The organism is Streptomyces sp. SudanB52_2052 (assembly GCF_964272415.1).
GTDB classification, from domain to species: Bacteria; Actinomycetota; Actinomycetes; order Streptomycetales; family Streptomycetaceae; genus Streptomyces; species Streptomyces olindensis.
The window spans coordinates 5,969,554-6,026,269 of the sequence record NZ_OZ186796.1; the positions used below are offsets into that span (position 1 = coordinate 5,969,554).

Consider the following 56,716-nt stretch of genomic DNA (forward strand, 5'->3'; position numbering starts at 1 on the left):
ACTGGCTGTGGTTCCGCGGCATCGGTCGTCTCACCGCCACCCAAGTCACCTTCCTCGGCCCGCTCTCCCCGCTGACCGCGGCCGTGGTCGGCTGGGCGGCGCTCGGGCAGGCGCTCACCCCGGTGCAGCTGGTGGGCATGGGCCTGGCCCTCGGGGCGACGGTGGCGGGCCAGTTCGTCACCCCGCGCAAGGCGCGCACCCTCCGCTTCCCCGAGCGGAACACCCGGACGGACGCGAAGGGCGCCACGGACGAGGCACTGCGGCGGTAGGGCCACAGCGGTCTCCGGCCGCGGAAGGCGAAAACGAAGGGGCGCCCGGCACCGCCGGACGCCCCACCGCTGTCGTGACAGCCGCCGGGCTACTGCCCGGCCGCCGCGTCCGCCCGCTGCGCCCGCAGCGCGCGCTCCACACCGGCCCGCGACTCCGAGACCAGGCGCCGCAGGGCCGCGTTCGGCTCGGCGGAGTCCAGCCAGGCGTCCGTCCTGTCCAGCGTCTCCTGGGAGACCTGGACGGTCGGGTAGAGGCCGACCGCGATCTGCTGGGCCATCTCGTGGGAGCGGGACTCCCAGATGTCCTTGACCACCTCGAAGTAGCGGTCCGCGTACGGGGCGAGCAGCTCGCGCTGGTCGGTCTGGACGAAGCCCCCGATGACCGCCTCCTGCACGGCGTTCGGCAGCTTGTCGGAGTCGACCACCGACGCCCACGCCTCCGCCTTGGCCTCCGGCGTCGGCCGGGCCGCGCGGGCCGTGGCCGCGTGGCGCTCACCGGCGGCCGTGCGGTCCCGGTCGTACTCGCCCGCGATCTCCGTCTCGTCGAACCGGCCGACCGCCGCGAGCCGCTGCACGAACGTCCACCGCAGCTCCGTGTCGACGACCAGGCCCTCGATGGTCTGCGACCCGTCCAGCAGCGCGTCCAGCAGGTCCAGCTGCTCGGGGGTGCGGGCCGTCGCGGCGAACGCCCGCGCCCACGCCAGCTGGTGGTCGCTGCCCGGCGCCGCCGACCGCAGGTGGGCCAGCGTGGCGTCGGTCCAGCGGGCCAGCAGCGCCTCGCGGGCGGCCGGGTCGGCGTACAGGTCGATGGCCAGCTTCACCTGGCGCTGGAGCGACTGCACGACCCCGATGTCGGACTCCTTGCCGATGCCGGACAGCACCAGCGAGAGGTAGTCGCGGGTCGCGAGCTCCGCGTCGCGGGTCATGTCCCAGGCCGACGCCCAGCACAGGGCACGGGGCAGGGACGACTCGAAGTCGCCGAGGTGCTCCGTGACGAACGCCAGCGACTGCTCGTCCAGGCGGACCTTCGCGTACGACAGGTCGTCGTCGTTGAGCAGGATCACGGCCGGGCGGCGCTTGCCGACGAGCTGCGGGACGGCGGTCAGTTCCCCGTCGACGTCCAGCTCGATGCGCTCGTCGCGCAGCAACTTGCCGCTGTCGTCGTCGAGTTCGTACACGCCGACGGCGATGCGGTGCGGGCGCAGCGTCGGCTCGCCCTTGGCGCCGGCGGGCAGGGCCGGGGCCTCCTGGCGGATGGCGAAGGAGGTGACGACGCCGTTCGCGTCCGTCTCGATCTCCGGGCGCAGCACGTTGATGCCGGCCGTCTCCAGCCACTTCCCCGACCAGGTCTTCAGGTCGCGGCCGGAGGTCTCCTCCAGCGCGCCCAGCAGGTCGGACAGGCGCGTGTTGCCGTAGGCGTGCGCCTTGAAGTAGGCCTGCACGCCCCGGAAGAACTCGTCCTCGCCCACATAGGCGACGAGCTGCTTCAGCACGGAGGCGCCCTTGGCGTACGTGATGCCGTCGAAGTTGACGAGCACGTCGTCCAGGTCGCGGATGTCCGCCATGATCGGGTGCGTGGAGGGCAGCTGGTCCTGCCGGTACGCCCAGGTCTTCATGGAGTTCGCGAACGTCGTCCACGAGTGCGGCCAGCGCGAGCCGGGCGCGGCGGCCTGGCAGGCGATGGACGTGTAGGTGGCGAACGACTCGTTCAGCCACAGGTCGTTCCACCACTCCATGGTCACGAGGTCGCCGAACCACATGTGGGCCAGCTCGTGCAGGATGGTCTCGGCGCGCACCTCGTACGCCGCGTCCGTCACCTTCGACCGGAACACGTACTGGTCGCGGATGGTCACCGCGCCCGCGTTCTCCATCGCGCCCGCGTTGAACTCCGGCACGAACAGCTGGTCGTACTTCTTGAACGGATACGCGTAGTCGAACTTCTCCTGGAACCACTCGAAGCCCTGCCGGGTCACCTCGAAGATGGCGTCCGAGTCCAGGTACTCGGCGAGGGAGGGCCGGCAGTAGATGCCGAGCGGGACGGACTGGCCGTCCTTCTCGTACACGCTGTGCACCGAGTGGTACGGGCCGACGATGAGCGCCGTGATGTACGTGGAGATGCGCGGCGTCGGCTCGAAGACCCAGACGCTGTCCTGGGGTTCGGGAGTGGGCGAGTTGGAGATGACGGTCCAGCCCTCGGGCGCCTTCACGGTGAACTGGAAGGTCGCCTTCAGGTCCGGCTGCTCGAAGCTCGCGAACACCCGGCGGGCGTCCGGCACCTCGAACTGCGTGTAGAGATAGGCCTGGTCGTCGACCGGGTCGACGAAGCGGTGCAGGCCCTCACCGGTGTTGGTGTACGCGCAGTCGGCGACCACCCGGAGGATGTTGCGGCCCTTGAGCAGGCCGGGCAGGGCGATCCGGGAGTCCGCGAAGACATCGGCGGGGTCGAGCGAGTCCCCGTTCAGCGTCACCTCGTGCACGGTCGGCGCGACCAGGTCGATGAACGACTCGGCGCCGTTGTCCGCCGTGACGTCGAAGCGCACCGTGGTCACGGACCGGTAGGTGCCTCCCTCCTGCGCGCCGGAGAGGTCGAGTTCGATCTCGTACGAGTCAACGGCGAGCAGCTTCGCCCGCTGCTGCGCCTCTTCGCGGGTCAGGTTTGTGCCAGGCACGCGGTCATCTCCTCGTTATGGGTGGGTTGCGCCATCTTTCCACGGCGGCCGGGCGTCAGGCGACGACCGGGGCTTCTCCTAGGGAGACCCCTCGGTCGGCGAGGGTCCGGGCGAACGCGCGCACCGCCGCCGACTCCCCGTCCCGGTGCCACACCAGGCCGAGCGCCGACTCCGGAACGCCCTCCACCGGTACGAACGCCACGTCCTCACGCCGGTGGTACGCGGCCGTGGGACGGCACAGCAGCATCCCCGCGTGCCCGGCGGCGACCTGGGTCAGCCCCTCCTGGAGGGTGCTGACCGCCGGGCCCGGGACTTCGGACGGGGCGTGGGCGGTCCGCCAGTACGCCGGTGCCGGGGGCCCGGCCGTGACCAGCGCGGTCCCCGCCACCTCCGCCGCCGACACCGCCGTACGGGACGCGAAGGGGTGGTCCCGGGAGACCGCCACCGTCTGGGGCCGCCGCGAGAACACCGGCCCCAGCACCAGGTCCGGCTCGCGCACCGGCAGCAGGACGACCGCCGCGTCCACCGCGCCCTCCCGCACCCCGCCGAAGGGATCGGCGAGCGGGATCTCCACCAGGTCCGTGGCGCACTCGGGGTGCGCCGACCGGAAGGCCCGCACCGCCGCCGCCAGCCGGGCGTCCGCCGTCCCCTGGAAGCCGATCCGCAGGGCGCCCTCGACCCCCCGGGCCGCCGCCCGCGCGTCCTCCACGGCCTCCCGCAGCCCGCCGTACGCCGGGCGCAGCCGTTGGACGAACCGTTCGCCGAGCGGGGTCAGCGCGACCCGGCGGCTGGTGCGGTGCACCAGCCGGCCGCCCACCCGGCGCTCCAGCGCGCTCACCAACTGGCTCACCCGGCTCTGCGAGACGTACAGCCGCTCACCCGTCCGGCCGAAGTGCAGCTCCTCGGCCAGGACCAGGAAGCACTCCAGCTCGCGCAACTCCAGCCCCGCCACGGCGGTTTCCCCTCCCGTTCGGATCGATCAGTCCCGCTCATGGAAGGGTGAGGACTTCGCCGTTGTTCCCGGGCGGCCGCCGCAAAAGGGTGGAGGCATGCCTTCCACGACCTCCGCGCCGGTCCCGCAGCGGACCGGCGCCACCCCGTCGGCCCGCCCCTGGCCCGCTGTCCTGGCCCTCGCCGCCGCCACCTTCGCCGTCGTCACGACCGAGATGCTCCCGGTCGGCCTGCTCACCCCGCTCGGCGCCGGCCTGCACGTCTCCGCCGGCACGGCCGGGCTCGCCGTCACCCTGCCCGGCCTGGTCGCCGCGGCGAGCGCACCCCTGCTGCCCCTCGCGGTCCGCCGCGCCGACCGGCGCACCGTGCTGTGCGTCCTGCTGCTCCTCCTCGCGGCCGCCAACCTGCTCTGTGCCCTCGCCCCGCACCTCGCCGTCCTGCTGCTCGCGCGCGCCCTGGTCGGGGTGTGCATCGGCGGGGTGTGGGCCCTCGCGGCCGGGCTGGGGACGCGGCTGCTGCCGCCGGAGCGGGCCGGGCGCGCGACCGCGCTAATCTTCAGCGGGATCGCCGTCGCTTCGGTGCTCGGCGTCCCCGCGGGCACGCTGCTCGGCTCCCTCACGGGCTGGCGCTGGGCCTTCGCGGCGCTGGCGGGCCTGGCGCTCGCCGTGACGGCGGCCCTGTACCTCGCTCTGCCCCCGCTGCCGCCCGGCAGCCCGGTCCGCCCGGGCACCTTCGCGGGACTGCTGCGCACGTCGGGCGTGGTGCGCGGCCTGCTGGCCGTGCTGCTCCTGGTCACCGGCCACTTCGCCGCCTACACCTACGTCCGCCCGGTGCTGGACCGGATACCGGGCCTCGGCGCGGGCACGGTCAGCACCCTCCTCCTCGGCTACGGCCTCGCCGGAGTCGCCGGCACCTTCGTCGGCGGCGCGCTGGCCGCCCGCGACCCCCGCAGGACCCTGCCGGCCATCGCGGCCGGACTCGGCACGGTGGTACTGCTGCTGATCCCGGCGGCCGGTTCCCTGGCCGCTTCCACGACGCTGCTCGTGCTGTGGGGCCTGGTCTACGGGGGCGTCTCGGTCTCCGCCCAGAACTGGTTGTCGGCGGCGGCGCCCCGGGCACGCGAGGCCGGGTCGGCCCTGTTCGCGGGGGTCTTCAACACGGCGATCGCGCTCGGGGCGTTCACGGGTGGCCGCACGGCGGACGCGCTGGGGCCCACGGCGGTGCTGGTGGCCGGGGGCGCACTGGCGCTGCTGGCCCTGCCGGCGGCGCTGGGCGCGGGAACGCGACGTCCGGAAACCGCCGGTGACCGGTCCCCGCGCGAGCGAGTCTGATGAGCATGCCGACGACGACGTACACCGCACGCCCCATCGACCCGCGGGCCCTGAAGGAACTGCGCACGACCGACGACGCGGGCCGCCCCACGACCCACTTCACCGACCCCGAGGGCGGCGCCCCGCTCCGCTGCTGCCTGCGCCGCAGCGAGCCCGGCGAACGCATCGCCCTCGTCTCGTACGCGCCCCTGCGCCGCTGGGCGGCGGAAACGGGCGCCGCCCCGGGCGCCTACGACGAGCAGGGCCCCGTCTTCATCCACGCCGAGGAGTGCGGGGGCCCGGCCGGCACCGCGCTCCCCTTCACCAACGCGCACCGCACGGTCCGCCGCTACTCCGCGGAGGGCCACATCCTGGGCGGCGAACTGGTGGGGACACCGGATGCCGTCGACCAGACATGCACGGAAGCGTTCGAGCAGGCCCTCGCAGAAGCGTTCGACGACCCGGCCGTGGCGCTCGTCCACGTCCGGGCCGTCGAGTACGGCTGCTTCCTGTACGAGGTGCGCAGGGACCAGAGGGACGCCCGCTAGCCCTTCAGTTCCGCCGCCACCAGCTCCGCGATCTGCACGGCGTTCAGGGCCGCGCCCTTGCGGAGGTTGTCGTTGGAGACGAACAGGGCCAAGCCGTTGTCCACCGTCTCGTCGCGGCGGATGCGGCCGACGTAGGACGGGTCCTTGCCGGCGGCCTGGAGGGGGGTCGGGATGTCGGAGAGCTCGACGCCCGGGGCGTCCTTCAGCAGCTCCGTCGCGCGCTCCGGGGAGATCGGGCGGGCGAAGCGGGCGTTGACCTGGAGGGAGTGGCCGGAGAAGACCGGGACGCGCACGCAGGTGCCGGAGACCTTCAGCTCGGGGATCTCCAGAATCTTGCGGGACTCGTTGCGGAGCTTCTGCTCCTCGTCGGTCTCGTTCAGGCCGTCGTCGACGATCGAACCGGCCAGCGGCAGTACGTTGAACGCGATGGGGCGCTTGTAGACGCCGGGCTCCGGGAAGTCGACGGCCTCGCCGTCGTGGGTGAGCTGGTCGGCGTCGGCGACGACCTTCTGCGCCTGGCCGTGCAGCTCGGCGACGCCCGCGAGACCGGAACCGGAGACCGCCTGGTACGTGGCGACGACGAGGGCTTCGAGGCCCGCCTCTTCGTGCAGCGGACGCAGGACCGGCATCGCGGCCATCGTCGTGCAGTTCGGGTTGGCGATGATGCCCTTGGGGCGGTTCGCGATCGCGTGCGGGTTCACCTCGGAGACGACCAGCGGGACCTCGGGGTCCTTGCGCCACGCCGAGGAGTTGTCGATCACGACGGCGCCCTGGGAGGCGACCTTCTCGGCCAGCGCCCGGGACGTGGCACCGCCCGCGGAGAACAGCACGATGTCCAGGCCGGTGTAGTCGGCGGTCGCCGCGTCCTCCACCGTCACGCCGTCCAGCTCCGTGCCCGCCGAGCGGGCCGAGGCGAACAGGCGCAGTTCCGTGATCGGGAAGTTCCGCTCCTTGAGGATCCTGCGCATGACCGTGCCCACCTGTCCGGTGGCTCCGACGATTCCGACCCTCACGGTGACTCCCTCTCCTGCGTCTCTTCACGTGCTCGTTGCTTGGCCGAGGCTTTTCCATCATGCGGCCGACCACGGCCCGTCTGTCCACTTCTTTCCCCGGTCTGCCCGGGGAGTGGGACGACGTGTCCCGTTCCATGGTTGCGGACCTGCGGTGTCGACCCCGCTGAGCTGGAGATATTCATCCGGCGGGGGTCGTGCGCCGCAAGCTCGCCTGCCCCTGTCGGTCTCGGCCACACGGAAATGTGACGTACACCTCTGCCGTCCCGGCGGAAACGCGTCGGAACTCCTCGCGACGACGGCCGAACGTTCCGGGCCGCGCCGGCGTCGTAGGAGAAACACGGTGAGGGGGGTGGCTTGTGCTGCTGCGCGGAAGGGCCCGGCGCGGCCGGGAGGCGCACGCCGGCGAGGCTCCGCCGGGCGGCGCCGATCCGCTGAGCGGGGCCGGTCAGCCGGGCGGGGCCGGTGCCGGTCAGCCGGGCGGGGCCGATCCGCTGGACGCGGCCCAGGAGCGCCGGGTGCGGGCGGTGCTCGCGCTGGGCGGCGTACCGCAGGCGGACCTGCCGGACGGGGTACAGCAGGTCCGCCTGCGCCTGCTGGAGCGGGCCGCGAGCGGGCGGGAGGCGCCGCGGGACGTCTCGGCGTGGGCGGCGGTCGTGGCCTCCAACCTCGCCATGGACTGGCACCGGGCCAAGCGCCGCCAGGAGCGGCTCGGGGAGCGGCTGGCCGCCCTGCGGCAGCCGGCGCACCCCTCCGGCGAGGACACGAGCGTGCTCTCCGTCGCCGTCGCCCAGGGTCTGGACGCGCTGCCCGACGCCCAGCGGCAGGTCGTCGTCCTGCGTTTCTACGCCGACCTGCCGGTCCGGTCCATCGCCGAGCAGCTCGGCGTCCCGGAGGGCACGGTCAAGAGCAGGCTGCACACGGCGGTACGGGCCCTGCGCGCCCGCCTGCACGAGGACGAGGTGGTGTGACGTGACCGCCCGGAACGACGACGACCGGCGCCACGCCGGACGTGACGACGGTGGCGAGCGCGGCGGTGCCGCGTACGACGACGGCCGGCCGAGCCCTGAGGCGTACGACGGCATGGATCCGCTGATGGCCGTGCTCGTCGGCGACCCCCTGCCGTCGGCGGCCCGCCGGGACGCGGACTTCATGGCCGCCCACCGCGCGGCCGCCGCGGACGTGGCCATGCTGCGGGAGCAGCTGGGGCTGATCGGGGACGCCCTGGCGCACGAGGAGGGAGCCGACCCGTCCCTGAGGCCGGTGCGCGCGGCGCCCGAGCCGGAGGCGGGCGGCGGCTCGGCGGTGACGCCGCTGTCGGCGCGGCGCCGGCCCCGGCCCCTGGTGCTGGCCCTGCGGGGCCTCGCCGCGGCCGCGGCCGCCGGCGTGGTCGTGGGCCTGGGCTGGGTCGTCGTGCAGAGCGGCGCCGGCGCGGGGAACGACACGGCGAGCAGCTCGGCGGCCGACAGCGGGGCCCGCGCGGAGAGCGGCGCCGAGTACGGGACCGAGGAGGGCAAGCTCAGCAACGCCGGCTACCTCGCCTGCGCCCGGCTCGTCGTCGAGGGCACCGTCGCCGAGGTCGAAGCCGTCCCCGGCACCGGCCGCAACCGCGTCACCCTCGACGTGGACCGCTACTACAAGCCCGCCAAGGGCAGGGACCAGGTCGTCTTCCCCATGGACGCCGGGATCGCCCCGCCGCTGCGGCCGGGCGACCACGTCCTCGTCGGCATCTCGCGCGGGCACGCCGAGCCCGACATGTGGACGACGGACGAGAAGGAGATCGCCCGCGACCGGGCCTGGATCACCGCCGCCCTGCCCGAGGCACGCACGTGCGAGGAGTAGCGCGAAGGGCGGGCGCCCGTACGGACGCCCGCCCTCGTCGATGGCCGTGACCGGTTACGGCACGACCTTCTCGATCTTCACGCTGCCCACGCCCGCGGCCGTGCCGCGCGCGTTGACCAGCTGCACCTGACCGAAGAACTCACGCCCCTCGGGCGCGGCCGCCGCGGCGGTGACGCTGCCCGAGACCGTGGCCGACGCGCCCGTGCCGAGCTTCACCGGCGCCGACCCGTCGACGCCGACGCTGCCCAGGCTCGGAGCGAAGAACACGTCCCGGTAGTCGTAGGCGGTGGTGCCGGCCGGCACCGCGTAGCCGACGACCTCGATGGTGTACGTGCCGGCGGCCGGCGACGGGATGGAGACCGACTCGTCGGAGTCGCCGTCGGCGGAGCTGCCGACCTGCGCGCCGGACGCGTCGTAGACCGCGAGGTCCAGGTCGGCGGCCGCGTCCGAGACGCCACCGATGGTGACGTCCAGCGACTTCGCGCCCGCGGGCACCTCGACCGTCGTGGTCTGCGTCTCGCCCTGCTTGATCGACGGGCGGGTCGTCTTCGCCGAGCCGAGCGGGCCGCCCACCAGCTTGCCGTCGAGCGCGGCGAAGCCGTTCGTCACCTTCCAGGAGGCGGCGGCCGGGGTGCCGACCTTCGCCTCGGGCAGGCTCACGGTCTCCGGCTCGAAGGCCGCGCCGAGGACGGCGACGTCCAGCTTGTACGGGTTGTCGAGCAGCGGCGACGTACGGCGCGACTCGACCTCGATCTCCCAGACGCCCGGCTGCGGGTTCGCGTAGGAACGCACGTCGGGGCGGCAGGTGTTCGCCGGGTTCGGGTAGTTCGGGTAGCAGTTGATCGTCGACGTCGGGTCGGCGGGCGTGCCGTACGGGTGGATGGAGATGAACCGCGTCTGGCTCTTGTCCTTCAGCCCGCTCATCGCGACCTCGAGGGACTTGGCGCCCTCGGGGACGGTGACGAAGTAGTGGTCCGAGCTGTTGCGCTGCACCGAGTCCGAGGCGGCGAAGGTGTACTTCAGCGGCTCGGCGACGACGACCGTGTTCAGGACCTGCTTGTCGATGCCCTCGGTCCTCGGGTCGTCGACCTCCAGGATCGCGCTCTTGATGCCCGCGGACTTCGGCGCGGCCTGGACCTTGACGGTCACCGGCTGGTTCAGCGGCAGCTTCACCTCGTCGGAGCCGACGATCCGGAAGGTGCCGCCCGCGTTGTTCTCGAAGTGCAGCTCGTGCCGGATCGCCTTGTCGGCACCGGACGTACGGGTGATCGTCACCTCGTACGTCTTCTTCTGGCCGGCCTTCAGGCCGCCCTCACGGTCGTACAGGCCCGTGCCGAAGCCGGGGGTCTTCAGGAACTGGTCGAGCGCGGTGTCGACCGGCGCCTTGACCGTGTACGCGTGCGAGGTGGCGCCGTCGCGGATGGCGTCCCAGGCGTCCTCGATGTTCATCAGGCCCGCGCCCTCCTCGTACGCCTGCACACCCTTGATGTGGTCGGCGGTCGAGGTGAGGGCCGTGCGCAGGGTCGCCGGGCTGAGGTCGATCTTCTTCTGCTTCGCGGCGGACAGCAGCAGCGCGGCGGCGCCGGCGGCCTGCGGGGAGGCCATCGAGGTGCCCTGGAGCATGCCGTAGCCGGCCGGCAGGGTGTAGCCCGCCTCGGCGACCGGGGCGCCCGGCAGCCAGGTCTGGATGGTGTTGATGGCGGCACCCGGGGCGACCAGGGTCGGGGTGAAGCCGCCGTCCTCACGCGGGCCGCGCGAGGAGAACGGCATCAGCGCGTACTTCTTCTCCACGACCGAGCCGTAGTTGGCGGCCCAGGTCTCCTTGGAGACGGAGGCGCCGACCGAGATGACCTTCTCGGCCAGGGACGGGTCGCCGATGGTGTTGGCGCCGGGGCCGGAGTTGCCCGCGGAGATCACCAGCTGGACGCCGTAGGTGTCGATGAGGCGCGTGTACAGCTCGGCGCGCGCGTTGTTGCCGTCGTTCAGCGCCGGCAGGCCGCCGATGGACATGTTGACGATGTCGACGCCGCGCTTGGTGACGAGGTCGATCATGCCCTCGGTCAGGGCGACGTTGGTGCAGCCGCCGGACCAGGTGCAGGCGCGGGAGGAGACCAGCTTGGCGCCGGGCGCCGCGCCGTTCATCTTCCCGCCGAACAGGCCGTTGGCGGCGGTGATGCCCGCCACGTGGGTGCCGTGCTCGGACTCGATGACGCCGATGTTGACGAAGTCGGCCTTGGCGCCGGCGCCGTTGTACACGACGTCCTTGCGGATCTCCACGACGAACGGCTGCCGCTCGGCGACGTCCGTCTTCGGGTCGTCGGTGCCGAAGTACCCGATCTGGAAGCCGTCCTTGTACGGCTTCATCGCGGTGTCGTCACCGAAGTCGTGGTTGTCGTTGAGGTCGACGCGGACCGTGCCGGCCGCCGGGTCGTAGAGCACGCCCCAGTCGTCGGTCTTGTCGCCGTCGCGGTTGGCGTCGCCCGCGGCGTCACCGCCGGTGGTGTACGACTCCTTGAAGGTGCTGATCCGGTAGGAGCCCGCGGGCGCCGTCCAGCTCGTGCCGTCGTGGGTGAAGGTGGGGCCCGCGACGGAGGTGTCCATCCGGCGCCAGGTGTTGTCGTTGTCGACGACGGGGTCCGTCGCCGTCACCCAGTCGACGATCTTCCGCTCGCCGGTGGTGGTCTTCTGCAGCGCCGGGTGGCCGAGGTCGACGCCGGAGTCGATGATGCCGATGGTGATGCCGCGGCCGTCCGCCTTCGGGTGGTCCTCGACGAAGTCGACCGCGCCCGTCTCGAAGGACGGGTTGTACGGGTTCTCGGCCGGGGTCTTCTTCCCCGGAGCCGGGTAGGTCCCCTTGGCCTGGGCGCCCTTGGCGGCGTCCGCGCTCGGCGTCGGGTCGTCCAGCGGGATCTCCTCGCGCAGGTCGATGCCGTGCACGGAGGAGAGCTTGGCGGCGGCGGCGATGGCCGAGTCCGCCCGGGACGTCGGGACGGTGGCGCGGACGTAGCCCAGCTTGTCGTCGGTCCGGCCGACCGCGCCGCCCTTGACCGCGTCCAGCTGCCCGGCGACCTGCTCGGTCCGGCCGGGCGCGGTGGCGATCATCATCGTGACGGTCTTGTCGCCGTCGGCCTTGGCCTCGGCGAGCAGGTCCGCGTCGTCCGAACCGAGCTTGTCGTGCGCGGACTTGACGTCGGCGTCGGCCGGTGCGGCGCTGCCGGGGCCGTCCGCGGCGAAGGCCAGGGGGATCGGCCCGGCCGCGGTGAGCGCGGCGACGAGGCCGGCGGCCACGGCGATGCGCGCCACGCGTCTCCGGCCCGATATCGGGTCACGCTGGGGGGTGAGGGTCATCGGCATCCCTTGTAGGTAAAGGAACGAGCGGGAGCGACCGGGTCCGATCGGGCCTGGTCGCGACCGTCCGGAAAGCAAGCCCGGACGATCGCACAGCCTTACGCAAGGGACGGAAGTTTGGGGATCGTTGACCGAAACGAGATGGACGCATGGGGAAAACCCGCTATGCGCTTTACGGACATGGAGCCCGAACACGGCGAATCGGCCCGCTCGTCGGGTGTCACGGGTTAACGTCCCGTAATGCGACAGAGGTTGAGGGTGGCGGCCTACGCCATATGCGTCCGGGACGGGCAGATCCTCCTCGCCCGCTCGCCCGCGCCGGACGGCACGCCCGAGTGGGTCGTGCCCGGCGGCGGCATGGAGCACGGCGAGGATCCCTATGACACCGTGCGGCGCGAGGTGGAGGAGGAGACCGGCTACCGCATCGAGGTCACCGGGCTGCTCGGCGTGGACTCCTCCCACCGGGTCTTCCGGGGCGGTTTCGGACCCGCCGTCGACCACCACGCCGTCCGGCTCGTCTACGAGGGCCGCGTCGTCGGCGGCGAACTGCGTTACGAGGTGAACGGTTCCACCGACCTCGCGGCCTGGCAGGACCTGGACGCGGTGCCCGGTCTGGTCCGGGTCTCGATGGTCGACATCGCGCTGCGGATGTGGCGCGAGCGGCCGGTGACCGGACGGCTGGCGGGCGCCCTGGAGTAGGTGCAGTACCCCGGAAGGTGAACGCCGCGTGACCGGCTCCGGACCGTTCCCGGAGCGGCCGACGACGCGCAGGGTAGTCCAAGATCCACGTACGGTGATCGGCGCTGCCCGTTGCCGCCGCGTTTACGCGCAGGTCATTCCCGCTGCCAACGATCCAGTACGAGCGGGGTGTTCACGTGAACGAACGCCCCGCGACCACTGCCGACGCGTTCGCACTCGGGGAGAGAAGCGCATGTCGCGCACACGCTCAGTCGCCGGCTCCGGCCAGGGCATCCACCGTCGTTCCGTCCTCGCCGCCACCGGAGCGGTCGCCCTCTCCGCGGGCGTCGGCTACGCCCTGCGGCCCAGCGACAGCCAGGCGGCCACGGCCAAGGAGAGCACCGGGTCCGCCGTCGCCGCCTCCTCGCGCCAGGCACCCGCCGCCCCGCTCGCCCCCTACACCAAGGGCACGACCGTGGCGTCCGTCGCCACCCCGCGCGCCGGCTCCGGATACCGGCGGCTGGGCGACGGGCCCGGCTGGCAGCGGGTCGTGCGCTCCGAGCTGGCCGCGCCCAAGTCCGGCCGCGCCGGGCGCCGCACCGCCCTCGCGGCGTTCGTGCAGCTCACCGACCTGCACATCATCGACGCCCAGCACCCGCTGCGCCTGGAGTACCTGCGCTCGGCCGACGTGCACGCCTGGCGGCCGCACGAGGCGCTGACCGTGCAGGGCGCGATCGCCCTGGTGGAGCGGATCAACGCGCTCCGCGGCGCCCCCGTCACCGGCGCCCCGCTGCACTTCGCGATGACCACCGGCGACAACACGGACAACAACGCCAAGTCCGAGCTGGAGTGGTTCCTGAAGATCATGAGCGGTGGGCGCATCACCCCCAACACCGGGGACCCGCGCCAGTACGAGGGCGTCCAGAACAGCGGCCTCAAGCTGTACTGGCAGCCCGACGCGGCGGTCCGCGACACCGACAAGCAGGTCGGCTTCCCGCAGCTCGACGGCTTCCTCAAGGCGGCCGTCCGGGAGGTCCAGAGCCCCGGCCTCAACCTGCCCTGGTACTCCACCGTCGGCAACCACGACACCATGCCGATGGGCTGCTACGCCTCGCACGGCGACTCCTACCTCACCGAACTCGCCGTCGGCGGCAAGAAGCTGATGAACGTGTCGGCGGCCGAGGCGCAGCGGCTGCAGACCCTCATCAAGAAGGCCCGGGACCCCGAAGGCGTCCGCTACCACGACTTCCTCAAGTCCCAGGCCCGCGCCATGCGCTCGGTGACCCCCGACGAGAGCCGCGCCCCCTTCACGCCCACCGACTACATCAAGGCACACCTGGACCCCGCCTACCGCGGCGTCGGCCCGGCCGGCCACGGCTACTCCTCCGCGAACCTGGACGCGGGCACCCAGTACTACGCCTTCCGCATCTCCGACGACGTCATCGGCATCAGCCTGGACACCACCGACGCCGGCGGCCACTACGAGGGCTCCCTCGGCACGGGCCAGCTGAAGTGGCTGGACCGGACCCTGCGGGAGAACAAGGACTCCTACGCGGTCGTCTTCAGCCACCACACCAGCAAGACGATGACGAACACCCGCCGCGACCCGGCCCGCCCCTACGAGCGCCGGCACACCGGGCAGGAGGTGCTCGCCCTGCTCGGCGGCCACCGCAACGTGCTCGCGTGGGTGAACGGCCACATCCACAAGAACGTCATCACCCCGCACGCGACGTCCGCCGGCGGCTCCTTCTGGGAGATCTCCACCGCCTCCCACGTCGACTACCCCCAGCTGGCCCGGGTGATCGAGCTGACCGACAACAAGGACGGCACGATCTCGTTGTTCACCACGCTGGTGGAGTCCTCGGCCCCGCACCGCACCGACTTCTCCGACCTGTCCCAGACCGGCCTCGCGGCCCTCTACCGCGAACTGTCCCTCAACGCCCCGGGCGCGAGCACGACCCTCGGCGGCGACCCGGAGGACCGCAACACCGAACTGGTCCTGAAGAAGGGCTGAAACCCGCTCAACCGCCCGGTGCCGGTCAACCCGGTCCGGGCGGGCGGGGTCCCTGTGCACATGAAGAGACGTGTACGGACGACGACCCTGACGGCGGCGACGGCAGCGGCACTGTCGGCGACCCTGGTGACGCCCGCGCTCGCGGCGGCCCCGGCCGGGGCGGACGGCGGCCGCGACGCGACCCGGAAGGCGATACGGGCCGCGGTCGCGGACGGCGTGCCGGGCGTGACGGTGACCGTGCGGCGGGGCCACGGCACCTGGGCCGCCACGGCAGGCGTCGGCAACCTGAGGACGGGAAAGCCGCGTTCGGCACAGGACCACTACCGGATCGCCAGCATCTCCAAGACGTTCGTGGCCACGGTCGTGCTGCAACTGGAGGCGGAAGGGAAGCTCTCGCTCGACGACACGGTGGAGGAGTGGCTGCCGGGCGTGGTCCGGGGCCACGGCCACGACGGCCGCCGGATCACCCTGCGCCAGCTCCTGGACCACACCAGCGGCATCTTCGACTACCTGGAGGACCGCGGCTTCCAGCAGACGTACATGACCGCGGACGGCTTCCTGAAACACCGCTTCGACGAGGCGACCCCCGAGGACCTGCTCGCCATCGCCCTGCGCAACGAGCCGTACTTCGAGCCGGGCGCGTCCTGGGAGTACTCCAACACGAACTACGTCCTGGCCGCGCAGGTCATCGAGAAGGCCACGGGCCACGCCTACGGCGACGAGATCAAGCGCCGGATCATCGACCCCCTGCACCTGACCTCCACCTCGGTCCCCGGCGACCGGACCACCCTGCCCAAGCCCAGCAGCCGCGCCTACTCCAAGCTGGCCAAGACGGCGACCGGCCCGACGTACGACGTCACCGAACTGAATCCGAGCCTGGCCTACGGCTCGGGCGAGATGGTCTCGGACTCGGCCGACGTGACCCGCTTCTACTCGGCCCTCCTGCGCGGCCGGCTGCTCCCGCCCGAGCAACTGAAGAAGATGAAGACCACGGTCGACGCCACCCGCACCTACCGCTACGGCCTCGGTCTCGCCGACGTCGAACTCAGCTGCGGCGTCCACGTCTGGGGACACGCCGGAGGCATCACCGGCTCCCACTCCATGGCGGTGACGACCGAGGACGGCCGGCACTCCCTGGCCGTCAACTTCAACGGCGACTGGTCGGGGAGCACCGGCGCGGTCGTCGAGGCGGAGTTCTGCGGCCGGTAGCACCCGCCGTGGAGGAGGGGCCGCCGACAGCATCCGGCGGCGCCTCCTCCCCTCCCGGCCCTGCCCCGGTCCGTCACTACCGGGGCAGGGCCACGACGTACGCGGCCGGCTCGCGGTCGGCCGACGCCATCAACGCCGTGCGCACCACCGTCGCCTGCTGCTCCGGCGAGTCGCGGAGCTTGCGCGGCGTGATGTGGACGACCGTGATGCCGAGCCGCTCCAGGTGCTCGCGCTTGCGGGCGTACTCCGACCACAGGGCGTTGTCGTCCTGCCGGGGCGCCCGCGTGTCCAGCTCCACCGCCACCGCATGGTCGGGCCAGTACGCGTCCAGGCCGCCGAGGTAGGGGCCGCCGGGCAGACGCAGGTCGACGTTCCAGACCGGGTCGGGCAGGCCGAACTCGCGGACCATCCGGTACAGGCGGTCCTCCGCGATCGCCCGGCCCTCGGCCAGCAGGGACTCCACCGCGTCCACCACGTGCGGACGGCTCAGCAGCCGCGCCTGATTCAGCTCGCGGACCACCGCCGACGCGTCGCAGTGGGCGCCGCGCACCGCCTCCGTCATCAGGCGGCGCACGACGTCGGCGTCCGAGAGGCCCGCCACGGCGTCGGCCAGCGCGCGGGCGGCCGGTGCCACCGGCAGGCCGGCGACCTGCACGGGGGCGGGCAGCGCGGCGCTGCGGACGATGCGCGCGCAGCCCGTCGAGCGCAGCCGCCGCAGGCGCGGGACCAGGACGTCGATGGCGTCCAGGGAGGGCAGCGGGGGAGTGGAGGAGAAGCCGTGCAGCGTCAGCGCCGCCAGGCCCGTGATCATCGCCTCCGGGTGGGCGGGGGCGGGCGGCCGGCCCGCGCCGGGCTGGGCGGGCACGCCGCCGCGCTCCCGCGCCGCGTACATCAGCACCGCGTACAGCCGCTCCTCGCTGGTCGGCGGGCCCGGGTGGAGCAGGACCACGCCCGGGAGGAGCTGCTGCCAGGGCCCGCCGGGGCGGCACTGCTCGTTCGTCTCGGCCGTCGACACGCCGTGCGAGCGGAGCTGGGCCGTCGTCATCACGCGGGGGCGGCCACGGCCGGACAGGTCGTGCAGGGGGCGGGGGGAGAGCGGGGTGTTGTGGGTCATGCCCCGCAATTTCCCGTGCCCGGGCCGCCCTTGAACCGCTGTTACAGCTCCGTCGACACATACGGACAACACGGCCCTAAAGGACGGATGTTCGGATGCCGAAAGCCCCTGGTCCGTTCGGGTGCGGACCAGAGGTTACGGCTCCCGGCGCACGCGTCTTGTAACGAAGGCGGAACGCCGGATCTTAGGCCAAAGCTACTGGTCAGCGGCCTCGTCGCACGCCTGTCCACGCAACGCCCGTGCCAGATCGTCCCGGGCCTCCAGCACCAGCCGGCGCAGCGCCGGGGCGGCCTCCTGGTGGCTCTCCAGCCAGGCGTCCGTGGCGTCCAGCGTGTCCCGGGACTGCTGGAGCGACGGGAACAGGCCCTGCACCACGTGCATCGCGATCTGGATCGACCGCTCGGACCACACCCGCTCGATCGCCGCGAAGTACTTCTCCGCGTACGGCGCGATCAGCTCCCGCTGCGAGCCCTGGGAGAAGCCCGCGATGGTCGCCTCCACCATGGCGTTGGACAACGCGTCCGACTCCACGACCTGCGCCCACGCCTGCGCCTTGACCGCCTCCGACGGGCGGGCGGCCAGACAGCGCACCTGGTGGCGCTTGCCGGAGGCCGTGTCGTCCCGGGCCAGCTCCTCGGCCAGCGCCCTCTCGTCCACGGTCCCGTGCGCGGCGAGCGGCTCCAGGAACACCCACCGCAGCTCCTGGTCCAGCTCCAGTCCCTCGACCGTCGCCGTGCCCTCCAGCAGCTCCCGCAGCAGCGTGAAGTCGGCGTCGGCGGTGGCCGTCCGGGCGAAGAAGCGCGCCCAGGCCAGCTGGTGCTCGCTGCCGGCCTCGGCCGCGTACAGCTCACGCCGCGCGCCCTCGGCGAGCAGCGCGGCGGTGGCCTCGCGCCGGGCGGGCGCCGCGTAGTGCGTGACCGCCGACTCGGCCCACGCCTGCAGCATCTGCACCACGCCGATCTCGGACTCGCGCCCCGCGAACCGCAGCACCAGTTCCACGAAGTCCCGCGCCGGGAGCAGGGCGTCCCGCGTCATGTTCCACAGCGCCGACCAGCACAGGGCGCGCGCCAGGGGATCGGTGACCGACCCCAGGTGTTCGCGCAGCGTGGCCAACGACGTCGCGTCGAAGCGGATCTTGCAGTACGTCAGGTCGTCGTCGTTGACCAGGACCAGATCGGGGGCGTCGGCACCGGCCAGGTCCGCCACGACCGTCCGCGCTCCCTCGACGTCGGTCTCCACGCGCGCGTACCGCTCGACCGCCCCGCCGGCCGCCACCCGGTACAGGCCCACCGCCACCCGGTGCGGGCGCAGTTCCGGATGGGACTCGGCCGCCTCCTGCACGACCGCCAGCTCCTCGACGCGGCCGTCCGCGTCCAGCAGCACCTGCGGCGTCAGCGAGTTCACCCCCGCCGTCTGCAGCCAGGACCGCGACCACGCGCCCATGTCCCGGCCGCTGGTCTCCTCCAGCACCGACAGCAGGTCACCGAGGCGCGTGTTGCCGTAGGCGTGCCGCTTGAAGTAGCGCCGGGCGCCCTCCAGGAACGCGTCCTCGCCGACGTACGCCACGAGCTGCTTGAGCACCGACGCGCCCTTGGCGTACGTGATGCCGTCGAAGTTCAGCTTGGCGTCCTGGAGGTCGCGGATGTCCGCCGTGATCGGGTGCGTGGACGGCAGCTGGTCCGCGCGGTACGCCCAGGCCTTGCGGCGGTTGGCGAAGGTGACCCAGCCGTTCTTGAAGCGGGTCGCGCCGACCAGCGAGAACTCGCCCATGAAGTCCGCGAACGACTCCTTCAGCCACAGGTCGTCCCACCACTCCATGGTGACCAGGTCGCCGAACCACATGTGCGCCATCTCGTGCAGCACGACGTTGGCCCGGCCCTCGTAGGACGCCTGCGTCACCTTCCCGCGGAAGATGAACTCCTCCCGGAACGTCACCAGCCCCGGGTTCTCCATCGCGCCCAGGTTGTACTCGGGCACGAACGCCTGGTCGTACTTCCCGAACGGGTACGGGTAGTCGAAGTGGTCGTGGAAGAAGTCCAGGCCCTGCTTGGTGACCAGAAAGACGTCGTCGGCGTCGAAGTAGGGCGCGAGGCCCTTGCGGCACAGGGCGCCGAGGGGGATCTCCAGTGTGGTGCCGTCGGCGAACGTGCGGGAGTACGAGTCCGTCACGTAGTGGTACGGCCCGGCCACCACGCACGTGATGTACGTCGAGATCGGCTTGGTCTCGGCGAACCGCCATACCCCGTCCGTCTGCTCGCCCGCCCCGTTGCTCCACACCGTCCAGCCCTCCGGGGCCCGCACCTCGAACCGGTACGGCGCCTTGAGGTCGGGCTGCTCGAAGTTCGCGAAGACGCGGCGGGAGTCGGCCGGCTCGTACTGCGTGTACAGGTACACCTCGCCGTCCTCCGGGTCGACGAAGCGGTGCAGGCCCTCGCCGGTCCGGGAGTAGGCGCACCGGGCATCGACCACCAGCTCGTTGTCCGCGGCCAGGTCCTCCAGGGTGATCCGGGAGCCGTCGAAGACCTCACCGGGGTCCAGATCACGGCCGTTGAGTGAGACGGCCGTCACACTCGGCGCGATGAGGTCGGCGAAGCTGCTCGCACCGGGCTCGTTGCAGCGGAAGCGGATCGTGGTGACCGAGCGGAACGTACGGGGCCCGTCGCCCGCGTCCTCGCCGACCGCGGACCGCAGGTCGAGGGACACCTCGTACCCGTCGACGCGCAGCAGGGCGGCCCGCTCCCGGGCTTCGTCGCGGGACAGATTCTCACCGGGCACGGGCGGCACTCCTCAAGCGTCGTGGGATACGGCTGAACAGCACCGATCCTGCCACGTGCCCCTGACGCGGGGCAGTCGGGAATGACGGCGGCGAACTGCGGTGTTCCCGGAGAAACGGTTTCCTCATGAGGAGAGACATGTCGGACAAGACACCCGTCGACTTCTGGTTCGACCCGCTGTGCCCCTGGGCGTGGATGACCTCCCGTTGGGTGCTGGAGGTGGAGAAGGTCAGGGACATCCAGGTCCGCTGGCATGTCATGAGCCTCGCCGTCCTCAACGAGGACAAGCTGGACGAGCTGCCCGAGGAGTACCGCGAGCTGCTGGAGACCAAGGCGTGGGGCCCCGTCCGGGTCGTCATAGCCGCGCAGCAGGAGCACGGCGCCGAGGTGCTCGGCGACCTCTACACCGCGCTCGGCACCCGCATCCACAACCAGGAGGAGGGGCCCGGCAAGGAGACGGTCGCCGCCGCCCTGAAGGACGTCGGCCTGCCCGAGTCCCTCATGGAGCACTGGGACGGCACCCGCTACGAGCCCGAGCTGCGCGCCTCCCACAAGGAGGGCATCGACAAGGTCGGCCAGGAGGTCGGCACCCCCGTCATCGCCGTGCCCGGCGCCGACGGCGAGCAGCTCGCCTTCTTCGGCCCGGTCGTCACCCCGGCCCCCAAGGGCGAGGAGGCCGCCCGCCTCTGGGACGGCACCCTCGCCGTGGCCTCGGTGCCCGGCTTCTACGAGATCAAGCGCACCCGCACCAAGGGCCCGGACTTCTCCAACCTGTAGGACTCACTCCGCGGGGGAGGCCTGGATCCGGAGTTCCTCCGGGAGCAGGCCGTCCTCGCCCCGGTTGAGGTACCGCTGGTACCACCGGCAGCCGACGGCGGTGCAGCGCCAGTAGTCGTCCACGAAGTGACCGTCCCCCTTCTCCGCCCGGACGGCCGCGCGCTCGACCGCGTTGAAGATCCGGAACTCCTGCATGGTGCCGCAGGTCCGGCACGCCCGGCTCACCGTCATCAGCCCCTCCTCGCCATCACCGCCAGGTCCGGGAAGTCGGTCACGACCGCGTCGACCCCCATGTCGTAGTACAGCGCGTACTCCGCGAACGCGTCCCCGAAATCGTTCGCTCCGCTCCCGCGCCGGAACCGCTCCGGCAGGAACTGGTTCTCCGCGCGGAAGGTGTACGGCCCGATCCGCAGCCCCGCCGCGTGCGCGTCCGCGACGAGGGACGTGCCGACGAGCGAGGACTTGTCCGGCCCGATCCAGTCCGCGTACTCCGCGATCTCCGCCAGCCCCGCCGGAGTCATCATCTCTTTGTAGGTCGTCCCGGGCAGGTCGTACGGCCCGCCCGTCGTCCCCAGCGCCTGCCACAGCGGCACGCCCAGCCGCTCGGCGGCGATCCGCCGCAGGCTCGTCGGCTCGAAGGACTGCACGACGCACTCGCGCCGCCCGAGCCGGTTGCGGCGGATGACGGAGGCCAGCTTCGGTTCCAACGGCAGGCCGATCGAACGGAAGTACGTGGGGTGCTTGGTCTCCGGGAACACGGCGATCGTCCGGCCGTGCGTCCGCGACAGCCGCCGCGCCAGGTCCACGACCTCCTGGAAGGTCATGATCTGCTCGCGCCCGTCGAAGACGGTGTTGCGGTTGCGGACCGCCGGCAGCCGCTCCACCGCCCGCAGCGTCTTCAGCTCGGCCAGCGTGAAGTCCTCCGTGAACCAGCCGGTGACCGACCGGCCGTCGACCGTCTTCGTCGTACGGCGGTCCCCGAACTCCGGCCGGCGTGCCACGTCGGTCGTCTGGGAGATCTCGTTCTCGTGCCGGACCACCAGCACGTGGTCCTTCGTGGGCACCAGGTCCGGTTCGATCCAGTCGGCGCCCGTCTGCACGGCGTACGTGTACGAGGCCGCCGTGTGCTCCGGGCGCCAGCCGGCCGCGCCCCGGTGGCCGATGACCACCGGGCCGCCCGTGCGGGGTGCGGCCGCCGCCGGGGCCGCCGTGGCCGCCGTGGCGGTGCCCGCGGCCGCCGCGAGCAGGAGGGATCTCCGTCCGAGCTGCATACAACTCCCCTTTGTCGATGACGCCGATGACGCCGATGACGGCGATGACGGGTTCAAGCGCGGGCCCGGGCCCGCGCCTGCGTCAGCCGGGTCAGGTGCTCCTCGTAGCCCCGCGTGTAGAACGCGGCCCGGCCCGGGTCCGGTTCGACGACCGCGGTCGGCTCCGTCCACGCCTTCGCGTCCAGCCCGATCCCGTACCGTTCGGCCGCCGCCAGCACCGCTCCCCGCGCGCCCACCTCGCCCTCGACGACCCGCAGGGGCCGCCCGAGCACGTCGGCCAGCAGCCGCATCCAGGCGGGGCTGCGGGTGCCGCCGCCGCACACCGCCAGGTCCCCGGTCAGCCCCGCCGCCTCCAGGCAGTGCCGGGCGGCGTACCCGATGCCCTCGCAGGTGGCGCGGACCAGATCGCCCCGGGTCGACTCCAGGGAGACGCCGGTGAGTTCGGCCCGCAGCCGGGGCTCGACGAAAGGGGCGCGTTCGCCGGAGGGCGCGAAGTACGGCAGGACACGGACGCCGTTCGCGCCCGGCGGGGTCCCGGCCAGCAGGCCGTCCACCTCGTCGTGCCGCACGCCCGTCGTGGACAGCACCCAGTCCAGCGCGGCCGTGCCGACCATCGCGGGCATGGCGCGCAGCCAGTACCCGTGCCGGTCGGTGGAGATGTACAGGCCCGCCGGCTCACCGGTCAGGTCCAGCTCGGTCGTGGCGACCAGGCTGGCCAGACAGGTGCCGACGATCAGCAGACCGTCGCCCGGGGACGTCACCCCGGCGCCCAGCGCGCAGGCCGGCAGATCGTAGGGGCCGTTGGCGATCCGGGTGCCGGACGGCAGACCCTCGCCACGAGCCTCGGCCGTCGCGACCGGGTCGCTGACCGGGGCGAGCAGCCCTCGGCGGTGGGTGAGGCCCAGCAGCTCGACGACCCGGTTGTCGTACGTCCGTGTCCGCGGGTCCAGGAACGGCATCGACGCGTCCGACACATCCGTCGTCGGACCCGCTCCCGTCAGCCGGTGGAATACCACGTCCTTGCAGTACAGGGCGGCCTTCGCGGCGTCCAGCGCCTGCGGTTCGCGGCTGTCCAGCCAGGCCAGCAGCGGACCCGGGCAGCCCGGGAACATCGCGCTGCCGGTCCGCCGGAACACCGTCTCGAAGGTGCCGTCCGCCAGCCACCGGTCGACCAGTTCGTGCGCCCGGCCGTCCATCCAGGAGGCGGCGGGGCGCACCGGCCGGCCCTTGCCGTCCACCAGCCACACGCCGTCGCCCTGCCCGGTGAGGCCCGCGAGCTCCACCGGTTCCGCCACGGCGGAGGTCAGCGCGTCGAGCACCCCGACGACCGCCCCGTAGACCTCCTCCATGTCCTGCTCGACGAACCCGCCGTGCAGCGACAGACCCACCGGGCGTGATTCCACGGCCAGTTGCCGGCCCGTGTCGTCGAAGGCCGCCGCCTTGACCATGGACGTGCCCACATCGATACCGACGTACATGCGGCTCTCCTCCGGGTCCTCAGGTCAGACAGTGCGCGAGCGGCTCTCCCCGCACCCAGCGGCCCACCTCTTCGGCGGCGATCCGTGCCGCCTTCTCGGCGACCGCGCGGGACGCACCGCCCAAGTGAGGCGTGAGCACGACGCGTTCGGCGAATCCCCGCAGCCGTGACTCCTCCGGCAGCGGCTCCTGCTCGTAGGTGTCGAGGGCCGCGGCCGAGACCTGACCGCTCTCCAGGGCGTCGCACAGCGCGGTCTCGTCCAGCAGCGGGCCCCGGGCCACGTTCACCACCACCGCGCCCCGCGGCAGCAGCGCCAGCTCCCGGGCGCCGATCAGACCCCGGGTCTCGGGGGTGAGACGGGCGTGCAGGGTGATCACCTGGGAGCCGCGCAGGAGTTCGTCGAGGGACGTGACGCGCAGGCCGTGGATCTCGCCGTGCACATAGGGGTCGTAGACCATCACCCGCGCGCCGAAGGCGCACAGCACGCGCGCGACCCGGCTGCCGACGGCCCCGTACCCGACCAGCCCGACGGGCAGGTCCTCCAGCTCGTAGCCGCTCCGCTCGTACGTGTAGTACGTCGCGCCCTCCCAGCTGCCGTGCCGGGCGAGCGGCTCGTGGGCCTGGGGGATGCGGCGCAGCGCGGCCAGCATCAGGCCGAGGGTGAACTCGGCGGTGGCGGCCGCGTTGCGGCCGGGCGCGAAGCACACCCGCACGTCCCGCTGCTTGGCCGCGTCCAGGTTGACGTTCACGGGCCCGCCCCGGCACACCACGACCAGCTTCAGGTCGGGGCAGGCGGCCAGCACCTTCTCGGTGACCGGCCCCATCTGCGTGACCAGCACCTCCGCCCCGGCCAGCACCTCGATCATCCGGTCCTCGGCGTCACTGGCCTCCTGCACCTCGGCGACCGGCCCGAACGGCTCCAGCGGCCAGCCGAGTTCCAGTTCCGTCACCTCGGCCCGCTCCACCTCGTGCCGCACCGCCCGCGTGATGAGCGACGGCAGGACGAAGTGGTCACCGGCGGCCACCACACGCACGCTGTTCTCGGAGGTCATCGCAGGGAGTCTCCTGTCTCGGCGTCGAAGACATGGGTGTGTTCGGGGTCCGCGGCGACCCGGACCCGGTCGTCGTGGGCGAGCCGGACCTCGGGGTCGGTGAGGACGACCAGATGCCGTTCGACCCCGTCCAGGGCGAGGGTCGCCAGCCCCGACTCCAGCAGGGGTTCGTGGGCGACGACCCGGGCGGGCAGCCCGCCCTCGGCGGTGAGCCGGACGTCCTCCGGGCGGATGCCGACCACCACCTCACGGCCCCGCTCCACCGGCACGGGCAGCGCGATCCGCACCGCGTCGGAGAGACGGGCGTGACCGTCGCCGTCGGCGATGCCGGGCAGCAGCGTGATCGCGGGCTCGCCGACGAAGTCCGCGACGAAGACGTTGGCCGGGCTGTCGTAGATCTCGTAGGGCGTGCCGAGCTGCTGGATGACACCGTCCTTCATCACGGCGATCCGGTCGGCGAGGGAGAGGGCCTCCTCCTGGTCGTGGGTGACCAGGATCGTGGTGTGGCCGAGGTCCTTCTGGATGCGCTTGAGTTCACGGCGGGTGGTGTCGCGCTGGGCCGCGTCCAGGTGGGACAGCGGCTCGTCCAGGAGCAGGACGTCCGGCTCCCGGATCAGGGCCCGAGCCAGGGAGACGCGTTGCTTCTGACCGCTGGACAGCCCGGCCGGGCGGGCGTCGAGGAGGTCGGTCAGGCCGACCCGTTCGGCGATGTCCTTCACCTTGCGCTCGATGTCACCGCTGGAACCGCGGGCGGCCCCCCGCCGGGCCTTCAGCCCGAACGCCAGGTTCTCCGCGACCGACAGCGGCGGATACAGCGCGTAGTTCTCGAACGCCACCCCGATGTTCCGCTGCTGCGCGGGCCGTTCGACGACCGACGCCCCGCCGACCAGGATGTCCCCGCCGGTGACGGACTCCAGCCCGGCGATCATGCGCAAGGTGGTCGACTTGCCGCACCCGGAGGGGCCGAGCAGCCCGAGCAGTTCCCCGGACCGCAAGGTCAGATCGATCCCCCGGACGGCGTCCACGGAAGGCCGCCCACGCGACCGGTAGGTCTTCCGCAGCTCACGTAGCTCCAGTCCCGTACCCGTCATGGCTGCCCTTCGTCGCGCAAACCTCGTAACGGACCTTGTGCTCGTCCAGGTCCCGCAGTGCCTCCGCCGACGCCCCGTCGTCCACGAGGACCGTGTCGAAGCGGGACAGCGGGACGACCCGGTGCAGGGCGACCCGGCCGAGCTTGGTGTGGTCGATCAGCAGGACGTTCCGTGCCGCCGCGTCGAGCATCGCCCGCTTCACGGACACGATGTGCTGTTCCTGGTGGTAGGCGTAACCCCCGTGCACGGCCGACGTCGACGCGAAGCACACGTCCACCCGCAGCTGCTCGACCGCCTCCACGCAGGACACCCCGAGGAACGAGGAGTGCAGCGGGTCGTAGTCGCCGCCGAGGGCCATCAGGTGGATGCCCCTCTGGTCGGCGAGCAGGTTGATCGCCTCCAGGAAGTTGGTGACGACCGTCAGCGGTGTCACCTCGCCGGTGCGCAGCCGCCTGGCTATCTCCAGGGTCGACGTGGAGTCGTCCAGCAGGATCGCCATGCCGGGTTCCACCATCCGCAGCGCCCGCTCGGCGACCGCGGCCTTCTCGGCCCGCATGGTCTTCAGCCGGTACTGCACGTTCGACTCGAAGACCCCCGACGGCTGCGCGGTCACCCCGCCCCGGAACTTCCGTACGATGCCCTGCCGTTCGAGCTCGTCCAGGTCCCGGTGGATGGTCATCAGGCTCACCCCGAACCGCTCGGCCAGCTCCGCCGCCGTCGCCGAACCGTCGGCCAGCACCCGCTCGGCCATGGCGGCCTGCCGCGCCGCGGGCCCCTGCTGTCCACCACTGCTGCTGCTCATGGCTGTGTCTCTATCCGTCGTCCCGGTCGTTCCGGCCGGTCGGCCTCGAACAGCAGCAGGTTCTCAGGCCGGACCACGAGCCGTACCGGATCGTCCGGACGAAGGCGCGCCGCGTCGGCCCGGGGCGCCACGAGCGACACCCGCTGCTCCCCGGTCCCGAGGCGGACGGTGACCTCGACGGACCGGCCGAGCACCTCGGTGACGTACACGGTCCCGGTCAGCTCGTGTCCGTCTCCGCCGTGCAGGGCGATGTCCCGGGGACGCAGGCCGACGAGGACGTCCGTGCCCGGCGCGACCGGCGCGCGGACCGGCAGTTCGACCCCGCCCTCCGACCGCACCCCGCGCTCGGTCACCACCCCCGGCAGCAGGTTGATCCGGGGCCGGCCGAAGGCCCGCGCGACCTCCGTGTCGTGCGGCCGGTACCAGATCTCCTCCCGCGTGCCCGTCTGCACGATCCGCCCCTCCCTGATCACCCCGATCCGGTCGCCGAGCGCCAGCGCCTCCACCGAGTCGTGGGTGACGTACAGCGTGGTGGTGTGCTGCACGGCCCCGATGGCCTTCAGTTCGGCCCGCATCTGCTGGCGGAGCTTGGCGTCGAGGTGGGACAGCGGCTCGTCGAGCAGGAAGGCCCGGGCGGGCCGCACCAGCACCCGGCCGAGGGCGACGCGCTGCCGCTGCCCGTTGGACAGCTGGCCCACGGGCCGGTCCAGCAGCCCGGAGATCCCCAGCAGCTCGGCGATCGCGCCGATGCGCTGCCGGGCCTCGGCGGCGGGCAGCCGGTGCCGGGGCGAGCGCAGCGGCGACGCGAGGTTGTCGTAGGCCGAGCGGTGCGGGTAGAGGGCGTAGCTCTCGAAGCACATCGCCACGCCCCGGTCGTACGGCTCGACGCCCCGCATGTCCTCGCCGCCGAGCGCGACCGTGCCCGAGTCGGGCTGTTCGAGTCCGGCGACGGTCTTCAGGGTGGTGGTCTTGCCCGCGCCGGACGGCCCGAGCAGGCAGAAGAACTCGCCCTCGCGCACCTCCAGTTCGAGTTCGTCGAGGGCGACGGTCTTCCCGTACGTCTTCCGTATCCCGCTGAGCCGGATCATGACTTCACCGCCCCGAAGGACAGGCCCCGCACCAGGTACCGCTGGATCGTCAGCGCCAGCAGCAGCGGCGGGACGACGGACACCAGCGCGGCGGCGGCCGTGAGGTTGTACTTGGGCCGGTCCCCGCCGAGGAAGGACAGGGCGCCCACGGTCACCGTCTGGGCCTCGTTGGAGGTGAGGATCAGCGGGAAGACGAAGTTGTTCCAGGCGAAGATGAACGCCAGCAGGGACACGGCCGCGATGCCCGGCTTGACCAGCGGCAGGGCCACCTTGAAGAAGGCCTGCTTACGGGTGTAGCCGTCCAGCAGGGCCGCCTGCTCCAGCTCGGGGGTGAGGTCCGCGAAGTAGGACCGCATGATCCACACGATCAGCGGCAGCGTCACCAGTTGCAGCACCCACACCATGCCGACGTACGTGTCGAACAGCCCGAGCTTCTGGTACAGCACGAACAGCGGGATGATCACGGTCAGTTCGGGTGCGAAGCGGAACGACAGCAGCGTGAACATCAGGTTCTCCGAGCCCTTGAACCGCCACCGGGCCGAGGCGTACGCCGCCGGCAGGCCCACCACCAGCGACAGCACGACCGCCCCCACCGACACCACCAGGCTGTTGACGAAGAACCGCACGAACGGGATGCCCTCGCTGTCGCCGAGGACCGTCCGGTAGCCGTCGAGGGTGGGGGAGAAGGAGAAGTAGGTGGAGAACAGCTGGTCCGCCGGCTTCAGCGACAGGATCACCATCCAGGCGATCGGGAACAGCGCGAAGAGGAAGTAGAGGACGAGAGCGGCGTCGCACAGCCACCCCACCAGGTGTTTCCTCATGTGGTCACCTCCGCGGCCTTCCGCTGGATCTTCCCCAGGTGCTTCACCAGCACCATCGCGGCCAGGTACACCACGGCCCACAGCACGATCGTGTAGGAGATCCCGAAGGAGTACCGCTGGAAGCGGATGGCCTCCAGGTACGCCCGGATCTGGAGCACGACGGTCGAGTCGCCCGGCCCGCCCTCGGTGAGGGCGTAGATGATGTCGAACACCTTCAGCGAGTCCATGAACCGGAAGATCACCGCGACCAGCACGTACGGCCACAGCATCGGCAGGGTCAGTCGGCGGAAGGTGTACCACCACCCCGCGCCGTCCACGGCCGCCGCCTCGAACGGGGAGGCGGGCAGCGACCGCAGACCGGCCAGGGCGAGGATCGCCACGAACGGCGTGTACACCCACACATCCACGGCGATCGACGACAGCAGGGCACCCGTCGGGGTGTCGGTCCACTGCACCCCGCCCAGCCCGAACGGCCTGAGCAGGTAGTTCACAACCCCCACCGACGGCTGGAGCATCAGCTTCCAGATGATCGCCGCGATCACCGGCGCGATCATCAGCGGCAGGATCAGGATCTTCTCCAGGACCCGGCCGACGAGCGTCGAGCGGTGCAGCAGCAGGGCGACGGCCACGCCGAGCACGGTCTCCGCGAGCGCGGCCCCGACCGCGTACAGCACGGTCACCCACGCCGAGTTCCAGAACGCCTCCTGGGTGAAGACGGTCGTGTAGTTCTCGAACCGCACCATGTCCGGCTGCGGTTTGCTTGCCGAGAAGTCGAACAGCGTGTAGTACAGCCCGAGCCCGAAGGGGTACAGGATCCCGCAGGTCAGCAGTAGGGCCGGGACGATCAGGAGGTACGGGCGCAGCGCGAGCCGCATCGCTAGCCCACCTTGCCGGCGAGGTCGTCCGCCAGCCCGTCCAGCACCGACCGCGCGCCCTTGCCGCCGTAGATCTCCTGGAGGGCCGCCGCCCAGCTGGTCGTCGCGTCGAAGAACTGCGCCTGCGGGGTGAACTGGATCTTCGTCTGGTCGACGACCGTCTCGAAGGTCTCCAGGAAGCCCGGCAGGTGCCGCATCTTGTCCTTGTAGGCGGCGTCCTCGGCGACGGACTTGCGCACCGGGTCGATGTGGTTGTGCGTGATCGCGCTCTTCCGCAGGTGCTCCTTGCCGGTCGCCCACTGCAGGAACAGCCAACTGGCGCTCTTCTTCTTGCTCTTGGCGTTCATGCCGAGCGACCAGATCCACATGTTGGTGGCGAGGGAGCCGTCCGGTCCCTTGGGGCCGGGGTGGAAGGCGATCTTCCCGGAGGCGGGGCTCGCTCCCTTCACCGCCTGGAAGTAGGCGGCGGTGTCGGCGTCGAACAGCATCCCGGCCTTCTTCGCGCCGAGGTCGCTGGAGCACTGGTACCAGGTGTACGAGGTCCAGGACGGCGGCCCGCCCCGCTTGACCATGCGCGCCCAGTCCTCGGTGAAGGCGACGGCCTCGGGGCTGTTCATCGCGGGCGTGAGCTTCCCGCCGTCGACCGTGAAGTCCTTCAGGCCGTTGCGGGCGTACATCGTCATGAAGCCCGGGTGGATGGTGGCCCAGCTCCGCGAGCCGCGTACGGCGATCCCGTACATGCCGTCGAAGCCCGCGCCCGGCGCCTTCCGCCTGATGGTGGCGGCCAGTTCGGTCAGCTCGTCGAAGGACTCGGCCGGTTTCAGGCCGAGCTTGCCGAACACCTCGGTGTTGTAGGCGACGACGTTGGTCTCCCAGCCCCAGGGCAGCGCGTACTGCCCGCCCTGGCCCAGCGGCGCGCCTGCCTTCAGGGACCACTGGTCGGCCTGGAGGAGGTTCGGGAAGAAGTCCGCCTGGTCCCACTCGGCGCCCGTCGCCGCGGAGTTGCGCATCCAGGGCCCCAGGTCCTCCAGCCAGCCCGGCGGCCCGTACTGCCACACCATGTACGCGCCGAGCATGAAGACGTCGTAGGAGGCACGCCCGCTGGACAGGTCGACGGTGAGCTTGTCGAAGTAGTTGTCCTCGGGGAACACGTCGTACTCGACCTTGATGCCGGTCCGCGCGGTGAAGGACTTCAGGTCGGCGATGAGGGCGTCCGTGTACGGGTGCTTGTTGAGCAGCGCCTTGACGGTCGTGCCCTTCTCCCGCTTCCAGTCGAAGGAGCCGGTGATGTCGTCGGCGGCGGACCCGTCGCCCTTGCTGTCGTTCCCGCCGAAACCGGCACCGCAGGCCGTGAGCAGCGGAGCGGCTGCGGCCCCGGCGGCGAGGGCGAGGAAGCGCCGGCGGTCGTGCACGTGCGTGTCCATCCGTACCTCCGCGTGGAGCCTGGTTAACACGTCGAGTCGACTCGTTAACAGAGGGTGGAACGGCTGAAGTTGGGCGTCAATCCCTCGCGCACGGGAAAATATCGGGGCACAGTGAGAAGTTCACAGATCCGGCTGCGACGGCGTGGGAGGTTCCGGATGGTGAACAACGGCGCGGACGAGGGTGCGGGCTGGCTGGGGATCGACCTGGGCACGCAGAGCGTCCGCGCGCTGTTCGTCACCGCCGACGGCACGGTCCTCGGCAGCGGCTCGGCCCCGCTGTCCGGGCGGCGCGAGGGAGTGCGGCACGAGCAGGACCCGGTGCGGTGGTGGCGGGCGCTGTGCACGGCGTCCCGGACCGCCCTCGGCTCCGCGCCCCCCGGTACGCCGGTCGGCGGACTCGCGGTGTGCGGCACCTCCGGCACGGTGCTGCTGACGGACGGCTCGGGCCGCCCCGTGAGCCCCGCCCTGATGTACGACGACGGGCGCGCGAAGGCGGAGGCGGCCCGGGCGCGGGAAGCCGGGCTCGCGGTCCAGGACACCTGGGCGCTGCCGAAGGCGCTGTGGCTGCTGGCGGAGTACGGCCCCGGCCTCCGGCTCGCCCACCAGCCCGACCTCGTCGTCACCCGCCTCATCGGCGCACCGCCCCCCGCCGACTCCAGCCACGCCCTCAAGACGGGCTACGACCAGGACCACGACACCTGGCCGGAGGCCGCCCTGGCCCGACTGGGCGTCCCCGACGGCCTGTTGCCCGACGTCGTACGCCCGGGCACCCGCCTGGGCGAGGTCGGCCCGGCCGCCGCCGACGCCACCGGCATTCCCGCCGGCACGCCGGTGCTGGCCGGGATGACCGACGGCTGCGCGGCCCAGATCGCCTCGGGCGCGCTGCGCCCCGGCTCCTGGAACTCGGTGCTCGGCACCACGCTCGTGCTGAAGGGAGCGGCCCGCGATCCGGTCCGGGATCCCACCGGCGTCGTCTACAACCACCGCGCCCCCGACGGCACGTGGCTGCCCGGCGGAGCCTCCAGCGTCGGGGCGGGGGCGCTCGCGGCGCACTTCCCGGACGCCGACCCCGCAGCGATGGACGAGCGGGCCCGGGCCTTCGAGCCGTCGGGCGCGGTCGCCTACCCCCTGGTCTCACCGGGGGAGCGGTTCCCGTTCCGGGCCCCGGAGGCCACGCCCCTGCTCCTCGGCGACCCCGCGGACGACGCCGACCGGTGGGCCGCACTGCTCCAGGGCGTCGGCTTCGCGGAACGCCTGTGCCTGGACTACCTCCACCACCTCGGCGCACCCCTCGGCGGCCCCCTCACCTTCACGGGCGGCGGCGCGCGCAGCCCCTACTGGAACCAGCTGCGCGCCGACATCCTCGGCCGCCCGGCCCGCGTCCCCGAACAGACCGAACCCGCGCTGGGGATGGCCGCGCTGGCCGCCTACGGGGTGTCGGGCGCCGAGGCGCTGGCGGACGTCGCCGAGCGCATGGTCCGCGTCCGGACCGTCGTCGAACCCCGCCCCGACCGCACGGCGGCCTTCGCCGAGCCGTACGCCCTCCTCCTCGACGCCCTCGGGGAACGCGGCTGGCTGCCCGCCCCGGTCGCCGACCACGCCCGGACCCGCCTGCACCTGGACACTGGGGAGTCATGACCACCACCCTGCTGCTGGCCCGCCACGGACAGACCGTCTGGCACGCCGAGAACCGCTACGCCGGGGTCAGCGACATCGCCCTCACCGACACCGGCCGCGCCCAGGCCGAGGCCCTCGGACGGTGGGCCGCCGCCCACCCCGTCGACGCGATCTGGACGTCCCCGCTGTCCCGGGCCGTCGCCACCGCCGAGCCCGCCTGCCGCGCCCTGGGCCTCACCCCGCAGCGCGAACCGGGCCTGCGCGAATGCGACTTCGGCGTGGTCGAGGGCCGCACGCTCGCCGAGTTCGCGACGGAGGACCCGGAGTGGGCCGCGGCCTACCGGGCCGACCCGGTGGCGCACTCCTTCCCCGGCGCCGAGGACCCGACGGCGGCAGCGTCCCGGGGCGTCCGCGCGCTGCGCGACATCGCCGCCGCCCACCCCGGCGGGCGCGTCCTGGTCGTCGCCCACAACACCCTGCTGCGCCTGGTGCTGTGCACCCTGCTGTCGATCCCGACCCGGGAGTACCGCAGAGTGCTCCCACGGTTGCGGAACGCGGCGATCAGCGAACTGCGCATGAAATCCGACGGTTCCGCCGCACTCCTCTCACTCAATGTGCCGTGCGACCCGGACCTGCCGTAGCACTATGGGCCCATGACGCAGATCGACACGTCGGTGCCGCACTCGGCCCGGATCTGGAACTACTGGCTGGGCGGCAAGGACAACTACCCGGTGGACGAGGCGGCCGGTGACGCCTACACCGCCGTCTTCCCCGGCATCGTCACCATTGCCCGCAGCAGCCGCGCCTTCCTCGGCCGCAGCATCCGCCACCTCGTGCAGGAGGCGGGCGTACGGCAGTTCCTCGACGTCGGCACGGGCCTGCCCACCGTCGACAACACCCACGAGGTCGCCCAGCGGCTCGCCCCCGAGTCGCGGATCGTCTACGTCGACAACGACCCGCTGGTCCTCGCCCACGCCCGCGCCCTGCTCACCTCCACCCCGGAGGGCGCGACGGCGTACGAGCCCATCAGCCTGTACGAGCCCGAGGAGATCCTCGCGGCCGCCGGGAAGACCCTCGACCTCAGTCGCCCCACCGCCCTGATCCTCAGCGGCATCCTGGGCCACGTGGCCGACTACGAGCAGGCCCGTGACCTGGTCCGCCGCCTGATGGCCGGCCTGCCGTCCGGAAGCTACCTCTCCCTCAACGAGGGCTCCCGCGGCACCGACCCGGCCTACGAGCAGGCGCAGGACGCCTACAACGAGACGGGCGCCGTGCCGTACTTCCTGCGGCCGGTGGAGCAGATCGAGGCGTTCTTCGAAGGCCTGGAACTGGTGGAGCCCGGCGTGGTCTCGGTCCCGCTGTGGCACCCCGAGCCGGGCGGCCCGACGGAACCGATCGGCCAGCACGGAGGGCTGGGCCGCAAGCCCTGACCGCCCCCGCGCACGGGAAACCCCCGCGAGTCACTCCCCCAAGCTCTTCGAGCAGGGGGACCCCCACTCGCGGGGGTTTCCTTCTTTCCGCCTGCCGTACGTGAAGGGTGAGAAGACGATCACGAGGCAGGACGCTTCACGGGAGGCCTCAGGGCCTCAGGGGGCGAGCAGCAGCACGTCCGCCCGGGACTTGGCGGCCTCGTACCGCCGGGCGACGTCCTGCCAGTTGACGACCTGCCACATCGCCTCGATGAAGTCCACCTTCTGGTTGCGGTACTGCAGGTAGAAGGCGTGCTCCCAGGCGTCGAAGACCAGGATCGGGGTGGCGGCCTGGCCCACGTTGCCCTGGTGGTCGTAGACCTGCTCCACGATCAGACGGCCGCTCAGCGGCTCGTAGGCGAGCACGCCCCAGCCCGAACCCTGCGTGGTCGCGGCGGCCTTGGACAGCTGCGCCTTGAAGTGGGCGAAGGAGCCGAAGGACTCGGTGATCGCGTCGGCCAGCTCGCCCACGCCGTCCTGCGCCAGCGGCTCCCCGCCGCCGTCCTTCGGGCCGGTCATGTTCTGCCAGTAGATGCTGTGCAGGATGTGCCCGGAGAGGTGGAAGGCCAGGTTCTTCTCCAGCCCGTTGATCGACCCCCACGACTCCTTGTCCCGCGCCTCCGCGAGCTGCTCCAGCGTGTCGTTGGCGCCTTTCACATAGGCCGCGTGGTGCTTGTCGTGGTGCAGCTCGATGATCTCCGGGCTGATCACGGGGGCGAGCGCGGAGTAGTCGTACGGCAGCTCGGGCAGCGTGTAGACGGGCATGGGCGGGTTCCCCTCCGAACCTCTTATTGCAACTGTATTGCAACTGCACGCTAGCAGCAAGAAAGCGGAGACGGGTGCCCGGGGAACGCGAAAAGGCCCCCGCGTGTCTCGCGGGGGCCTTTCACACATCGGAGTCCTACTGCCGGGCGCGCGCCTTCTGCCAGGCGAAACCGACCGCCGCCAGAGCCAGCGTCATCCCGCCCGTCGAGTACAACTGCACCCGCGTGTCCGGCTCCCGGGCCATCAGGACGAACACGGCGGCCATGCCGGCCAGCGCCACCCACGTCAGCCACGGGAACGCCCACATCCGCACGACCAGCTTCCCGGGCTCCTCGCGCTCCAGCCGGCGCCGCAGCCTAAGCTGCGACACGGCGATGAAGATCCAGACGACCAGGATCACCGCGCCGATCATGTTCAGCAGCCAGGGGAAGACGTCGTTCGGCCGCCAGTAGCTCAGCAGCACGCACAGGAACCCGAAGACGGAGGACGCCAGGACGGCGATCCGCGGCACCCCGCCCGAGACCCGGCCCAGCCCCTTCGGGCCCTGGCCGCGCTCCACCAGCGAGTAGGCGATGCGCGAGGCGCCGTAGATGTTGGCGTTCATCGCGGACAGCAGGGCCACCAGCACGACCACGTTCATCAGCTGGCCGGCACCCGGGATGCCGAGCTCGTCCAGGGCGGCGACGTACGGGCCCTTCTCGACGACCTCCTTCGAGTCCCACGGCACCAGCGTGACGATGACCGCCATCGAGCCGACGTAGAACAGCGCGATGCGCCACATCGCCGTACGGACCGCGCTCGCCACGCCCCGCACCGGGTTCTCCGACTCGGCCGCCGCGATGGTGACCGTCTCCAGGCCGCCGTAGGCGAAGACCGACGCGAGCAGACCGATGACCAGGCCCTCGCCGCCGTTCGGCAGGAAGTCCGTGAGGTGGCTCGCGCCCGGCGAGTCCGTGCCCGGCAGGACGCCGAGGATCGCCAGGACACCGAGCGCCAGGAACAGGGTGATCGCGCCGACCTTCAGGGCCGCGAACCAGAACTCGAACTCGCCGAAGTTCTTCACCGCCGCGAGGTTCGTGCCGCAGAACACGACCATGAACAGCGCCACCCACGCCCACTCCGGCGTGCCCGGCAGCCAGCCGCTCATGATCTTCGCGGCACCGATGCCCTCCAGGCCGACGGCCGTGCAGAGCAGCACCCAGAAGGCCCAGCCGGCGGTGAACCCGGCCCAGGGGCCGATCGCGCGCTCCGCGTGCGCCGAGAACGAGCCCGACGACGGATACGCGGCCGACATCTCGCCGAGCATGCGCATCACCAGCATCACGAGGAGACCGGAGAGGGCGTAGGCGACCACGATCGACGGACCGGCCGCGGCGATCCCCGCGCCGGAGCCGACGAACAGACCGGCGCCGATCACTCCGCCGAGGGCGATCATCGACAGGTGACGCTGCTTCAGGCCGTGGGACAGGGAGACGCCGTCCGAGCCGGTCGGCGTCTCTTGGGTGGTGCTGCTGGGCATGGGCGCGGCTCGTCCAATGCGTGAGAGGCGTGAGAGGGCAAAAACGCCGCCAGTCTCGGCGGTCCCCGCGCCCGGGAGGGACGGCTGTCCAGCATGCGGACGCGCGGAGCGCAGCCCGTGAGGCCCCGGGGACGGAGGGTGGGCACCCGGCGCGGACGCCGTGCGGCACCCCGCCTGGAGGCATTTGGCGAAACCCTACAGTCCGCCTGCCCGCCCACGGCGTGAGCGAAGCCTCCCTGCCTCCGTGACCGGCGTCACGCCGTACTCGGTGTAACCCCCACTCTTTGTCCGGAGCCGACCAAGGGGGTGTTCGCGCCTTTGTCGAGCGCTGACGGTGAACCGGGCGAGCGCGCTGGGATAGCGTCACCGTGTCCCGACCGGCCCTCACCCTCGCGGAGTCCCCATGAGCACCGCTGCCGCCACTCCCGTACGCACCGGACAGGTCCTCGCCGACCTGCTCCCCGCCTCCCGTGTGAGGGACGTGGCCCTCGTGCTCGGCGGTGCCGCCCTCACCGGCCTCGCCGCCCAGATCTCGGTCCCCGTGCCGGGCTCCCCGGTGCCGGTGACCGGCCAGACCTTCGCCGCGCTGCTCGTCGGCACGTCCCTCGGCGCCGGCCGCGGCTTCCTCGCGCTGGCGCTGTACGCGCTGGCGGGCATCGCCGGTGTGCCGTGGTTCGCGGGCGCCTCCTCCGGCGTCGCCCCCTCCTTCGGCTACATCCTCGGCATGATCCTCGCCTCGACCGTCGTGGGCGCCCTGGCCCGCCGCGGCGCCGACCGCTCGGTGTGGCGCATGGCCGGCACGATGCTCGTGGGCGAGGCGATCATCTACGCGATCGGCGTGCCCTACCTGGCGCTCGCCACCGGCATGTCCGCCACCGCCGCGATCGCGGCCGGCCTCACGCCGTTCCTGATCGGCGACGCGCTGAAGGCGGCGCTGGCGATGGGCGTACTGCCGTCGGCCTGGAAGTTCGTCAACAAGCGCTAGCCGCCCGGGTTCTCGACGAGAGGCCCGCCGGGATCCCTCCCCGGCGGGCCTCTCGCGCGTTCAGCCCTCCTGCGGAGCCGGCCGCCGCCGCTGCGACCACCACAGTCCGGCCGCGCCCGCCGCGAGCAGCGACGCGCCGACCGCGCCCAGCGGCAGCACATCACGGGCCGGACCGGTCTTCGGCAGCTCCTTGCCGCCCGGACCCGCCGGCTTGTTGTCGGTGCCGAGCAGCAGGGGAGTGGCGGGAGCGTTCGGCGACGGGTTCGTGGTGCCGAACGGCACCGGGCCCTGCTGCCAGAACGTCTTCTTCCCGTCGCCCGTCTGGACGGGCAGACAGATCTTCCCGGCCTTCTGCAGGTCGTACGTCGCGTCGACCGCGTACGAATTCGACGCACCGGCCGCGAGATTGTCGATCGGACAGGTGAAACCGCTGTTCGAACCCTCCGGAAGATTGTTCTCGGGTATCGGCGAACAGCCCTGGACGTTCTTGACCGTGAGCCCGTCGAAACCGACGACCCAAAGCCTGATCTTCCCGCTGTCCTTGCTTCCCTCGTTCTTCACCGTGGCGGTAATCGCCGTCTTTTCGGAACCGTTGTCGACCGAGATCTTCTCCGGCAGCAACGTCGTCAGCCGCACTCCCGCCGGCGCCTCGTCAACGGCCTTTCCTCCCTTGCCGCTCGCCGGGCCTTCGTCTTCCGCGGCGGCGGTGCCGGACAGCAGCACCACCGCCGAGAAAGATGCCACGACCAGCGATCCCGCGACCCCCGTCGTACGACGAGAACTCATGTTCGCCCCCCTTGCCGTCCCCCTGGGCTGCGCCTGAATTCGCAGCACTGAAAGAGGTACCACAAGATTTCGCCGCACTATCCTGGTGCGGCGCGAAGTGTGACCGTTGTGTTTCACTGGAGGCGGTCGCGGCGTCGTGGAGGGGGTGCAGCGAATTGCCGGGGAATGCGAACGGCGGCGGTGTTCCAGGGATATTGGTGACGGGGCGCTATCGCTTGGTCGAGAGTATCGGCCAGGGGGGAATGGGGCGGGTGTGGCGAGCCGCCGACGAAATACTCGACCGGCAGGTCGCCGTCAAGGAAATGCGGATCGACGGCCATGACGCCGAGGACAGCAGGACGCGCCGCGAACGCACCCTGCGCGAGGCCAGGGCCACGGCCCGGATCGACCACCCCAACGTCGTACGGGTCTACGACGTGGTCGACGAGGGCGAACGCCTGTGGATCGTCATGGAGTTGGTCGCGGGCCGTTCCCTGGAGCGGATCCTCGCGGAGGAGGGGCCCCTCGGCCCCTGCGAGACGGCCCGGGTCGGGCTCGGTCTCGTCGCGGCGCTGCGGCAGGTCCACGCGCGGGGCGTCCTGCACCGGGACATCAAGCCCGGGAACGTCCTGGTGGAGGACGCGCAGGGGCCGGCCGCGTCCGGGCCGGCCGCGTCCGGACGGGACGGCAGGGGCTCCGGCAGGGGGCGGCGGATCGTCCTCACGGACTTCGGCATCGCCGCGATCCAGGACGCCAAGGCGCTGACGATGGTCGGGATGCTGGTCGGCTCGCCCGACTACATGGCCCCCGAGCGCATCTCCGGCCGGCCGCAGGGCCCGCCGTCCGACGTCTGGTCCCTCGGCGCGACGCTCTGCGCGGCCCTGGGCGGCCGCTCCCCCTTCTCCCGCGACACCACACTGGCGACCCTGCACGCGGTCCTCTACGAGGAGCCCGACCTGCCTGCCGCGGCGGGCCCCTTGCGCGACATCCTCACGGCCCTGCTGGAGAAGGACCCGTCGACCCGCCCGACCCTGGAGGACCTGGAAACGGCCCTGGAACCGGTGGCGTTCCCGTCACCGACGCCCACGGTGGTGGTGGGGACGCCGGAGGCGGGGCCTGTACAGGAGTCCCAGCTCGTACCGGAGCCGGAGTGGGGACGGCAGGTGGAGCCGGGGCTCGAGCCGGAGTTGGGACCGGAGATGGAGCCGGAGCCGGGACTGGAGCCGGAGCCGGAGCCGGGACTGGAGCCGGAGCCTGTTCCGGGCCCGAATCCCGAGCCCCGGCCCGAGAGCGTACGCGGCAGCCGAGCCGTACCCGACCAACCCGACCAACCCGACCAACACCCCCTGCGCGAAGGGCCCGCCCAGCAGGCCGCAGCACCCCCGACCACGCCACCGCAGGACTCGCGACCCTCCGCCCCACCGGACCCCCGCCGACCCGCGCCGGTCCCGGAGCCGACACCCCGCCGACACCCGGGCGGCCCCACACCCCTCACCGCACACGCGAAAGCCACCGCGCACACCCGCCCGGCCGGAAGCAGTGCCCCCACCACCACTCACCCCGGCACGAGCAGCCCCGTCTCCCTCACCCGCGCGCGGACGGAGACCGAACGCCGCCCCCGCTCCACGCCGACACCGGAACCCGCCCCCGTGCCCCCGGGCGAACTCCCCGGCCCCACCACGCTCCGGCCCCGCTCCGGAGCCCGTCGCCACCGCCGCAACGTACTCGCCGCCGTGGCGGCCACCGTCGCGACCGCCGGTGCCGTCGTAGGGATCCTGCTGGCGACGTCATCCGGCTCGCCGGGCGGCAACGACACCCGCGCCGGCTCCTCGGCATCCGCGTCCCCCACCCCCTCACCCACCGTCGAGGGCACTGCCAGGCCGCAGACCCTGCCGCCCGGCACCCACCGAGAGGCGGGCGGCTTCGCCTGGACCACCCCCGACGGCTGGCGGCGGGACGTGAAGACGGGCGCGGAGGTGCACTACACCTCCCCGGACGGCACGCAGGAACTGGTCGGCAAGTCCTCCCTCGCCCGCGGCGACCTGCTGGAGACCTGGCAGACCTCGGAGCGCAACGCCCACCAGGGCCAGGACTACCGCAAGGTCCGCCTGGAGGAGACGACGTTCCGCGGGCACCCGGCGGTGGTCTGGGAGTACACCTTCACGCTGGAGGGCGTCCACTGGCACGCCCGCCTGCTCGGCTTCAACGTGAAGGGCAAGTCGTACCAGGTCAACACCTGGTACGACTCCGGCATCGAAACACAGGCCCTGCGCACCTACGACAAGGTCAAGGACAGCTTCACGGTGCTGTAGGGCAACGGAAAGGGCCTGCGGCGCGCGCCCCGAGGGCAACACGCGCCGCAGGCCCACCCGTGCCCACCGTTCACCGGGAACGGCGAGCACTCGAAGGCTCAGCCGGTCGAGACCTCGTCCCGGGTCTCGACGGCGTCGGCGTCGGCGGCGGCCCGCCGCCCCCCGCGCACCTTCTCCTTCACGAAGGCGATGACGAGCACCACCGCCGCGACGAGCAGCGACAGCAGGATGGTGGAGCGTCCGTCGTGCTCGGTGTCGGTCAGCATGTAACCGAGGATGAACACGATCAACGCGGCCGTGGCCCAGGTCAGATACGGGTACAGCCACATCTTCACGACGAGCTTCTCCGGCGCCTCCGCCTTGATGATCTTCCGCATGCGCAGCTGGGAGAAGCAGATCACCAGCCACACGAACAGGGCGACCGCGCCACTGGAGTTCACCAGGAACAGGAAGACGGAGTCCGGGAACTTGTAGTTGAAGAACACGGCGACGAAGCCGAACGCCACGGACGCGAGGATCGCCGTGCGCGGCACGCCGTTGGAGGTCGTGCGGGCGAAGGACTTCGGCGCGTCCCCGCGCTGGCCGAGCGAGAAGGCCATGCGGGAGGCGGTGTAGAGACCGGAGTTGAGGCAGGACAGCACCGAGGTCAGCACGATGAAGTTCATGATCTGCCCGGCGTGCGGGATGCCGAGGGAGTCGAGCGCGGCGACGTAGGAGCCGTCCTTGGTGATGGACTTGCTGTCCCACGGCAGCAGGGCCACCACGACGAAGATCGAGCCGAGGTAGAAGACGGCGACTCGCCAGATGATGCTGTTGGTGGCCTTGGTGACGGCCTGCCGCGGGTTCTCCGACTCGCCGGCCGCGAGGGTGGCGATCTCGCTGCCCATGAAGGAGAAGACGACGAGCAGCACACCGGTGAGGATCGCCCCGGCCCCGTTGGGCAGGAAGCCGCCGTGCTCGGTGAGGTTGCTCAGCCCGGCCTGCTCACTGTCCACGCCCGGCAGCAGCCCGAAGACGGCGAGCCCGCCGATGACGATGAACGCGGCGATGGCGACGACCTTGATCCCGGCGAACCAGAACTCGAACTCGCCGTAGGAGCCGACGGAGACCAGGTTGGTGGCGGTCAGCACCACCATCACGATGAGCGCCCAGCCCCACTGGGGCACGGCGGGTATCCACCCCTCCAGGATCACGGCTCCGGCGGTCGCCTCCACCGCCAGCACGACCACCCAGAAGAACCAGTACAGCCAGCCGATGGAGAAACCGGCCCAGGGCCCGAGCGCCCGGTCGGCGTGCGCGGAGAACGATCCGGAGGTCGGGTTGGCCGCCGACATCTCGCCGAGCATCCGCATCACCAGCACCACGAGCGTGCCGACGAGGGCGTACGACAGCAGGATGCCGGGACCGGCGGTGGCGATGCCGGAGCTGGACCCGACGAACAGGCCCGCCCCGATGACACCGCCGATGGCGATCATGGACAGATGTCGGTTCTTGAGCCCGGCCTGCAGCCCGGAGCCGTGCGCCCCGGGTTCTCCGGGGCCTTCGCGATCGTTCTCGGTGTTCTTCATCGTCGGCTGCGAGGTCATGGAACGGATTTCCTTTGCGCCGGGGGCTGTACTTCCGTACGGAACCGCACGCGCCGTACGAACGGGGTGTGTCGCGGCATCACGGGGTACGGGAGCTCGTACGAGCGGTGTACGAGCCGGTCCAGTGAATCGGAGGCGAATGTATAGGAGAACCTTTGAATCCAGATTGTTACTTGAGGTTTTCCTGAGCTTCCGTAATGCGGCTCACATTCGCCTCACGTTTTCATGAGCGCCACCCCGCGCGCCTTCCCCGAAACACCCGTGTCACACTCATCCCATGCGCGTGTACCTCGGCTCGGACCATGCGGGCTACGAACTGAAGAACCACCTCGTCGAGTGGCTGAAGGAGGCGGGTCACGATCCCGTCGACTGCGGCCCCCACATCTACGACGCCCAGGACGACTACCCGCCCTTCTGCCTCCGTGCCGCGGAGCGGACGGCCGCGGACCCCGACGCCCTCGGCATCGTCATCGGCGGCTCCGGCAACGGCGAGCAGATCGCGGCGAACAAGGTCAAGGGCGTCCGCGCGGCCCTCGCCTGGAGCGAGGAGACGGCGGCGCTCGGCCGCCAGCACAACAACGCCAACGTCGTCGCCGTGGGCGCGCGCATGCACACACAGGACGAGGCGACGAAGTTCGTCGAGGTGTTCCTCAACACCCCGTTCTCCGGTGACGAACGTCACATCCGCCGGATCGACATGCTCGCAGCGTACGAAACGACGGGCGACCTCCCCCCGATCCCGCCGCACCACCCGCAGCAGTAGAACCCGAGCGACTGGGGAACCACCGCCGCCTGGCGGTCCGACCGCCGAGAGGGGCCACACCCGATCCAGACGCGGAGCACGACTCGGGAGCGGGGCAGGGCCCCCAGCCCTTGTCCGGGCGAGGGGCCGCGACTTGGGAGGGCCGCAGGGTTGCTATCCCTGTACGGGCGCGGGGCACGCGAGTCGGGAGGGGTGCAGGGCCCGCAGTCCCTGTCCGGTGCGGGGGGGGGGCGACTCGGGCAGGGCGCAGGGCCCGCAGTCCCATCCGATCCGGGTGTGGGACACCGGCCCCGAGAGGGGTGCAGGGGACGCAGTCCCCGCCGGGGTGCGGGGCGGAGCCCCGCGTGGGTCCGGCCCCTTGTCCGACCGTGTTGGGCGGGTGGGTGGGCGAGGCCCCCGGGGTCCGGGGCGGAGCCCCGGGCGGGTTCAGCCCTGGAACCGACCGTGTTGGGCGGGTGGGTGGGCAAAGCCGTAACGACAACAGGGAGCACCGTGCCGGAAGGCCACACCATCCACCGCCTCGCCCAGGACTACGCCACCGCCTTCCTCGGCACCACTCCCCGGGCCACCAGCCCCCAGGGCAAGTTCACCCCCGCCGCCACCCTCCTCACCGGCACGGAACTCACCCACACGGAAGCCCACGGCAAACACCTCTTCCTCGGCTTCCGCGCAAACGACTGGATCCACATCCACCTCGGCCTCTTCGGCAAGGTCACCTTCGGCCCGGCCCCCGAGCCGCCCCCCACCGACACCGTCCGCCTCCGCCTGGCCAACGACACCACGTACGTCGACCTCCGCGGCCCCACCACCTGCGCCCTCATCACGCCCCCGGAGAAGCAGGCGATACACGACCGCCTCGGCCCCGACCCCCTCCGCGACGACGCCGACCCGGACACCGCGTACCGCCGCATCACCCGCAGCCGTACGACGATCGCCGCCCTCCTCATGGACCAGAAGGTCATCGCCGGCGTCGGAAACGTCTACCGCGCGGAGGTCCTCTTCCGGCACCGCATCGACCCGTACCGCCCCGGCAGGGACATCACCCCCACCGAGTGGCACGCGATCTGGACCGACCTGGTCGACCTCATGCGCGAGGGCGTCCGCAACAACCGCATCGACACCGTCCGCCCGGAACACACCCCGGAGGCGATGGGCCGCCCGCCCCGCGTGGACGACCACGGCGGCGAGGTGTACGTCTACCGCAGGGCCAACCAGCCCTGCCACATCTGCGGCGGCGAGATCCGCACCGCCGATCTCGCCGCCCGCAACCTCTTCTGGTGCCCGACCTGCCAGCGCCCCTGACCGCCCCACGCCCCGCCGCCAAGCACCCGGAACCCCCGGCGTAAAACCGCCCCCGACGCCAAGCGCCCCGACGCCAAGCGCCCCGGCGTCAAGCGCCCCGACGCCAAGCGCCCCGGCGTCAAGCGCCCTGAACCGCCCCCGGCCTCAGAAACCGTGCTGCAACCACGGCGCCACGCCGCTGCCGAACGCCGTCGAGGCCTCCGCCAACGCCCCCCGCCGCAGCTCCCGCACCCGCCCCGCCGCCCCCAACGCGGCCAGCGACACACCCCCGAGATACGCCGCACCCAACTCCCGCACCGACAGCGCGAGATCCGCCGCGTCCGACGTCCGCTCGCAGGACGCCCCCTTCACGTCACCGCTGAGCCGCCAACGCCCCGCGTTCCAGGGGCAGAACGCGTCCTCCACCTCGAACACCACATCCACCGGCGCCTGGTACGTCCGCGACTCCAGCGCGGCCCCCACCTCCACCGGCCGGACGTACAACGAGTCCCGCACCCAAGGCCGGCACCGCCGCGGGTCGGACACCAGGTACTGCCACGCGTCGTCCACCGGCCGCCCCCGCACCACCAGCGTCGACGTCAGGTCGATGTCGAACAGGAACCGCCAGAGCGCCGCGTCCGCCGCGGGATCCAGCGCGGCCGAGTCCTGAAGGACCACCGAACCGTTGGGCCCGGCGGTCTCCCAGACCGGCTTGACGCGGTAGCGCGCGTACCCCACCGTCTCGCCGTCCCGCTCGGCGACCACACACTGCAGCGGCGACGCCCCGTCCCGCGCGCTCTCCGGATCGAGCAGCCCGAGCCGCTCCCAGCCGGGCAGCCGGGCCAGCATCCCGGGCCGCCGCGGAACCAGCCGCGCACACACGGCCTCGCACGCGTCGAGGACATCGGCCGGAACCGCGTACCGCACGCGTACGTCGTCGGCGCCGGGCGGCACCGACAGCCGCACCCGGCTCGTGTCGATCTCGGCGTTCACCTGGAACGTGGCGGCGCCGTACCCGAACCGGCCGTAGATCGCCGGCTCCGACGCCGTCAGCACCGCCAGCGGCTCACCCAGGGCCCGGACGTCGTCCAACTGCCGCCGCATCATCGACGTCAGCACCCCGCGCCGCCGGTGCGTGGCGGCCACGCTGACCATGGTGACGCCCGCGGCCGGCACCGACGCGCCGCCGGGCACGGTGACCCGGAAGCTGAACGCCCCGGCCGTCCCCACGCACTCGTCGCCGTCCCAGACACCGAGGGAACGGTCGAACTCGGTCAGCGAGTTCCACAACTCCCGCTCCTCGGCGGCCTCCGGCACCCCACCGAAGCCCCGGAGCAGGGTGTCGTACCACTTGTCCCAATCATCCCGCGCCAGTACCCGGAGGCCGGACGAAGAGCCGCTCGCGTCAGTCGCCATGGGCCATGCCTACCAGCGCGATGCGGGACGAGCGAGGGAATTTCTCCCAGGCGGCGGCGCGGCGGCGCGCGGTGAAGTTCACTGTGAAGTCGGCCCTCCGACGGGGGACAAGTGGGACCTCCCGTGCCAAGGGGCTGGTCCGATGGATAGGGTCCCGAACTAATGGCATCAGGACGAGAGCGGCGCGCGGAAGCCGAGACGTTCACGGCCCGGTTGAAGAAGCAGTGGCACCGGGCCCGCGTCGGCGTGCGCCGAGCCGCCGTGGACTACTTCCGCGGCGACGGCTCGGACTGGATCGCCCTGGCCGGTCTGCTCCTGACCATCCCGCTGATCGCGACGGCGACGCTCGTGAACCCGGTGTGGTTCTCCCCGGCCGCCCTGGTCATGCCGGTCGTCGTGGGCGGCCTGCTGCTGCGCCCCGCGAGCCTGCTCGGCCTGTACGCGGCGTCGGCCACGGCGCTGATTGTGGAGTCGGTGCGCCTCGGCCCGTACACGGAAGGACCCTCCCGGGTCACCCCGGGCGTGGTGCTCGTGGTCGCGGCCTGCGGTTTCTTCGGACTGCTGCTGGCCCAGTTCCGCAGCCGGGTCGGCGTCCCCTGGCGGCGCGGCGGCACCATGCTGTTCGACCTGCGCGAACGCATCCGGGTGCAGAGCAAGCTGCCCGGCCTCCCGGACGGCTGGCACCGCGAGATGGCACTGCGCCCGGCGGGCGGCCAGTCCTTCTCCGGCGACTTCGTGGTGGCGGCCCGCACCAACGGCGGCCGCACGCTCGAGGTCGTCCTCACCGACGTCTCCGGCAAGGGCATGGACGCGGGCTCCCGCGCCCTGCTCCTGTCCGGCGCGTTCGGCGGTCTGCTGGGCTCCCTCCCGCCGCACGCCTTCCTCCCCGCCGCCAACGGCTATCTGCTGCGCCAGGACTGGGACGAGGGCTTCGCCACCTCCATCCACCTGGTCCTCGACCTGGATTCCGGCGACTACGAGCTCTACTCCGCGGGCCACCCGCCGGGCCTCCAGCTCAGCGCCGGCACCGGCCGCTGGGAGGAGAAGGCGGCCGAGGGCCCGCTCCTCGGCGTGTACGACGGTGCCCAGTTCGACCCGGTGAAGGGCTCCCTACGGCCGGGTGACGTGCTGATGCTGTTCACCGACGGCTTGGTGGAGACCGCCGACCGCGACATCGTCGAGGGCATCGACCGCCTCACCGGCGAGGCCGACCGCTACGTCGCCGGCGGCTTCCACGGCGCCGCCTGGCACCTCATCGAGGCCGTGGCCAAGGACGTCAACGACGACCGGGCCCTGCTGCTGATCTGCCGAGAGGGCCCGACGGCCGCGTCCGCCCGCTGACGCACGGACTGACCGACCCATGGTTCGGTCATGATTGTGTGGTGCTTCTGTGACTGAACCGGACCCCGATTGCACAGGCAACTGTCGTGTTGATAGAGATTGTTGACGAGACTTGACGACGACCGGAAGCGGTCGCCGCGATGGCCCATACGGGGGAGGCGAGTTAGCGCGATGAAGTTCGACATGGGCGCGCAGACGCTGTCGACGTTGCAGCGTGATACGCGTGGTTCGACGGACGACCTGGGTGGTCTGGTCCGGCAGTTGGTGGCGGCGGCGCAGCCGTTGGAGGGTAAGTTCAACGGTTCGGGTCGTGTGATGTTCGACCAGTTCAAGGCGCGGGCGGACCGTATCGCGTCGGATCTGAACTCGTCGCTGTCGGCGATCCTGGGCGGTCAGTCCGGGATGGACTCGGCGTTCTCCTCGGGTGACCAGGAGCAGGGCGACAACGCGCGTCAGCAGATGTCGGCGGCGAACTTCGACGCCGCGCGTTTCCGCTGAGTTCTTCCGGCGTTTGAGCGCTGTCGGCGTGTGAGCGCTGTGAGCGCTGTGAGCGCTGTGGGTGTTGCGCCGGTTCGGTTTCTGGTTGTGTTTCGTTTCTCGGGGAGTGGTGTGTGATGGCGGGTGCGGGTTCGGATCGCCGGTCGTATGACACGGGTGCGTCGGCGGATGCGCAGTCGAACATCCAGGGGGTGATCGGCCGTCTGGAGTCGCTGATCACCGAGCGTGACAAGCAGGTGAAGGCGGCGATGGCCGACTTCACGGCGGATGGTGTGGCGGATGAGTACCACGGCAAGGAACAGCGGTGGAACAACGCCTCGCAAGAGGTGAAGAACATTATTCATCTGCTGAAGACGACGCTGGAGAAGAACGACGGCACGGCGCAGTCGACGATTCAGCGTGCGAAGGCGGCGGTGGACAACATCGGCTGAGTCTGCCGCTGTTGTTCTGTCAGGTTGTTCGTTGATTGTGCGTGACGGGGGTTTTCGGTGCCCGGCTGGGATTTGAAGCCGCAGGGTATTTCGCATGTGCTGAAGACGACGGGTGAGGCGGCGTCGAAGCTGGAGAAGTACGCGACGGCGTTCGGTGAGCATCTGACGTCGGCGGCGTCCAGCGCGGGCACCGTGTCCGCCGAGGGCGGTGGTGAGGGCGGCGAGAAGGCGCAGGGCGGTCTGGTGGCGCTTGCGTTGTCGCAGTTCGCGGAGCGTGCGACGAAGGATCTGAAGTTCGTCGCGGCGCGGGCGGGTAAGTCGTTGCAGGGCGCGGTGGATGCCACGACGGCGTATCTGAACGGTGATGAGGAGATGGCGGCGGAGGCGCAGCGCAAGACGCTGCAGGCTCCGGTGGTGGATCTGCCGGGAGTCGGTAAGCGGTGATCCAGCCGGAGAAGATCCCCCAGTTCACCGGAAATCTCGAGCAGCTGGAGACGGACTACGCGGATCTGAAGAAGGACGCGGGTCATGTCCGGGATGCCGGTGGTGACATCCACTCGCGGTTCCAGGGGTTGTCGGCGTTCTACCACGCTCCGGAGGCGGAGCAGCTGTTCGCGACGACGAAGCCGGTGAAGGAGAAGGCGGACGCCTTCGCCGACGACCTGGAGAAGGTCTCGGGCGCGCTGTCGTCGTACGCCACCGAAATCCGTCCGCTGGTGGCGAAGCTGAAGCAGCTGAAGACGGACGCGGCGGCCTTCGTCTCCTCCGTTAAGGATGATGACGAGTGGGAGTACGACGAGGACAAGGTCGACGAGCACAACAAGCTGCGTGATGAGATCACCGCGACGGTCGCGGCGTTCTGGGCGGCGGAGCGGACCTGCCACAACAAGATCACTGCGTTGTGGGGCGGGACGCAGATGGTGGCCGGGGATGGTTCGGACAAGAAGAACCAGTACGGCTTCAACGCCGAGGACATGAAGAACGCGAAGCTTCCCTGGGGTGACCCGGTGGAGGAGAAGCACCACTGGTACGAGGTCGGCCACTGGGTGAAGTCGTTCGTGTGGGACGGCCTGATCGTGGACGGTGTCTGGGGCACGATCAAGGGCCTGGGCACGCTGGTGGGCTTTGGCGGCTGGGAGGCGATGGGGCAGGCGTGGAAGGGCCTGGCCCAGCTGGCGACCGGTCTGGTCATCACGGCGATTCCCGGGGCGCAGGCGTGGTTCTGGACGGCGTCGGACAAGGACATGCCGTCCTGGCTGCGTGACTCGCGCACGGCGATGAAGGAAACCGGCAAGGCGCTGGTGGCGTGGGATGAGTGGGGCAAGAACCCCGCCCGCGCCGCGGGTGCGGTCACTTTCAACGTCCTGACGACGGTGTTCACCGGTGGTGCGGGTGCGGCGGCCTCGGGTGCGGGCAAGGCGGGCGCGGTCGCCAAGGCACTGTCCGTGGCGGGCAAGGCGGGCCGGGTGATCGACCCGATGACCTACATCACCAAGGGCGCGGGCGCGGGTCTGTCGAAGATCGGCGACATCACCAAGGGCCTGAAGGGTGTCGGCAACATCGACATCCCCACGCTCCCCGACGGCTCGGTCCACCTCCCCGACGGCCATCAGCTGGCCCCGAACGGCAACCTCGTCGCGCCCAACGGCACGATCGACACGACACCGGTTCCCCACGGCACCACCCCGACGACCCCGCACGGCACCACCCCGACGGTTCCGAACGGCACCACCCCGACGCTTCCGGCCCACTGGACGACGCAGGGTGCCCAGACACCGTCGTACGCCGGGGCCGCGACCCACGGCGGCGTCGACGGAGCCGCGCACGCGGTGGACAACGCGGCCAACCCGGGCCACTACAACACGCCCCCCACGGCCCCGATACACACCCCGGGCGGAGCCTTCGACCCGACACCGGCTCCCTCCACGTACGACCACACACCGACCGGCGCGCAACACGGCCAGCCCCCGTCGGCGTCCCCGTACGGCCAGGCCCCGTCCGCGTCCCCCTACGGCCACGCTCCTTCCGGCTCGCCGTACGGCCACGCGCCGTCGCCGGGCACGTACGATCACGCACCGGCCCCGTCGGCGTACGACCAGGCACCTCCGCCGTCGGCGTACGACACGACCCCGACGACCGCGCCGCACACGGGCGGTCACCCCGGGGCGGGGACTCCGTGGTACAGCCAGACGACGGGCGCCAACCCGGTGCACGACGTCCCGCCGGCGCCGCACACGGGCGGTCCCGACGTCCCCGGCAGCGGTGCTCACCCCGGCTCCTCGACGCCGTGGTACCACCAGGCCACCGGCCCGGCGAACCACGCCCCGACCGCGCCGCACCCGGGCGGCCCCGACGTCCCCGGCACCGGCGGCCACGGCCCGGGCCACGACGCTCCCGGCACCGGTCATGCCGACGACGCCTCGCACGGCGTTGGTCATGGGGACGAGGGTGCCGGTCACGCGGACGACGCGGCGCACGTCGGCGACCACGCCGGCATCGGGGATGCTGCTGCGCACCAAGGCATCGACGCTTCGGGGCATCAGAGTGCGGATATGCCGGGCGGCGGGGCCGGGGAGCCGTTCGAGTACAAGCCGCACATGTCGGCGGACGACTTCGGCAACCTGGCCACCGACGCGGAGAAACACGCGGTGGCCACGGCCGAACTCGCTCGCGGCACGAACCCCGCACCCAGTGTCAGTAACGAAGCGGGGCTGGCGTATGGCAATGCATACTGGAACAAATTCCTGGACGACCTGCCCCCCGAGTCGTGGGAGGCGCTGAGGACCTACAGTGGCAACGAGTACACGCTGATCAACAACCATTTGCGCTTCGGGCACGAACTGGACGCCTCGCTCAAGCATGCCATCGACGAGATGGACAACGTCATGGGCGCACGTCCCGTCCCCGAGGACGTCATGGTCGTGCGCGGCACAGGGGTCGACCACATCAGGATCGACGGTCAGCCGCTGAAGTCACCGATGGAAATGGAGGGCGGCGTGTTCGACGACAAGGCGTTCACCTCCACGGCACTCGGAAAGACGCCGCCGCCCCCGTTCGACTCCAATCCGGTGTGGATGCACTGGCGAGTGCCAAAGGGCACCCCCGCCCTCTGGATCGACCACCTCTCCAAGAACCCGGGAGAACGCGAGCTGCTCCTTGCCAAGGGCTCCGAGTACAAGGTGACGCGCGTCTTCCAGGACGCCATGGGCAAGTGGCACGTATACGGGGAGATCCTGCCGAGGCCCAAGCCGTAGCCTCAGGACCGATCACCCCGAGCGAGAGGAATGTGGACACCATGAGCGGTGAACGACCGATCAACCCGCGCTTCAACGAGGACGTGCACCTCAACCTCGTGTCGGGTCCGCCGCGATACCGGAATCACACCGACAAGCCGGTGCGGTATTTCACTGTGGTCGACAAGGAGAACGGTGCAGTCCTCGGTTACGTGTGGGCCGGTGACGAGGACAACGCCGCTGCCTGGGAACCGCGACAGGCCGGCGGCCCCCGTGCGGCGAATGAGGGTGGCTTCTGGATTCGTCGGCTGCGCAGTGCCAAGGAGCGGGGCCTTCTTCCGTCTCAGGCACTCGCTGAGTTGCTGGCCGACCCGGAACCTGCCGGCAAGGGCCGTGGCCTCCCGGGGTCTCTCACCGACGCTCCGAACGCCGCTGCCGTCGAGACTTTGGCGCAGAGTGAGTAAAGGAGAGCCGATCAGTTCGCTCTTCGAGGGAGACCTGCGGTTCAGCAGGTGACGGGCCCAGCGGGCGAAACAACATGGACGACGCGGTTGGCTGGGTCGTGCCGCCGATGCGGCTGGCCAGCGCGCTCCCCCAGACCTCCTCGACGAACTGGCGTCCGGGGAGGGGTGCACGGCCAGGAAGGGCACCATCATGAGCTGGGAACCGTATGTGCCGCCGCGGGTGACCGAACCACTGCCGTGGGAGGAAGTCGACGGCCCACCACGCTATGCCAGGACCACCGACAAGGCGGTGCAGTACGCAGCCGTCGTGGACCGAACCGGCACGGTCCTCGGCTATGTGTGGGTGAACGACGAGGACGGTGCGGCTGGATGGCAGTATCGCCGGGCGGGTGGCGACGAGGCGTTCAATATGGGTGCCTTGTGGGCCGCCGAGTTTCATGAGGCGAAGCGGCAGGGCCTCGCTCCCTCAGCCGCGCTCGCGAAGATGACCCGTGAGTTCGGCCCGGAGGACCCCAGCCGTATCGCCCCCGGCTCCCTCGCGGAGGCGCCGACCCTGCAGACCGTCAAAGACCTGGCCACCAAGAGCTGAGTCGCCGCACCTTGGAGAGCGCTGCGTGATCAGCGAGCATCCGACGAACCGCGCTTCACGTGCCCGGGAGCGAAACAGTGAGCAGTGAGCAACCGATCAATCCGTGCTTTGCCGAAGACCTGTGGTTCCGGGAGGCACCGGGCGGTCCGCCGCGGTACCAGGACTGGATGGACAGGCCGGTGCAGCACTTCACGGTCGTCGAGAAGCAAGGGGGAGCGGTCCTCGGCTACGTATGGGCGAGCGACGAGGGCGACGCTGCCGCGTACGAACCACGAAGGGCCGCCGGGAGCCGGGGGGTGGATGAAGGCATATCCTGGATCAGCCGGTTGCGTGCGGCCAGGAAGCGTGGTCTCCGTCCGTCCGAGGCCCTCGCCGAGTTCTTGGCCGACCCGGAACCGGGCGGCAGGGGCCGCCCCCTGCCAGGTTCCCTCACCGACGCCCCCAGTGCCGCAGCCGTGGAGGCCCTCGCCGCAGGCGACCGGCCGACAGCCGGCCGATCCGCCTCCGAATGAGGATCCACGAGACAACGGCATGACCAACCCCGTCCACTACATCACCGTCACCGCCCTCGACGGTGAGGTGATCGGATACGCCTGGGCCGAGGCCGGCGCCGACGACGTCGACTGGATCATGCGGAGGGCGAGCAGCGTCAGCGCCTACGAGGCGAGCACGGAGTGGTACAACCGGATCCGGGAGGCCCGGGAACGCGGCCTCACGCCCCTCGGCGTGCTCCACCTGCTCAGTCACGAACCCGGCGTCGGGCCCGTCACCGAGGCTGCCGACGCCGCCGCCGTCGAGGAACTGGCCCGCGTCGTCACCCCGGCCGACGACCAGCGCCTCCTCGCCCAGCTCGACCGCGACGACGCCGAGGCGTGGCGGGAGCTCGCCGAGGCCTTCGACGCGCTCACGGACGAGGACCGGGACGTGGAGTGGGGCGGTGGGCAGAAGTCGCCGAGCGGTGCCATCCATGTACCGTTCCCCAAGTACAGCAAGGGGGTGTTCCGGGCCGTCGACGCCCTCCGCGGCGTCGGTGCCGTCACCCCCGAGCACCGCTGGATGGACAACCCCGTGCCCACGCTCCCCGCGGAGGGCGGGCTGCGGCCCGCCGACGCCGTACGGGCCGCCACCGCCGTGGTGCGCGGGGAGAAGTTCTGCGACGGGACCATCGACGAGGCCCTCAAGAGCGGCCTCCTGGACGCCGTCGCCGACTCCCTCCGCGCCTGGTACACCGACCCTCGCGCCGCGAAGCCGACGGAGTCCGCGCACCCCGCGAAGTCCGCGCAACCCGCTGAGCCCCCGGCCGACGCCCCGCACCACAGCGGTCGGAACCGCCGCCTCCCGCATGCGGACCTCCCGGAAGCCCCGGATCCGTCCCTCCCCATGTGCAGGTTCTGCGGAGGTTCTCCCGCCGCGGACGTCGTGTTCCGCGCGCACCGCGGCCTCGTCGTCCTCATGGGGTTCCGGAAGACGGACGGTCCGATGTGCATGACCTGCGGGCTGGCCGTGTACCGCGCGCTGACCACCCACACGCTCGCCTGGGGCTGGTGGAGCCCCCTGTCCCTCTTCGTCTTCGCGCCGTTGACGCTGGTCCGCAACGTCCTGGCCGTGCGCCGGGTCAAGGCGCTCCCCGCGCCGGGGCCGGGCACGCTCGGCCCGCGCTACGACCCGGGCGTACCCGTGCGGCGACGGCCCCGGGCCTACATCGCGCTCATCCCCGTGCTGTGGGTGCTCTTCATGATCGTGACAGGGCTGTCGGGCGGTGTGTGAAGACGTGTGGGGGGAGCCCCGCACCCCGGTTGTACGCGTGGCGTGTTCGTGTCTTATGTTGCGGGAGCGAAGCTAGGGGGGATCGCATGCCGCAGGAGATGAGTCTCGCCGAGGTCGAGGCCGTCGCTCGCACCGCGCACGCCGGGCAGACGGACAAGGCCGGGCGGCCGTACGCCGAGCATCTGTCGGCCGTCGCCGACGGCGTGCGCGCCCGGGGCGGCAGCGACGAACTGGTGGCCGCCGCCTGGCTGCACGACGCGCTGGAGGACGGCGTCCTCAGCGAGGAGTGGCTCGACGCGGCCGCCCTCACGCAGCACACCAAGGACGTCGTACGGGCCATGACCAAGCGGCCGGAGGAGGAGCCGGAGGCGTACGCCCGCCGGATTCTGGACACCCCGGGCGCCCGGCTGGTCAAGGCGGCCGACCTCGCGCACAACGCCGACCCCCACCGCCTCGCCGCACTCGACGAGCACACCGCCCGGCGGCTCACCCGGAAGTACGCCGTCATGCGGAAGCGCCTGGGCCTGGCCCCGGACGACTGACCACGCATCAACAAGGCACAGGACGACTGAATGGCACGGGACTACGACAGCCAGCTGCTGGAGTCGGTGGCGGTGCGCGGCGCCGGATGCGCGACGCGCTGCTGTTCGGCACGCAGCGCGCGCGACGGACGGCGGACGAACGGTTCGGCAAGGTCTTCGCGGGTATCGCGATCGCCGCCGTGCTGTGCGCCGGCTGCATCGGCTGGTCCTTCCTCCAGGCCACGCTGGCGAAGCAGAAGGCCGAGGAGAAACAGCAGCGGCAGCAGCAGGAGCAGCAGTACGCCCCGACGCCCGGCGCCTCCGCGAGCGGTGCCGGCGGCAAGGGTGCGGAGAAACAGTGAACGGGGTGTGCGCGGCCGACGCGAGCGGATCGGAGCGCGGCCGTGGCGGAAAAAACGCGATGATAGGTTCCGGTGAGTGGTGAGCGCAGCAACGATGTCTCGGACCCAGCTGAGCCGGGTCACCCTGATCGGCGAGCGACGACGAGCCGACCTGGTCCTGCCGTCGGACACACCGATCGGCCAATTGCTTCCGGACATACTCCAGTTGCTGGACGACCGGGCCGCCACCCGGCCGACCACTCGACAGCTGATCACCTCCGACGGTTCGGCGCTGCCCCATGACGCGACGCTGGCGTCGGCCGAGGTGCCGGACGGCGCCGTGCTCCGCCTCGTCCGGGCGCACGCCGCACCGCCGGCGCCCGTCGTGCACGACGTCACCGACCAGGTCGCGGACGACCTCGATCTGAGGACCTGGCGCTGGCGCCCGGCCGCCCGCCGCATCAGCGCCGGCGTGGCCACCGTGGTGTTCGCCGTGGCCGCGGCCGTCCTGGCCCGGCAGGAGTTCTCCCTGGAGGCCGTCACCACGGGGCTCGTGGTCGTCACCGCCCTGTTCCTGATCGCCGGCGCGGCCATCGCCCGGATCGGCCAGGGCAACCAGGGCCTGGCCACCGCGCTGCTGCTCGCCGCCGGCGGGCTCGGCCTGCTGACCGCCTGGACCGCCGCCGACGCCTACGACTGGGGCGGCACCGCCCGGATGGCCGGTATCGCCGCCGCGCTCGTGGTCACCCTCGTGCTGCTGGCCTACTGCTCGCCGCTCGGCAAGGGCGGCCTGATCGGGGCCGGGGCGATCGTGGTGATCGCCCTGGTGTGGGAGGCCGTCGCCCTCCTCCAGGACCGGGCGGACCGGATCGGCGCAGTGATGGCCGTGTTCTCCATCGTCCTGCTCGGGCTGCTGCCCCGGTTCGCGCTGATGGCCTCAGGACTCACCGCCCTGGACGACAAGCGCTCCACGGGGACGTCCGTGAGCCGCCACCAGGTCGCCAACGCCCTCGCCGCCACCCACCGCGGGCTCGCCCTCGCCACCATCGTCACCGCGGCCTCGGCCGCCCTCGGTGGCTGGATGCTGACCACCGCGAAGGAGCCGACCGTCTGGACGGTGGGCCTCGCCTCGCTCGTGGCCGTCGTCCTGCTGTCCCGGGCACGGGCCTTCCCCCTGGTCGCCGAGGTCGTGGCGCTGTTCGCGGCGGCCACGCTGCTCGTCGTACGGCTCGCGGTGCTGTGGCTGGACCACGCCGGGGGAGTCGGCGCGCTGGTGCTGCTGGGGGCAGCGGCACTGCTGCCGCTGCTGGTCCTGGGCATCGAGCCGCCCGACCACGTCCGGGTGCGGCTGCGCAGGTTCGCCGACCTGATCGAGTCCCTCGGCGTGATCGGGCTCTTCCCGCTCGCCATCGGGGCGTTCGGCATCTACGGGCAGCTGCTCAACAAGTTCTGAGGCTTCGAAGACCAGACGCCCACCCTGTCGCTCCCGCGGAACGACACGGCGGGACGTGGCAGGAGAGAAGGGCGACATGCCGAGCGGGGACAACTGGCAGAACGACGTGCTGCGGGATCTGAGGGGCGGCACGCCCCAGCAGCCGCAGCAGACGTCCCAGCAGCGGGACCGGCAGCAGGCGGCGGCACAGCAGGCGGCCCCGCAACAGGGACAGGGGACGGAGGCGCAGCAGGCGCACGCCGCCCAGGGTCAGGGGCAGGCACAGGGGCCGGCCCCGGCCTACGGCTACCCGCAGCAGTACCAGCAGCCCACGACCGCCGAGCAGCAGCACGCGCAACAGCAGGCCTACGCCGAGCAGTACGCCGCCGCGCAACGGCAGGCCTACGCCGCGCAGGGGCAGCAGCAGTACGCCGACCCGGCCTACGCCCAGCAGGCCTATGCCGAACAGCAGGCCTACGCCCGGCAGCAGGCCTACGCCGAGCAGCAGCGGCAGGCGTACGCCGAGCAGCAGCAGCAGGCGTACACCGAACAGCAGCAGGCGTACACCGAACAGCAGCAGCACCAGCACGCCCAGCAGCAGGCCTACGCCGCGCAACAGGCGTACGCCGAACAGCAGGCCTACGCCGAGCAGCAGGCCGCCCCGCGGGAACAGCAGCAGGCCGCCCCGCAGGAACAGCCGCAGCAGTACGCGCAACCGTCCCCCGCGCCCCGCGCGCGCGCCTCCCGCGCCACCCCCGACAGCCGCCCGGTCGTCGACCAGAAGCTCGTCGGCGCGGGCAAGGGGCCCCGGCGGGGGGAGCCGTTCGCCGCGCGCGCCCTGCGGGCCGTACGTCGTACCGTCTCGTCCTCCGCGGCCCGTGAGGTCGCCGAGACCACCGCGACCGCCGAGATCCTCCAGCAGCCGGTCACCACCGGCCGCCAGATAGCGGTGACCTCGATCCGCGGCGGCTCGGGCAAGACGACGGTCGCCGCGCTGCTGACCGCCACCTACGCCCACTACCGCCAGGACCCCGTCCTGGCCGTCGAGGCCGACCCGGCGCTCGGCTCGCTGCCGCTGCGGCTCGGCGCGGAGAGCCTGCGCTGGACCACCGGCGATCTCGCCGACGTCGTCGAACCGCAGATGACGCTCCTCGACATCACCGGCTACCTCGTGCAACTGCCCGAGAACGCCTGGCTGCTGCCCGGC

49 protein-coding genes (2 of these 49 running past the window's edge) are annotated in these 56,716 nt (G+C 71.7%); 28 read left to right on the forward strand and 21 right to left on the reverse strand.

What is annotated here, in order from left to right:
• Positions 1-269 carry the 3' portion of an EamA family transporter gene (locus ACSUPV_RS26720; protein ID WP_037769731.1) on the forward strand. 670 nt of this gene lie to the left of the window's left edge, so only the last 269 of its 939 coding nucleotides appear in the window; its start codon lies off the left edge, out of view; it ends in the stop codon at positions 267-269.
• 89 nt (positions 270-358) lie between these two features.
• Here the strand turns inward: ACSUPV_RS26720 and pepN (ACSUPV_RS26725) are convergent, their stop codons facing one another.
• Both pepN (ACSUPV_RS26725) and ACSUPV_RS26730 read right to left on the reverse strand, forming a co-directional pair.
• Positions 359-2,938 carry an aminopeptidase N gene (pepN, locus tag ACSUPV_RS26725; protein WP_436948714.1) on the reverse strand — a complete coding sequence of 860 codons (2,580 nt, stop codon included), beginning with the start codon at positions 2,936-2,938 and terminating at the stop codon, positions 359-361.
• Positions 2,939-2,993: 55 nt separating this feature from the next.
• On the reverse strand, positions 2,994-3,890 hold the full coding sequence (locus ACSUPV_RS26730) for a LysR family transcriptional regulator (protein WP_436948715.1): 897 nt from the start codon (positions 3,888-3,890) through the stop codon (positions 2,994-2,996).
• Positions 3,891-3,987: 97 nt separating this feature from the next.
• Between ACSUPV_RS26730 and ACSUPV_RS26735 the strand changes: the two genes are divergently transcribed.
• Together ACSUPV_RS26735 and ACSUPV_RS26740 are read left to right on the forward strand one after the other, a co-directional pair.
• Entirely contained in the window at positions 3,988-5,220 is a 1,233-nt protein-coding gene (locus ACSUPV_RS26735; RefSeq protein ID WP_436948716.1) for an MFS transporter, read from the forward strand.
• Between the two features lie 5 nt (positions 5,221-5,225).
• The gene (locus tag ACSUPV_RS26740) at positions 5,226-5,747 is read left to right on the forward strand and encodes a DUF1203 domain-containing protein (protein ID WP_037769744.1); all 522 of its coding nucleotides are present in this window, start codon (positions 5,226-5,228) and stop codon (positions 5,745-5,747) included.
• Here the strand turns inward: ACSUPV_RS26740 and ACSUPV_RS26745 are convergent.
• A complete protein-coding gene (locus ACSUPV_RS26745; protein WP_031120784.1) occupies positions 5,744-6,760 on the reverse strand; it encodes an aspartate-semialdehyde dehydrogenase in 1,017 nt (338 codons plus the stop codon). The genes ACSUPV_RS26740 and ACSUPV_RS26745 overlap by 4 nt on opposite strands.
• 431 nt (positions 6,761-7,191) lie before the next feature.
• Between ACSUPV_RS26745 and ACSUPV_RS26750 the strand changes: the two genes are divergently transcribed.
• The gene (locus ACSUPV_RS26750) at positions 7,192-7,728 is read left to right on the forward strand and encodes an RNA polymerase sigma factor (protein WP_037769743.1); all 537 of its coding nucleotides are present in this window, start codon (positions 7,192-7,194) and stop codon (positions 7,726-7,728) included.
• A 1-nt stretch (position 7,729) separates the two neighbouring features.
• Positions 7,730-8,599, forward strand: a complete 870-nt coding sequence (locus tag ACSUPV_RS26755) for a hypothetical protein (RefSeq protein WP_436948717.1) — start codon at positions 7,730-7,732, stop codon at positions 8,597-8,599.
• A 54-nt stretch (positions 8,600-8,653) separates the two neighbouring features.
• Here ACSUPV_RS26755 and ACSUPV_RS26760 read toward each other — a convergent pair whose 3' ends face one another.
• A complete protein-coding gene (locus ACSUPV_RS26760) occupies positions 8,654-11,947 on the reverse strand; it encodes a S8 family serine peptidase (RefSeq protein WP_436948718.1) in 3,294 nt (1,097 codons plus the stop codon).
• Positions 11,948-12,187: 240 nt separating this feature from the next.
• On the opposite strand from ACSUPV_RS26760, the gene ACSUPV_RS26765 reads away from it, so the two are divergent.
• The 3 genes from ACSUPV_RS26765 to ACSUPV_RS26775 all read left to right on the forward strand — a co-directional run bounded on the left by ACSUPV_RS26765 (position 12,188) and on the right by ACSUPV_RS26775 (position 15,848).
• Positions 12,188-12,646 (forward strand): NUDIX hydrolase, encoded by a 459-nt coding sequence (locus tag ACSUPV_RS26765; RefSeq protein WP_359795094.1) that lies wholly within the window; start codon positions 12,188-12,190, stop codon positions 12,644-12,646.
• A gap of 232 nt (positions 12,647-12,878) precedes the next feature.
• Positions 12,879-14,639, forward strand: coding sequence for a TIGR03767 family metallophosphoesterase (locus ACSUPV_RS26770; protein ID WP_382617353.1), 1,761 nt, complete (start codon positions 12,879-12,881; stop codon positions 14,637-14,639).
• 60 nt (positions 14,640-14,699) lie between these two features.
• Complete coding sequence (locus ACSUPV_RS26775; protein WP_031120776.1) at positions 14,700-15,848, forward strand: serine hydrolase domain-containing protein; 1,149 nt, start codon at positions 14,700-14,702, stop codon at positions 15,846-15,848.
• A gap of 76 nt (positions 15,849-15,924) precedes the next feature.
• Here the strand turns inward: ACSUPV_RS26775 and ACSUPV_RS26780 are convergent, their stop codons facing one another.
• Together ACSUPV_RS26780 and pepN (ACSUPV_RS26785) are read right to left on the reverse strand one after the other, a co-directional pair.
• Positions 15,925-16,962 (reverse strand): hypothetical protein, encoded by a 1,038-nt coding sequence (locus tag ACSUPV_RS26780; protein WP_359795091.1) that lies wholly within the window; start codon positions 16,960-16,962, stop codon positions 15,925-15,927.
• 195 nt (positions 16,963-17,157) lie between these two features.
• Positions 17,158-19,737, reverse strand: a complete 2,580-nt coding sequence (gene pepN / locus ACSUPV_RS26785) for an aminopeptidase N (RefSeq protein ID WP_037769718.1) — start codon at positions 19,735-19,737, stop codon at positions 17,158-17,160.
• 137 nt (positions 19,738-19,874) lie between these two features.
• On the opposite strand from pepN (ACSUPV_RS26785), the gene ACSUPV_RS26790 reads away from it, so the two are divergent.
• Positions 19,875-20,513, forward strand: a complete 639-nt coding sequence (locus ACSUPV_RS26790) for a mycothiol-dependent nitroreductase Rv2466c family protein (RefSeq protein WP_031120772.1) — start codon at positions 19,875-19,877, stop codon at positions 20,511-20,513.
• A gap of 3 nt (positions 20,514-20,516) precedes the next feature.
• On the opposite strand, the gene ACSUPV_RS26795 is transcribed toward ACSUPV_RS26790, so the two are convergent.
• From ACSUPV_RS26795 to ACSUPV_RS26840, 10 genes are read right to left on the reverse strand one after another with little or no spacing between them, the layout of a single operon-like run.
• The gene (locus tag ACSUPV_RS26795) at positions 20,517-20,744 is read right to left on the reverse strand and encodes a hypothetical protein (protein WP_436948722.1); all 228 of its coding nucleotides are present in this window, start codon (positions 20,742-20,744) and stop codon (positions 20,517-20,519) included.
• The gene (locus tag ACSUPV_RS26800) at positions 20,744-21,784 is read right to left on the reverse strand and encodes a glycerophosphodiester phosphodiesterase family protein (protein ID WP_037769715.1); all 1,041 of its coding nucleotides are present in this window, start codon (positions 21,782-21,784) and stop codon (positions 20,744-20,746) included. Before ACSUPV_RS26800 ends, ACSUPV_RS26795 begins: the two co-directional genes overlap by 1 nt.
• Before the next feature lie 53 nt (positions 21,785-21,837).
• Positions 21,838-23,262: an FGGY family carbohydrate kinase gene (locus ACSUPV_RS26805; protein WP_436948723.1), complete on the reverse strand. Its 1,425-nt coding sequence runs from the start codon at positions 23,260-23,262 to the stop codon at positions 21,838-21,840.
• A 19-nt stretch (positions 23,263-23,281) separates the two neighbouring features.
• A complete protein-coding gene (locus tag ACSUPV_RS26810) occupies positions 23,282-24,313 on the reverse strand; it encodes a 2-hydroxyacid dehydrogenase (protein WP_031120767.1) in 1,032 nt (343 codons plus the stop codon).
• Positions 24,310-25,404, reverse strand: coding sequence for an ABC transporter ATP-binding protein (locus ACSUPV_RS26815; RefSeq protein WP_031120766.1), 1,095 nt, complete (start codon positions 25,402-25,404; stop codon positions 24,310-24,312). Before ACSUPV_RS26815 ends, ACSUPV_RS26810 begins: the two co-directional genes overlap by 4 nt.
• Positions 25,376-26,206, reverse strand: a complete 831-nt coding sequence (locus ACSUPV_RS26820) for a DeoR/GlpR family DNA-binding transcription regulator (RefSeq protein WP_037769709.1) — start codon at positions 26,204-26,206, stop codon at positions 25,376-25,378. The genes ACSUPV_RS26815 and ACSUPV_RS26820 overlap by 29 nt, the downstream gene beginning before the upstream one ends.
• Positions 26,203-27,294 (reverse strand): ABC transporter ATP-binding protein, encoded by a 1,092-nt coding sequence (locus tag ACSUPV_RS26825; RefSeq protein WP_436948726.1) that lies wholly within the window; start codon positions 27,292-27,294, stop codon positions 26,203-26,205. The genes ACSUPV_RS26820 and ACSUPV_RS26825 overlap by 4 nt, the downstream gene beginning before the upstream one ends.
• Positions 27,291-28,115, reverse strand: a complete 825-nt coding sequence (locus ACSUPV_RS26830; protein ID WP_031120762.1) for a carbohydrate ABC transporter permease — start codon at positions 28,113-28,115, stop codon at positions 27,291-27,293. Before ACSUPV_RS26830 ends, ACSUPV_RS26825 begins: the two co-directional genes overlap by 4 nt.
• Positions 28,112-28,990 carry a carbohydrate ABC transporter permease gene (locus ACSUPV_RS26835; protein ID WP_031120761.1) on the reverse strand — a complete coding sequence of 293 codons (879 nt, stop codon included), beginning with the start codon at positions 28,988-28,990 and terminating at the stop codon, positions 28,112-28,114. Before ACSUPV_RS26835 ends, ACSUPV_RS26830 begins: the two co-directional genes overlap by 4 nt.
• Positions 28,991-28,992: 2 nt before the next feature.
• Entirely contained in the window at positions 28,993-30,414 is a 1,422-nt protein-coding gene (locus ACSUPV_RS26840) for an ABC transporter substrate-binding protein (RefSeq protein ID WP_436948727.1), read from the reverse strand.
• A 156-nt stretch (positions 30,415-30,570) separates the two neighbouring features.
• Here ACSUPV_RS26840 and ACSUPV_RS26845 point away from each other — a divergent pair, with 156 nt between their 5' ends.
• The 3 genes from ACSUPV_RS26845 to ACSUPV_RS26855 are packed head-to-tail and all read left to right on the forward strand — an operon-like array spanning position 30,571 to position 33,461.
• The gene (locus ACSUPV_RS26845) at positions 30,571-32,052 is read left to right on the forward strand and encodes an FGGY-family carbohydrate kinase (protein WP_382617334.1); all 1,482 of its coding nucleotides are present in this window, start codon (positions 30,571-30,573) and stop codon (positions 32,050-32,052) included.
• The gene (locus ACSUPV_RS26850) at positions 32,049-32,672 is read left to right on the forward strand and encodes a histidine phosphatase family protein (protein WP_031120758.1); all 624 of its coding nucleotides are present in this window, start codon (positions 32,049-32,051) and stop codon (positions 32,670-32,672) included. The genes ACSUPV_RS26845 and ACSUPV_RS26850 overlap by 4 nt, the downstream gene beginning before the upstream one ends.
• Positions 32,673-32,684: 12 nt before the next feature.
• On the forward strand, positions 32,685-33,461 hold the full coding sequence (locus tag ACSUPV_RS26855) for an SAM-dependent methyltransferase (RefSeq protein WP_031120757.1): 777 nt from the start codon (positions 32,685-32,687) through the stop codon (positions 33,459-33,461).
• A 156-nt stretch (positions 33,462-33,617) separates the two neighbouring features.
• Here the strand turns inward: ACSUPV_RS26855 and ACSUPV_RS26860 are convergent, their stop codons facing one another.
• Positions 33,618-34,265 carry a superoxide dismutase gene (locus tag ACSUPV_RS26860; RefSeq protein ID WP_031120756.1) on the reverse strand — a complete coding sequence of 216 codons (648 nt, stop codon included), beginning with the start codon at positions 34,263-34,265 and terminating at the stop codon, positions 33,618-33,620.
• A gap of 136 nt (positions 34,266-34,401) precedes the next feature.
• Positions 34,402-35,784 (reverse strand): amino acid permease, encoded by a 1,383-nt coding sequence (locus ACSUPV_RS26865; RefSeq protein ID WP_382617332.1) that lies wholly within the window; start codon positions 35,782-35,784, stop codon positions 34,402-34,404.
• Between the two features lie 403 nt (positions 35,785-36,187).
• Between ACSUPV_RS26865 and ACSUPV_RS26870 the strand changes: the two genes are divergently transcribed.
• Positions 36,188-36,769, forward strand: a complete 582-nt coding sequence (locus ACSUPV_RS26870) for a biotin transporter BioY (protein ID WP_031120753.1) — start codon at positions 36,188-36,190, stop codon at positions 36,767-36,769.
• Between the two features lie 60 nt (positions 36,770-36,829).
• Here ACSUPV_RS26870 and ACSUPV_RS26875 read toward each other — a convergent pair whose 3' ends face one another.
• Positions 36,830-37,555: an LPXTG cell wall anchor domain-containing protein gene (locus tag ACSUPV_RS26875; protein ID WP_037867771.1), complete on the reverse strand. Its 726-nt coding sequence runs from the start codon at positions 37,553-37,555 to the stop codon at positions 36,830-36,832.
• Positions 37,556-37,797: 242 nt separating this feature from the next.
• Between ACSUPV_RS26875 and ACSUPV_RS26880 the strand changes: the two genes are divergently transcribed.
• A complete protein-coding gene (locus ACSUPV_RS26880; RefSeq protein WP_436949947.1) occupies positions 37,798-39,846 on the forward strand; it encodes a protein kinase domain-containing protein in 2,049 nt (682 codons plus the stop codon).
• Positions 39,847-39,944: 98 nt separating this feature from the next.
• On the opposite strand, the gene ACSUPV_RS26885 is transcribed toward ACSUPV_RS26880, so the two are convergent.
• On the reverse strand, positions 39,945-41,432 hold the full coding sequence (locus ACSUPV_RS26885; protein ID WP_037769684.1) for an amino acid permease: 1,488 nt from the start codon (positions 41,430-41,432) through the stop codon (positions 39,945-39,947).
• Positions 41,433-41,709: 277 nt separating this feature from the next.
• Between ACSUPV_RS26885 and ACSUPV_RS26890 the strand changes: the two genes are divergently transcribed.
• Both ACSUPV_RS26890 and ACSUPV_RS26895 read left to right on the forward strand, forming a co-directional pair.
• Entirely contained in the window at positions 41,710-42,195 is a 486-nt protein-coding gene (locus tag ACSUPV_RS26890) for a ribose-5-phosphate isomerase (protein ID WP_031120747.1), read from the forward strand.
• A 492-nt stretch (positions 42,196-42,687) separates the two neighbouring features.
• A complete protein-coding gene (locus ACSUPV_RS26895) occupies positions 42,688-43,497 on the forward strand; it encodes an Fpg/Nei family DNA glycosylase (RefSeq protein ID WP_037769681.1) in 810 nt (269 codons plus the stop codon).
• 144 nt (positions 43,498-43,641) lie between these two features.
• On the opposite strand, the gene ACSUPV_RS26900 is transcribed toward ACSUPV_RS26895, so the two are convergent.
• Positions 43,642-44,892 carry a GNAT family N-acetyltransferase gene (locus ACSUPV_RS26900; RefSeq protein ID WP_436948728.1) on the reverse strand — a complete coding sequence of 417 codons (1,251 nt, stop codon included), beginning with the start codon at positions 44,890-44,892 and terminating at the stop codon, positions 43,642-43,644.
• Between the two features lie 162 nt (positions 44,893-45,054).
• Between ACSUPV_RS26900 and ACSUPV_RS26905 the strand changes: the two genes are divergently transcribed.
• The 12 genes from ACSUPV_RS26905 to ACSUPV_RS26960 form a co-directional block, all read left to right on the forward strand.
• On the forward strand, positions 45,055-46,233 hold the full coding sequence (locus ACSUPV_RS26905; RefSeq protein ID WP_031120744.1) for a PP2C family protein-serine/threonine phosphatase: 1,179 nt from the start codon (positions 45,055-45,057) through the stop codon (positions 46,231-46,233).
• Between the two features lie 171 nt (positions 46,234-46,404).
• Complete coding sequence (locus ACSUPV_RS26910) at positions 46,405-46,731, forward strand: hypothetical protein (protein WP_010046599.1); 327 nt, start codon at positions 46,405-46,407, stop codon at positions 46,729-46,731.
• A gap of 116 nt (positions 46,732-46,847) precedes the next feature.
• On the forward strand, positions 46,848-47,162 hold the full coding sequence (locus ACSUPV_RS26915) for a pore-forming ESAT-6 family protein (protein WP_031114159.1): 315 nt from the start codon (positions 46,848-46,850) through the stop codon (positions 47,160-47,162).
• A gap of 57 nt (positions 47,163-47,219) precedes the next feature.
• Positions 47,220-47,606 carry a DUF6507 family protein gene (locus ACSUPV_RS26920; protein ID WP_382609444.1) on the forward strand — a complete coding sequence of 129 codons (387 nt, stop codon included), beginning with the start codon at positions 47,220-47,222 and terminating at the stop codon, positions 47,604-47,606.
• On the forward strand, positions 47,603-50,416 hold the full coding sequence (locus ACSUPV_RS26925; RefSeq protein ID WP_436948729.1) for an ADP-ribosyltransferase: 2,814 nt from the start codon (positions 47,603-47,605) through the stop codon (positions 50,414-50,416). Before ACSUPV_RS26920 ends, ACSUPV_RS26925 begins: the two co-directional genes overlap by 4 nt.
• A 41-nt stretch (positions 50,417-50,457) precedes the next feature.
• Positions 50,458-50,859 carry a hypothetical protein gene (locus ACSUPV_RS26930; protein WP_436948730.1) on the forward strand — a complete coding sequence of 134 codons (402 nt, stop codon included), beginning with the start codon at positions 50,458-50,460 and terminating at the stop codon, positions 50,857-50,859.
• Positions 50,860-51,049: 190 nt separating this feature from the next.
• Positions 51,050-51,448, forward strand: a complete 399-nt coding sequence (locus ACSUPV_RS26935) for a hypothetical protein (RefSeq protein WP_436948731.1) — start codon at positions 51,050-51,052, stop codon at positions 51,446-51,448.
• A 531-nt stretch (positions 51,449-51,979) separates the two neighbouring features.
• The gene (locus ACSUPV_RS26940; protein ID WP_436948732.1) at positions 51,980-53,215 is read left to right on the forward strand and encodes a DUF6508 domain-containing protein; all 1,236 of its coding nucleotides are present in this window, start codon (positions 51,980-51,982) and stop codon (positions 53,213-53,215) included.
• Positions 53,216-53,301: 86 nt separating this feature from the next.
• A complete protein-coding gene (locus tag ACSUPV_RS26945) occupies positions 53,302-53,757 on the forward strand; it encodes an HD domain-containing protein (RefSeq protein ID WP_031114148.1) in 456 nt (151 codons plus the stop codon).
• A gap of 86 nt (positions 53,758-53,843) precedes the next feature.
• Entirely contained in the window at positions 53,844-54,098 is a 255-nt protein-coding gene (locus tag ACSUPV_RS26950) for a hypothetical protein (protein WP_436948733.1), read from the forward strand.
• Positions 54,099-54,192: 94 nt separating this feature from the next.
• Entirely contained in the window at positions 54,193-55,530 is a 1,338-nt protein-coding gene (gene eccD / locus ACSUPV_RS26955) for a type VII secretion integral membrane protein EccD (protein WP_031114144.1), read from the forward strand.
• Between the two features lie 55 nt (positions 55,531-55,585).
• Positions 55,586-56,716 carry the 5' portion of a MinD/ParA family protein gene (locus ACSUPV_RS26960; protein ID WP_359792170.1) on the forward strand. The gene runs 465 nt beyond the window's last position, so 1,131 of the gene's 1,596 nt are visible here — the first part of the coding sequence; it begins with the start codon at positions 55,586-55,588; its stop codon lies off the right edge, out of view.

What these genes read in the sequence shown, in the direction of transcription:
- ACSUPV_RS26735 (WP_436948716.1), top strand. Translation starts at nt 3,988, where the DNA reads ATGCCTTCCACGACCTCCGCGCCGGTCCCGCAGCGGACCGGCGCCACC.
- ACSUPV_RS26780 (WP_359795091.1), bottom strand. Translation starts at nt 16,962, where the DNA reads ATGACCCACAACACCCCGCTCTCCCCCCGCCCCCTGCACGACCTGTCC.
- ACSUPV_RS26840 (WP_436948727.1), bottom strand. Translation starts at nt 30,414, where the DNA reads ATGGACACGCACGTGCACGACCGCCGGCGCTTCCTCGCCCTCGCCGCC.
- eccD (WP_031114144.1), top strand. Translation starts at nt 54,193, where the DNA reads ATGTCTCGGACCCAGCTGAGCCGGGTCACCCTGATCGGCGAGCGACGA.
- ACSUPV_RS26940 (WP_436948732.1), top strand. Translation starts at nt 51,980, where the DNA reads ATGACCAACCCCGTCCACTACATCACCGTCACCGCCCTCGACGGTGAG.
- ACSUPV_RS26905 (WP_031120744.1), top strand. Translation starts at nt 45,055, where the DNA reads ATGGCATCAGGACGAGAGCGGCGCGCGGAAGCCGAGACGTTCACGGCC.
- ACSUPV_RS26820 (WP_037769709.1), bottom strand. Translation starts at nt 26,206, where the DNA reads ATGAGCAGCAGCAGTGGTGGACAGCAGGGGCCCGCGGCGCGGCAGGCC.
- ACSUPV_RS26930 (WP_436948730.1), top strand. Translation starts at nt 50,458, where the DNA reads ATGAGCGGTGAACGACCGATCAACCCGCGCTTCAACGAGGACGTGCAC.
- ACSUPV_RS26865 (WP_382617332.1), bottom strand. Translation starts at nt 35,784, where the DNA reads ATGCCCAGCAGCACCACCCAAGAGACGCCGACCGGCTCGGACGGCGTC.
- ACSUPV_RS26890 (WP_031120747.1), top strand. Translation starts at nt 41,710, where the DNA reads ATGCGCGTGTACCTCGGCTCGGACCATGCGGGCTACGAACTGAAGAAC.
- ACSUPV_RS26830 (WP_031120762.1), bottom strand. Translation starts at nt 28,115, where the DNA reads ATGAGGAAACACCTGGTGGGGTGGCTGTGCGACGCCGCTCTCGTCCTC.
- ACSUPV_RS26760 (WP_436948718.1), bottom strand. Translation starts at nt 11,947, where the DNA reads ATGACCCTCACCCCCCAGCGTGACCCGATATCGGGCCGGAGACGCGTG.
- ACSUPV_RS26850 (WP_031120758.1), top strand. Translation starts at nt 32,049, where the DNA reads ATGACCACCACCCTGCTGCTGGCCCGCCACGGACAGACCGTCTGGCAC.
- ACSUPV_RS26935 (WP_436948731.1), top strand. Translation starts at nt 51,050, where the DNA reads ATGAGCTGGGAACCGTATGTGCCGCCGCGGGTGACCGAACCACTGCCG.
- ACSUPV_RS26790 (WP_031120772.1), top strand. Translation starts at nt 19,875, where the DNA reads ATGTCGGACAAGACACCCGTCGACTTCTGGTTCGACCCGCTGTGCCCC.
- ACSUPV_RS26910 (WP_010046599.1), top strand. Translation starts at nt 46,405, where the DNA reads ATGAAGTTCGACATGGGCGCGCAGACGCTGTCGACGTTGCAGCGTGAT.
- ACSUPV_RS26825 (WP_436948726.1), bottom strand. Translation starts at nt 27,294, where the DNA reads ATGATCCGGCTCAGCGGGATACGGAAGACGTACGGGAAGACCGTCGCC.
- ACSUPV_RS26795 (WP_436948722.1), bottom strand. Translation starts at nt 20,744, where the DNA reads ATGACGGTGAGCCGGGCGTGCCGGACCTGCGGCACCATGCAGGAGTTC.
- ACSUPV_RS26880 (WP_436949947.1), top strand. Translation starts at nt 37,798, where the DNA reads ATGGGGCGGGTGTGGCGAGCCGCCGACGAAATACTCGACCGGCAGGTC.
- ACSUPV_RS26950 (WP_436948733.1), top strand. Translation starts at nt 53,844, where the DNA reads ATGCGCGACGCGCTGCTGTTCGGCACGCAGCGCGCGCGACGGACGGCG.
- ACSUPV_RS26800 (WP_037769715.1), bottom strand. Translation starts at nt 21,784, where the DNA reads ATGCAGCTCGGACGGAGATCCCTCCTGCTCGCGGCGGCCGCGGGCACC.
- ACSUPV_RS26885 (WP_037769684.1), bottom strand. Translation starts at nt 41,432, where the DNA reads ATGACCTCGCAGCCGACGATGAAGAACACCGAGAACGATCGCGAAGGC.
- ACSUPV_RS26765 (WP_359795094.1), top strand. Translation starts at nt 12,188, where the DNA reads ATGCGACAGAGGTTGAGGGTGGCGGCCTACGCCATATGCGTCCGGGAC.
- ACSUPV_RS26875 (WP_037867771.1), bottom strand. Translation starts at nt 37,555, where the DNA reads ATGAGTTCTCGTCGTACGACGGGGGTCGCGGGATCGCTGGTCGTGGCA.
- ACSUPV_RS26740 (WP_037769744.1), top strand. Translation starts at nt 5,226, where the DNA reads ATGCCGACGACGACGTACACCGCACGCCCCATCGACCCGCGGGCCCTG.
- ACSUPV_RS26945 (WP_031114148.1), top strand. Translation starts at nt 53,302, where the DNA reads ATGCCGCAGGAGATGAGTCTCGCCGAGGTCGAGGCCGTCGCTCGCACC.
- ACSUPV_RS26870 (WP_031120753.1), top strand. Translation starts at nt 36,188, where the DNA reads ATGAGCACCGCTGCCGCCACTCCCGTACGCACCGGACAGGTCCTCGCC.
- ACSUPV_RS26805 (WP_436948723.1), bottom strand. Translation starts at nt 23,262, where the DNA reads ATGTACGTCGGTATCGATGTGGGCACGTCCATGGTCAAGGCGGCGGCC.
- ACSUPV_RS26835 (WP_031120761.1), bottom strand. Translation starts at nt 28,990, where the DNA reads ATGCGGCTCGCGCTGCGCCCGTACCTCCTGATCGTCCCGGCCCTACTG.
- ACSUPV_RS26845 (WP_382617334.1), top strand. Translation starts at nt 30,571, where the DNA reads ATGGTGAACAACGGCGCGGACGAGGGTGCGGGCTGGCTGGGGATCGAC.
- ACSUPV_RS26775 (WP_031120776.1), top strand. Translation starts at nt 14,700, where the DNA reads ATGAAGAGACGTGTACGGACGACGACCCTGACGGCGGCGACGGCAGCG.
- ACSUPV_RS26900 (WP_436948728.1), bottom strand. Translation starts at nt 44,892, where the DNA reads ATGGCGACTGACGCGAGCGGCTCTTCGTCCGGCCTCCGGGTACTGGCG.
- ACSUPV_RS26815 (WP_031120766.1), bottom strand. Translation starts at nt 25,404, where the DNA reads ATGACGGGTACGGGACTGGAGCTACGTGAGCTGCGGAAGACCTACCGG.
- ACSUPV_RS26770 (WP_382617353.1), top strand. Translation starts at nt 12,879, where the DNA reads ATGTCGCGCACACGCTCAGTCGCCGGCTCCGGCCAGGGCATCCACCGT.
- ACSUPV_RS26860 (WP_031120756.1), bottom strand. Translation starts at nt 34,265, where the DNA reads ATGCCCGTCTACACGCTGCCCGAGCTGCCGTACGACTACTCCGCGCTC.
- ACSUPV_RS26810 (WP_031120767.1), bottom strand. Translation starts at nt 24,313, where the DNA reads ATGACCTCCGAGAACAGCGTGCGTGTGGTGGCCGCCGGTGACCACTTC.
- ACSUPV_RS26915 (WP_031114159.1), top strand. Translation starts at nt 46,848, where the DNA reads ATGGCGGGTGCGGGTTCGGATCGCCGGTCGTATGACACGGGTGCGTCG.
- ACSUPV_RS26855 (WP_031120757.1), top strand. Translation starts at nt 32,685, where the DNA reads ATGACGCAGATCGACACGTCGGTGCCGCACTCGGCCCGGATCTGGAAC.